This window comes from Salipiger marinus (assembly GCF_035481585.1).
Classification (GTDB): Bacteria; Pseudomonadota; Alphaproteobacteria; order Rhodobacterales; family Rhodobacteraceae; genus Salipiger; species Salipiger marinus.
Window position 1 is genome coordinate 1 of sequence record NZ_JAYKSL010000004.1, and the last position, 55,844, is coordinate 55,844.

General features: G+C 67.1%; 56 protein-coding genes (1 of these 56 running past the window's edge). 22 read left to right on the forward strand and 34 right to left on the reverse strand.

What is annotated here, in order from left to right:
* Positions 1–257 precede the first annotated feature (257 nt).
* On the reverse strand, positions 258–1,601 hold the full coding sequence (gene proS / locus VK682_RS06450) for a proline--tRNA ligase (protein WP_230795290.1): 1,344 nt from the start codon (positions 1,599–1,601) through the stop codon (positions 258–260).
* 130 nt (positions 1,602–1,731) lie between these two features.
* Between proS and VK682_RS06455 the strand changes: the two genes are divergently transcribed.
* From VK682_RS06455 to VK682_RS06475, 5 genes are all read left to right on the forward strand, one after another.
* Positions 1,732–2,802, forward strand: a complete 1,071-nt coding sequence (locus VK682_RS06455; protein WP_089850021.1) for an AI-2E family transporter — start codon at positions 1,732–1,734, stop codon at positions 2,800–2,802.
* Positions 2,799–3,485 (forward strand): DnaA/Hda family protein, encoded by a 687-nt coding sequence (locus tag VK682_RS06460; protein WP_230795291.1) that lies wholly within the window; start codon positions 2,799–2,801, stop codon positions 3,483–3,485. The genes VK682_RS06455 and VK682_RS06460 overlap by 4 nt, the downstream gene beginning before the upstream one ends.
* A gap of 78 nt (positions 3,486–3,563) precedes the next feature.
* On the forward strand, positions 3,564–5,735 hold the full coding sequence (locus VK682_RS06465) for an RNA degradosome polyphosphate kinase (protein WP_089850193.1): 2,172 nt from the start codon (positions 3,564–3,566) through the stop codon (positions 5,733–5,735).
* 222 nt (positions 5,736–5,957) lie between these two features.
* The gene (locus VK682_RS06470; RefSeq protein ID WP_230795292.1) at positions 5,958–7,256 is read left to right on the forward strand and encodes a flagellin N-terminal helical domain-containing protein; all 1,299 of its coding nucleotides are present in this window, start codon (positions 5,958–5,960) and stop codon (positions 7,254–7,256) included.
* Positions 7,257–7,370: 114 nt separating this feature from the next.
* Positions 7,371–8,921 (forward strand): Ppx/GppA family phosphatase, encoded by a 1,551-nt coding sequence (locus VK682_RS06475; protein ID WP_230795293.1) that lies wholly within the window; start codon positions 7,371–7,373, stop codon positions 8,919–8,921.
* Between the two features lie 3 nt (positions 8,922–8,924).
* On the opposite strand, the gene VK682_RS06480 is transcribed toward VK682_RS06475, so the two are convergent.
* The 5 genes from VK682_RS06480 to VK682_RS06500 are packed head-to-tail and all read right to left on the reverse strand — an operon-like array spanning position 8,925 to position 12,190.
* The gene (locus VK682_RS06480) at positions 8,925–9,311 is read right to left on the reverse strand and encodes a hypothetical protein (protein ID WP_324781587.1); all 387 of its coding nucleotides are present in this window, start codon (positions 9,309–9,311) and stop codon (positions 8,925–8,927) included.
* 50 nt (positions 9,312–9,361) lie between these two features.
* Positions 9,362–10,360, reverse strand: coding sequence for an endonuclease/exonuclease/phosphatase family protein (locus VK682_RS06485; protein ID WP_089850030.1), 999 nt, complete (start codon positions 10,358–10,360; stop codon positions 9,362–9,364).
* Positions 10,361–10,364: 4 nt separating this feature from the next.
* Positions 10,365–11,048: a molecular chaperone DjiA gene (locus VK682_RS06490; RefSeq protein ID WP_089850032.1), complete on the reverse strand. Its 684-nt coding sequence runs from the start codon at positions 11,046–11,048 to the stop codon at positions 10,365–10,367.
* 51 nt (positions 11,049–11,099) lie between these two features.
* Entirely contained in the window at positions 11,100–11,579 is a 480-nt protein-coding gene (locus VK682_RS06495) for a GNAT family N-acetyltransferase (protein WP_230795296.1), read from the reverse strand.
* Positions 11,576–12,190 (reverse strand): VOC family protein, encoded by a 615-nt coding sequence (locus VK682_RS06500; protein WP_089850036.1) that lies wholly within the window; start codon positions 12,188–12,190, stop codon positions 11,576–11,578. The genes VK682_RS06495 and VK682_RS06500 overlap by 4 nt, the downstream gene beginning before the upstream one ends.
* A 161-nt stretch (positions 12,191–12,351) precedes the next feature.
* Here VK682_RS06500 and nhaA point away from each other — a divergent pair, with 161 nt between their 5' ends.
* Positions 12,352–13,542: a Na+/H+ antiporter NhaA gene (gene nhaA, locus VK682_RS06505; protein ID WP_230795297.1), complete on the forward strand. Its 1,191-nt coding sequence runs from the start codon at positions 12,352–12,354 to the stop codon at positions 13,540–13,542.
* 86 nt (positions 13,543–13,628) lie between these two features.
* Here the strand turns inward: nhaA and scpA are convergent, their stop codons facing one another.
* A complete protein-coding gene (gene scpA, locus VK682_RS06510) occupies positions 13,629–15,767 on the reverse strand; it encodes a methylmalonyl-CoA mutase (protein ID WP_230795298.1) in 2,139 nt (712 codons plus the stop codon).
* A 171-nt stretch (positions 15,768–15,938) separates the two neighbouring features.
* Here scpA and VK682_RS06515 point away from each other — a divergent pair, with 171 nt between their 5' ends.
* On the forward strand, positions 15,939–16,397 hold the full coding sequence (locus VK682_RS06515; RefSeq protein WP_269061933.1) for a DUF4174 domain-containing protein: 459 nt from the start codon (positions 15,939–15,941) through the stop codon (positions 16,395–16,397).
* A 73-nt stretch (positions 16,398–16,470) separates the two neighbouring features.
* On the opposite strand, the gene VK682_RS06520 is transcribed toward VK682_RS06515, so the two are convergent.
* The 8 genes from VK682_RS06520 to VK682_RS06555 all read right to left on the reverse strand — a co-directional run bounded on the left by VK682_RS06520 (position 16,471) and on the right by VK682_RS06555 (position 23,109).
* Positions 16,471–17,274 carry a hypothetical protein gene (locus VK682_RS06520; RefSeq protein WP_230795301.1) on the reverse strand — a complete coding sequence of 268 codons (804 nt, stop codon included), beginning with the start codon at positions 17,272–17,274 and terminating at the stop codon, positions 16,471–16,473.
* 4 nt (positions 17,275–17,278) lie between these two features.
* Positions 17,279–19,279, reverse strand: coding sequence for an acetyl-CoA carboxylase biotin carboxylase subunit (locus tag VK682_RS06525; protein ID WP_324781588.1), 2,001 nt, complete (start codon positions 19,277–19,279; stop codon positions 17,279–17,281).
* 164 nt (positions 19,280–19,443) lie between these two features.
* Positions 19,444–19,647 (reverse strand): hypothetical protein, encoded by a 204-nt coding sequence (locus VK682_RS06530; protein WP_089850048.1) that lies wholly within the window; start codon positions 19,645–19,647, stop codon positions 19,444–19,446.
* Between the two features lie 361 nt (positions 19,648–20,008).
* Positions 20,009–20,371 (reverse strand): hypothetical protein, encoded by a 363-nt coding sequence (locus VK682_RS06535; RefSeq protein ID WP_230795303.1) that lies wholly within the window; start codon positions 20,369–20,371, stop codon positions 20,009–20,011.
* A gap of 78 nt (positions 20,372–20,449) precedes the next feature.
* Complete coding sequence (locus VK682_RS06540; protein WP_165616882.1) at positions 20,450–20,593, reverse strand: hypothetical protein; 144 nt, start codon at positions 20,591–20,593, stop codon at positions 20,450–20,452.
* A gap of 205 nt (positions 20,594–20,798) precedes the next feature.
* Positions 20,799–21,221: a DUF6497 family protein gene (locus VK682_RS06545; protein ID WP_230795304.1), complete on the reverse strand. Its 423-nt coding sequence runs from the start codon at positions 21,219–21,221 to the stop codon at positions 20,799–20,801.
* Positions 21,218–21,571: a hypothetical protein gene (locus VK682_RS06550; RefSeq protein WP_324781639.1), complete on the reverse strand. Its 354-nt coding sequence runs from the start codon at positions 21,569–21,571 to the stop codon at positions 21,218–21,220. Before VK682_RS06550 ends, VK682_RS06545 begins: the two co-directional genes overlap by 4 nt.
* 5 nt (positions 21,572–21,576) lie before the next feature.
* Entirely contained in the window at positions 21,577–23,109 is a 1,533-nt protein-coding gene (locus VK682_RS06555; RefSeq protein ID WP_089850054.1) for an acyl-CoA carboxylase subunit beta, read from the reverse strand.
* Between the two features lie 174 nt (positions 23,110–23,283).
* Between VK682_RS06555 and VK682_RS06560 the strand changes: the two genes are divergently transcribed.
* Together VK682_RS06560 and VK682_RS06565 are read left to right on the forward strand one after the other, a co-directional pair.
* Positions 23,284–24,513 (forward strand): multidrug effflux MFS transporter, encoded by a 1,230-nt coding sequence (locus VK682_RS06560; RefSeq protein ID WP_089850056.1) that lies wholly within the window; start codon positions 23,284–23,286, stop codon positions 24,511–24,513.
* A 64-nt stretch (positions 24,514–24,577) separates the two neighbouring features.
* On the forward strand, positions 24,578–25,981 hold the full coding sequence (locus VK682_RS06565) for a helix-turn-helix domain-containing protein (protein WP_230795305.1): 1,404 nt from the start codon (positions 24,578–24,580) through the stop codon (positions 25,979–25,981).
* A gap of 3 nt (positions 25,982–25,984) precedes the next feature.
* On the opposite strand, the gene VK682_RS06570 is transcribed toward VK682_RS06565, so the two are convergent.
* Positions 25,985–26,560, reverse strand: a complete 576-nt coding sequence (locus tag VK682_RS06570; protein WP_230795307.1) for a hypothetical protein — start codon at positions 26,558–26,560, stop codon at positions 25,985–25,987.
* Positions 26,561–26,842: 282 nt separating this feature from the next.
* Between VK682_RS06570 and gatC the strand changes: the two genes are divergently transcribed.
* The 7 genes from gatC to VK682_RS06605 all read left to right on the forward strand — a co-directional run bounded on the left by gatC (position 26,843) and on the right by VK682_RS06605 (position 33,291).
* Positions 26,843–27,130 (forward strand): Asp-tRNA(Asn)/Glu-tRNA(Gln) amidotransferase subunit GatC, encoded by a 288-nt coding sequence (gatC, locus tag VK682_RS06575; RefSeq protein WP_230795308.1) that lies wholly within the window; start codon positions 26,843–26,845, stop codon positions 27,128–27,130.
* Positions 27,127–28,614, forward strand: coding sequence for an Asp-tRNA(Asn)/Glu-tRNA(Gln) amidotransferase subunit GatA (gatA, locus tag VK682_RS06580; protein WP_230795309.1), 1,488 nt, complete (start codon positions 27,127–27,129; stop codon positions 28,612–28,614). Before gatC ends, gatA begins: the two co-directional genes overlap by 4 nt.
* Before the next feature lie 35 nt (positions 28,615–28,649).
* Positions 28,650–29,360, forward strand: a complete 711-nt coding sequence (locus VK682_RS06585; RefSeq protein ID WP_230795310.1) for a hypothetical protein — start codon at positions 28,650–28,652, stop codon at positions 29,358–29,360.
* Positions 29,321–30,016, forward strand: a complete 696-nt coding sequence (locus VK682_RS06590; RefSeq protein ID WP_230795426.1) for an N-acetylmuramoyl-L-alanine amidase — start codon at positions 29,321–29,323, stop codon at positions 30,014–30,016. Before VK682_RS06585 ends, VK682_RS06590 begins: the two co-directional genes overlap by 40 nt.
* A 144-nt stretch (positions 30,017–30,160) precedes the next feature.
* Positions 30,161–30,853: a metal-dependent hydrolase gene (locus VK682_RS06595; RefSeq protein ID WP_230795311.1), complete on the forward strand. Its 693-nt coding sequence runs from the start codon at positions 30,161–30,163 to the stop codon at positions 30,851–30,853.
* Between the two features lie 74 nt (positions 30,854–30,927).
* Positions 30,928–31,926, forward strand: coding sequence for a GT-B fold glycosyltransferase domain-containing protein (locus tag VK682_RS06600; RefSeq protein WP_324781589.1), 999 nt, complete (start codon positions 30,928–30,930; stop codon positions 31,924–31,926).
* A gap of 84 nt (positions 31,927–32,010) precedes the next feature.
* Positions 32,011–33,291: an O-acetylhomoserine aminocarboxypropyltransferase/cysteine synthase family protein gene (locus tag VK682_RS06605; RefSeq protein WP_230795314.1), complete on the forward strand. Its 1,281-nt coding sequence runs from the start codon at positions 32,011–32,013 to the stop codon at positions 33,289–33,291.
* A gap of 124 nt (positions 33,292–33,415) precedes the next feature.
* Here VK682_RS06605 and VK682_RS06610 read toward each other — a convergent pair whose 3' ends face one another.
* The gene (locus VK682_RS06610) at positions 33,416–34,129 is read right to left on the reverse strand and encodes an SIMPL domain-containing protein (protein WP_165616883.1); all 714 of its coding nucleotides are present in this window, start codon (positions 34,127–34,129) and stop codon (positions 33,416–33,418) included.
* A 166-nt stretch (positions 34,130–34,295) separates the two neighbouring features.
* Here VK682_RS06610 and VK682_RS06615 point away from each other — a divergent pair, with 166 nt between their 5' ends.
* Positions 34,296–37,088, forward strand: a complete 2,793-nt coding sequence (locus VK682_RS06615) for a hypothetical protein (RefSeq protein WP_324781590.1) — start codon at positions 34,296–34,298, stop codon at positions 37,086–37,088.
* A 9-nt stretch (positions 37,089–37,097) separates the two neighbouring features.
* Here the strand turns inward: VK682_RS06615 and VK682_RS06620 are convergent, their stop codons facing one another.
* From VK682_RS06620 to dapA, 6 genes are all read right to left on the reverse strand, one after another.
* Positions 37,098–38,564 carry a class I adenylate-forming enzyme family protein gene (locus VK682_RS06620; RefSeq protein ID WP_230795316.1) on the reverse strand — a complete coding sequence of 489 codons (1,467 nt, stop codon included), beginning with the start codon at positions 38,562–38,564 and terminating at the stop codon, positions 37,098–37,100.
* Between the two features lie 6 nt (positions 38,565–38,570).
* Positions 38,571–38,981, reverse strand: a complete 411-nt coding sequence (locus VK682_RS06625) for a DUF3830 family protein (RefSeq protein WP_230795317.1) — start codon at positions 38,979–38,981, stop codon at positions 38,571–38,573.
* Positions 38,982–38,998: 17 nt separating this feature from the next.
* A complete protein-coding gene (locus tag VK682_RS06630) occupies positions 38,999–40,285 on the reverse strand; it encodes a TRAP transporter large permease (RefSeq protein WP_230795318.1) in 1,287 nt (428 codons plus the stop codon).
* Positions 40,285–40,800, reverse strand: a complete 516-nt coding sequence (locus VK682_RS06635; protein WP_324781592.1) for a TRAP transporter small permease — start codon at positions 40,798–40,800, stop codon at positions 40,285–40,287. The genes VK682_RS06630 and VK682_RS06635 overlap by 1 nt, the downstream gene beginning before the upstream one ends.
* Positions 40,801–40,873: 73 nt before the next feature.
* Entirely contained in the window at positions 40,874–41,848 is a 975-nt protein-coding gene (locus tag VK682_RS06640; RefSeq protein WP_089850087.1) for a TRAP transporter substrate-binding protein, read from the reverse strand.
* 62 nt (positions 41,849–41,910) lie between these two features.
* Positions 41,911–42,789: a 4-hydroxy-tetrahydrodipicolinate synthase gene (dapA, locus tag VK682_RS06645; protein ID WP_324781593.1), complete on the reverse strand. Its 879-nt coding sequence runs from the start codon at positions 42,787–42,789 to the stop codon at positions 41,911–41,913.
* A gap of 132 nt (positions 42,790–42,921) precedes the next feature.
* Here dapA and VK682_RS06650 point away from each other — a divergent pair, with 132 nt between their 5' ends.
* The 4 genes from VK682_RS06650 to VK682_RS06665 all read left to right on the forward strand — a co-directional run bounded on the left by VK682_RS06650 (position 42,922) and on the right by VK682_RS06665 (position 45,614).
* A complete protein-coding gene (locus VK682_RS06650; RefSeq protein ID WP_089850091.1) occupies positions 42,922–43,287 on the forward strand; it encodes a tautomerase family protein in 366 nt (121 codons plus the stop codon).
* A gap of 66 nt (positions 43,288–43,353) precedes the next feature.
* Complete coding sequence (locus VK682_RS06655) at positions 43,354–44,496, forward strand: acyl-CoA dehydrogenase family protein (RefSeq protein ID WP_324781594.1); 1,143 nt, start codon at positions 43,354–43,356, stop codon at positions 44,494–44,496.
* Positions 44,493–44,936: a MaoC family dehydratase gene (locus VK682_RS06660; RefSeq protein WP_324781595.1), complete on the forward strand. Its 444-nt coding sequence runs from the start codon at positions 44,493–44,495 to the stop codon at positions 44,934–44,936. The genes VK682_RS06655 and VK682_RS06660 overlap by 4 nt, the downstream gene beginning before the upstream one ends.
* Before the next feature lie 3 nt (positions 44,937–44,939).
* Positions 44,940–45,614, forward strand: coding sequence for a GntR family transcriptional regulator (locus VK682_RS06665; protein ID WP_230795326.1), 675 nt, complete (start codon positions 44,940–44,942; stop codon positions 45,612–45,614).
* Between the two features lie 149 nt (positions 45,615–45,763).
* Here VK682_RS06665 and hydA read toward each other — a convergent pair whose 3' ends face one another.
* From hydA to VK682_RS06685, 4 genes are all read right to left on the reverse strand, one after another.
* The gene (gene hydA / locus VK682_RS06670; protein WP_230795327.1) at positions 45,764–47,176 is read right to left on the reverse strand and encodes a dihydropyrimidinase; all 1,413 of its coding nucleotides are present in this window, start codon (positions 47,174–47,176) and stop codon (positions 45,764–45,766) included.
* Positions 47,177–47,252: 76 nt separating this feature from the next.
* Positions 47,253–48,218, reverse strand: a complete 966-nt coding sequence (locus VK682_RS06675; RefSeq protein ID WP_324781596.1) for a TRAP transporter substrate-binding protein — start codon at positions 48,216–48,218, stop codon at positions 47,253–47,255.
* Between the two features lie 26 nt (positions 48,219–48,244).
* Complete coding sequence (locus VK682_RS06680) at positions 48,245–49,522, reverse strand: TRAP transporter large permease (protein WP_324781597.1); 1,278 nt, start codon at positions 49,520–49,522, stop codon at positions 48,245–48,247.
* The gene (locus VK682_RS06685; protein ID WP_230795330.1) at positions 49,519–50,031 is read right to left on the reverse strand and encodes a TRAP transporter small permease; all 513 of its coding nucleotides are present in this window, start codon (positions 50,029–50,031) and stop codon (positions 49,519–49,521) included. Before VK682_RS06685 ends, VK682_RS06680 begins: the two co-directional genes overlap by 4 nt.
* Positions 50,032–50,318: 287 nt before the next feature.
* On the opposite strand from VK682_RS06685, the gene VK682_RS06690 reads away from it, so the two are divergent.
* A complete protein-coding gene (locus VK682_RS06690) occupies positions 50,319–51,122 on the forward strand; it encodes an HpcH/HpaI aldolase family protein (RefSeq protein WP_324781598.1) in 804 nt (267 codons plus the stop codon).
* On the opposite strand, the gene VK682_RS06695 is transcribed toward VK682_RS06690, so the two are convergent.
* The 7 genes from VK682_RS06695 to VK682_RS06725 form a co-directional block, all read right to left on the reverse strand.
* A complete protein-coding gene (locus VK682_RS06695) occupies positions 51,091–52,017 on the reverse strand; it encodes a LysR family transcriptional regulator (RefSeq protein WP_230795332.1) in 927 nt (308 codons plus the stop codon). The two genes, VK682_RS06690 and VK682_RS06695, sit on opposite strands and share 32 nt — an antisense overlap.
* Positions 52,018–52,052: 35 nt before the next feature.
* The gene (locus tag VK682_RS06700) at positions 52,053–52,331 is read right to left on the reverse strand and encodes an EthD domain-containing protein (RefSeq protein ID WP_089850108.1); all 279 of its coding nucleotides are present in this window, start codon (positions 52,329–52,331) and stop codon (positions 52,053–52,055) included.
* 5 nt (positions 52,332–52,336) lie between these two features.
* Positions 52,337–53,257 (reverse strand): dihydrodipicolinate synthase family protein, encoded by a 921-nt coding sequence (locus VK682_RS06705; RefSeq protein ID WP_230795334.1) that lies wholly within the window; start codon positions 53,255–53,257, stop codon positions 52,337–52,339.
* Positions 53,257–54,186, reverse strand: coding sequence for a dihydrodipicolinate synthase family protein (locus tag VK682_RS06710; RefSeq protein ID WP_230795335.1), 930 nt, complete (start codon positions 54,184–54,186; stop codon positions 53,257–53,259). The genes VK682_RS06705 and VK682_RS06710 overlap by 1 nt, the downstream gene beginning before the upstream one ends.
* Positions 54,183–54,617 carry a MaoC family dehydratase gene (locus VK682_RS06715; protein WP_230795336.1) on the reverse strand — a complete coding sequence of 145 codons (435 nt, stop codon included), beginning with the start codon at positions 54,615–54,617 and terminating at the stop codon, positions 54,183–54,185. The genes VK682_RS06710 and VK682_RS06715 overlap by 4 nt, the downstream gene beginning before the upstream one ends.
* Positions 54,610–55,011, reverse strand: coding sequence for a hotdog family protein (locus VK682_RS06720; protein WP_230795338.1), 402 nt, complete (start codon positions 55,009–55,011; stop codon positions 54,610–54,612). Before VK682_RS06720 ends, VK682_RS06715 begins: the two co-directional genes overlap by 8 nt.
* A gap of 80 nt (positions 55,012–55,091) precedes the next feature.
* A protein-coding gene (locus VK682_RS06725) for an acyl-CoA dehydrogenase family protein (protein WP_230795339.1) crosses the window boundary here: on the reverse strand, positions 55,092–55,844 show its 3' portion. 408 nt of this gene lie beyond the right edge of the window; only the last 753 of its 1,161 coding nucleotides appear in the window; the start codon falls outside the window, past its right edge — the gene reads right to left on this strand; its stop codon occupies positions 55,092–55,094.

The following is a 55,844-nucleotide window of genomic DNA, read 5'->3' on the forward strand; positions in this document are numbered from 1 at the left end:
TCCGGGTCATGGCCGAATGCGAGGACGAAGCCCTGCTTGCCCGTCTCGTCGACGGCATCGTGGCCGAAGTCGAGGCCGCCGCCTGACAAGGGCCCGCCCCTGCCCGGCCCCGCGCCTGTGGGGCGGGCACGGCCTGCCTCCGGCGGGGATATTTAGAGCCGCTGGAAGCCGGGTTTCGCGCCCGGGATTCCAGCGGCCAGAAATATCCCGGGGGGAGAGGCCGCAGGCCGAGGGGGGCAGAGCCCCCCTTGCCCCGCTCAGGCGGTGGCGCGCCCGTAGATCTGCGCAATGCGTTCCACGGCGGCTTCGGGGGGCAGTTCCTCGCTCTCGCCGCTGCGGCGTGAGGTCAGTTCCACCACGCCGTTCTTCAGCCCGCGCGGGCCCACGGTGATCCGCCACGGCAGGCCGATCAGATCCATCGTGGCGAATTTGCCGCCGGCGCGCTCGTCCCGGTCGTCATAGAGCGGCTCCAGCCCCAGCGCGTCCAGCGCGGCATAAAGCGCCTCGCAGGCGGCATCCGCCTCGGCATCGCCCTGCTTGAGGTTGACGATCCCGCAATGGAAGGGCGTCACGCCTTCGGGCCAGATGATGCCGCGCTCGTCATGGCTGGCCTCGATGATCGCGCCCAGCAGGCGGCTGACGCCGATGCCGTGGCTGCCCATATGCACGGGCACCCGCGCGCCCGACTGGTCCACCACCGTGGCGCCCATCGCGTCGGAATATTTGGTGCCGAAATAGAAGATCTGGCCGACCTCGATGCCACGCGCGACGCGGCGGCGGTCTTCGGGGACCTGCTCGAAGAGGGCGGCGTCATGGGTCTCGTCGGTGCGGGCATAGCGCGAGGTGAATTCCTCCAGCACGGCCTGACACTGCTCCACCGAATCGTAATCGATGGCGCGCTCGCCGAAGCGCAGGTCGGTGATCTCGCTGTCGTAGAACACCTCGGATTCGCCGGTCTCCGCCAGCACGAGGAATTCATGGGTGTAATCGCCGCCGATCGGGCCGCCATCGGCGCGCATCGGGATCGCCTGCAGCCCCATGCGTTCATAGCTGCGCAGGTAGCTGACAAGGTGGCGGTTATAGGCGTGCAGCGCGTCTTCCTTGGTCAGGTCGAAATTGTAGCCGTCCTTCATCAGGAATTCCCGGCCCCGCATCACGCCGAAGCGCGGGCGGATCTCGTCGCGGAATTTCCACTGGATGTGATAGAGCGTCAGCGGCAGATCCTTGTAGCTCGACACATGCGAGCGGAAGATGTCGGTGATCAGCTCCTCGTTGGTCGGACCATAAAGCATGTCGCGCCCGTGCCGGTCGGTGATGCGCAGCATCTCCTGCCCGTAATCGTCATAGCGCCCCGACTCGCGCCACAGATCCGCCGATTGCAGGGTCGGCATCAGCATCGGGATATGGCCCGCGCGCTGCTGTTCCTCGTGCACGATCGCCTCGATCCGCTTCAGCACCTTGAAGCCCAGCGGCAGCCAAGAATAGATCCCGGCGGCGGCCTGCTTGATCATGCCCGCCCGCAGCATGTAGCGGTGCGACACGATCTGCGCCTCTGAGGGCGTTTCTTTCAGGACGGGCAGGAAATAACGGCTCATACGCATGGCGGGCCTCCGCAAAAGTTGTCCCGACCGGGTTAGGCGAAGGCTGCGGCAAGGGCAAGAGCCCTGCACCCGCCCTTGATTCAGCCCCGCCAAGACGCAATGTAGGGACAAGCAAGCGAAAGGGACCGCCATGGCACTGCCTGCGCAGACGCAGCTGAGATACTGGGGAATCGCTGCGGTGGTGCTCTCCGTGGTGCTGTGGTTTCTCGGCGACGTGCTGCTGCCCTTCATTCTGGGCGGGGCCATTGCCTATTTCCTTGATCCGGTGGCGGACCGGCTGGAACGCGCGGGCCTGTCCCGCGCCATGGCCACGGCGGTGATCACCGTGCTGGCGGCGCTGCTGTTCGTGGTGGTGGCGCTGGCGGTGGTGCCCGCGCTGGTGCGCCAGACCATCCAGCTGATCGAGACGGCGCCGCAGCTCTTCCGTGACCTGCAGGAGTTCCTGACCACGCGCTTTCCCGATCTCATCACCGAAGGCAGCCCGGTCCGCGAAACGCTGGCCTCGCTTGGCGAGACGGTGAAGGAACGCGGCGGCGAGCTGGCCAATACGGCGCTGAGCTCGGCCATGTCCTTCATCAACATCCTGCTGCTCTTCGTGATCGTGCCGGTGGTGGCGGTCTATCTGCTGCTCGACTGGGACAACATGGTGGCGCGGGTCGACGAGCTGCTGCCGCGCGAACATGCGCCCACCATCCGGGCGCTGGCGCGCGATGTCGATGCCACGCTGGCGGGGTTCATCCGCGGCATGGGTTCGGTCTGTCTGATCCTTGGCACCTATTACGCCGTGGGGCTGTGGCTGGTCGGGCTGAATTTCGGGCTGGTGGTGGGCGTGATCGCGGGGCTGCTGACCTTCATCCCCTATGTCGGGGCCATTGTCGGCGGCGGGCTCGCCATCGGGCTGGCGCTGTTCCAGTTCTGGGGCGACTGGATCTGGATCGCGGCGGTGGCGGGCATCTTCCTGCTGGGCCAGTTCATCGAGGGCAATTTCCTGACGCCGAAACTGGTGGGCAATTCCGTGGGGCTGCACCCGGTCTGGCTGATCCTTGCGCTGTCGGTCTTCGGCTCGCTCTTCGGCTTCGTCGGCATGCTGGTGGCCGTGCCTGTGGCCGCCGCCATCGGGGTGCTGACGCGGTTCATCGTCGGCCGCTACAAGGACAGCAAGCTCTATCGCGGGCTGGACCAAGACCAGTCGCGCGGATGACCCCGCCCGAACAGCTTCCCCTGCCTCTGCCGCGCCGTGCCGCGCTGGGGCGGGAGGATTATTTTGTCAGCACCTCCAACGCGCTGGCGCTGGCGCTGCTGGATGGCTGGCGCGACTGGCCCTCGGGCAAGCTGATCCTTGTGGGGCCGCGCGGCGCGGGCAAGACGCATCTGGCCCATGTCTGGGCGGCCGACTCCGGCGCGCATATCCTGCCCGCCGACGTGCTGCCCGATCTGGCCATTCCCGATCTGGTCCGGGCGCCGCTCTGCATCGAGGATGTCCCCGCCATCGCGGGCAACCGCGTCGCGGAGGAGGCGCTGTTCCACCTGCACAACCTGTCGCAGGCCGAACGCCAGCCGCTGCTGCTGACCGCCAGCGCACCGCCCCGGCACTGGCCGCTGGTGCTGGCCGATCTGCAGAGCCGGATGGAGGCCACCCAGACCGCCACGCTGCCGCAGCCCGATGACGTGCTGCTGGCGGCGGTGCTGGCCAAGCTGCTGGATGACCGGCTCTGCATCCCCGCCCCAGAGGTGATCCCCTATCTGGTCCGTCACATGCCGCGCAGCTTTGCCATGGCGCAGCGCATGGCGGCAGAGCTTGACGCGCGCGCATTGGGACGGCCAAAAGGGATCACGCGCACGCTGGCCCGCGATGTGCTGCAGGCGCTGGTGCCCGGGTCATGATCCGCAGGCCGCAGCCCTGTTTGTCCGGCAAGATGAGTCTTCACGAAGATGTCGCAATTTATGGCGCATAAGCCCACCATGACCCTCGCAGATTTTCTCAAAGCCCCGATTCCGCCTGCCCAGGACCTGCCCGATGTCGATCTGACGGGGCCGGGGCGTTTCTTCAACCGCGAGCTCAGCTGGCTCGGTTTCAACTGGCGCGTGCTGGAAGAGGCGGAAAATCCGCGGGTGCCCCTGCTGGAGCGGCTGCGCTTCCTGTCGATTTCGGCCAACAATCTGGACGAATTCTACACGGTGCGCGTGGCGGGGCTGCGCGAGCTGGCCCATGCGGGCAACACCACGCCCGCCGCTGACGGCCTGTCGCCCGCCGAACAGCTGGTGATGATCGACGAAGACGCGCGCAACCTGATGAGCCGCCAGCAGAAGGTGCTGCAGAGCCTGCAGGACGATCTGGCAGCACAGGGCATTTCCATCGTGCCGCGCGACCGGCTTGACGACGGCGACCTGACCTTCCTGTCGGAAGCCTTCCTGACGCAGATCTTCCCGGTGCTGTCGCCGCTGGCGATCGATCCCGCGCATCCCTTCCCGTTCATCGCCAACATGGGCTACTGCCTTGCGCTGGAACTGGAACGCAAGCGCGACCGCCGGGTGCGGCAGGCGCTGCTGCCGATCCCGCATCAGATCGACCGCTTCATCGCGCTGCCCGCGCCCGACGGGCAGCAGCGGTTCATCTTCCTTGAAGACGTGCTGCTGCTGCATATCGACAGCCTGTTCCCCGGCTACCGGGTCAAGGATCATTTCGGCTTCCGCGTGCTGCGCGACAGCGATCTGGAAGTCGAGGAAGAGGCCGAGGATCTGGTCCGCGAATTCGAGGTCGCGCTGAAGCGCCGCCGCCGCGGTGAAGTGGTGCGCCTGACCATCACCCGTGGCGCGGGCCGCAGCCTGCGCGAGATCGTCATGCGCGAACTGCATGTGCAGGAAAACGAGGTCATCGAGCTGGATGGCATGATCGGCATGGCCGATCTCAAGGAACTGGTGCTGGACAGCCGCCCCGACCTGCTCTGGCCGGTGTTCACCCCCCGCGTGCCCGAACGGGTGCAGGATCACGAAGGCAGCATGTTCCGCGCCATCGCGCAGAAGGACATGCTGCTGCATCACCCCTATGAAACCTTCGACATGGTGGTGCGCTTCCTGCAGCAGGCCGCTGCCGATCCGAACGTGGTGGCGATCAAGCAGACGCTCTACCGCACCTCGCGCAATTCCCCGATCGTCGAGGCGCTGTGCGAAGCCGCCGAGGAAGGCAAGTCCGTCACCGCGCTGGTGGAACTGAAGGCACGCTTCGACGAGGCCGCCAACATCCGCCAGTCGCGCCGTCTGGAACGGGCGGGCGCGCATGTGACCTATGGCTTTGTCGACTGGAAGACCCATGCCAAGATCTCGACCGTGGTGCGCCGCGAGGGGTCGAAGCTGGTGACCTACACCCATTGGGGCACCGGCAATTACCACCCGATCACCGCCAAGATCTACACCGACCTGTCGTTCTTCACCTGCGACGCGGAACTGGGGCGCGATGCGTCGAAGATCTTCAACTACCTGTCGGGCTATGCCCTGCCCGAGGGGCTGGAAAATCTGGTGATCTCGCCGCTGACGCTGAAGCCGCGGATGCTGGAACTGATCGCCGCCGAGGCCGAACATGCCCGCAACGGCAAGCCCGCGCGCATCTGGCTGAAGATGAACTCGCTGATCGAGCCCGACATGATCGACGCGCTTTATGCCGCAAGTCAGGCAGGCGTGCAGATCGACTGCGTGATCCGGGGCATCTGTGGCCTGCGTCCGGGCATCCGGGGGCTGTCGGACAATATCCGGGTGAAATCCATCGTGGGCCGCTTCCTTGAACATTCGCGGATCGCCTGTTTCGGCAATGGCCATGGCCTGCCGCACAGCAAGGCGCGGGTGGTCATCTCTTCGGCGGACTGGATGGGGCGCAACCTGAACCGGCGGGTCGAAACCGGGGTGGAAATCCACAACCCCACGGTGAAGGCGCAGATCGTCAGCCAGATCATGGCCGCGAACCTTGCCGACACGGCGCAAAGCTGGGTGATGGAACCGTCGGGCAAGTTCACCCGCCACGCGGTGCCCGAGGGCGAGTTTGCCTTCTCCTGCCACCGCTTCTTTATGGAAAACCCGTCGCTGTCGGGCCGTGGCTCGGCAGGGGCCAAGGACGTGCCGCAGCTGACCCACGGCGACTGACACCACCCTTTGGGGCATTTCGCGGCGCTGCCACAGAAATGCCCCAAAACCACCCTCTCTGCGCCACGATTGATTAAGTCACGGTAAATCCGGCCCCGGTTAGGTTTTGTCAGCAAACCCGTGGGCCCCACCATCGGCCCGCCCTGCCCAAGCGGGCGGCAGAAGCCGCGCCCGGTCAGGTCAGCGCAAAGCGCCCCCTCCCCCGGCACAAGGCGCAGCTTCATGTCCAGCATCCTGACCAACACCTCCGCGACCACCGCGCTCCGCACCCTGCAGGCGATCAACGCCAATATCGTCAGCACCCAGCTGGAGCTTGCCACCGGGCGGCGCGTCGCCTCGTCCGAAGACAGCAGCGCCATCTGGTCGATCTCCAAGGCGATGCAGACCGATGTGGCCGGGTTCGACCGGCTGTCGAACAACATCGCGCTGGGGCAGTCGACGATTTCCGTGGCGCGGCAGGCGGCGGAAACCGTGACCACGCTGCTGTCAGAGATGAAGGTGCAGGTGGTCACCGCCCAGCAGGACAGCGTCGACCGTGCCAAGATCCAGAGCGAGGTGTCCAACCTGCGCGACCAGATCGAGGCGGTGGTGGCCATGGCGCAGTTCAACGGGCTGAACCTGCTCAACAATACCGACAGCACCGCCGGAACCGGCACGGTGTCGGTGCTGTCCTCGCTGGACCGGTCCGGCGCCACGGTCACCGCCCGCGACATCGACGTGCGCAAGCGCGATCTGGGCACCCGCGCGGGCAGCATCGCGGCAACCGGCGGCACCTTCACCGCCAGCGCGGCCAGTGTCACGCTCAACGCCACGCAGACCGCGACGCTGGATGCCTCGGCGCTGGCGGTGGCGGCGGGCACCGGCTTTGCCCTGTCGGTCTTCGGCACGGATGCCGATGGCTCCGCCTTTGCGCAGGCCAGCTACCGCACCACCACAGGCGCCACGCCGACACAGGCAGAGGTGGCGGCAGCCTCGCTGTCCTATGTCGCCCGCGACGGCGACACGATGGGCGACGTGGTCACCGCCATCGGGCGCAAATGGACCGCCTTCGCGCAGCAGAACGATCTTGATCCGGACGTGCTGACGCTGGGCTTTGCCAGTGGCCGGATCACCGCCACCTCTGGCGTCACCGATGGCACCGACCAGATCGCGCTAACCTTCAGCCGGGTGGGCGCCGATGCGGGCAACACCATCGGCGGCGGGCTCGACATGCTGTCAGGGCTTGACGTGTCCACCAAGGCGGGGGCCGTCTCGGCGCTGGCACGGATGGACGGGCTGATCGCCACCGCCATCGGATCCGCCGCCGCCTTCGGGTCGGACCAGACCCGGCTGGAAATTCAGGGCCGCTTCGTCAAGACGCTCGCCGACACCATGCGCAGCGGCATCGGCACCATGGTGGATGCCGATCTGGAAGAGGCCTCGGCCCGGCTGCAGGCGCTGCAGGTGCAGCAGCAGCTTGCGGTTCAGGCCATGTCCATCGCCAACAACTCGCCGCGCGTGCTGCTGGGTCTTTTCCGCTGACGCGGCTTCCGCTGCGGCACCGGCCCGCCCCACGCGGATTATTTAGGCGGAATCGCTTTTGCCTTCTGCCGCATGCGTGTTAGAGGAAGGGCGCATCAAAGGCCGGGAAAGCACATGGACGGAAACACCGACTCCGCCCAGAGCGATTGGGGCCCGTTCGGGCGTCCGCTCTTTGACGATCCGCAGGCGCGACGGCTGTCGCGGGTGGGCGTCGTGGATATCGGGTCGAATTCGGTTCGGCTCGTCGTGTTTGACGGCGCGGCGCGCAGCCCCGCCTATTTCTACAATGAAAAGATCATGTGCGGCCTTGGCGCCGGCATGCCGGAAACCGGGCGTCTGAACCCCGAGGGCAAGGCGCGGGCGCTGTCCGCCCTGCTGCGGTTCCAGACGCTGGCGCGCGGCATGAACCTGCCGCCGCTGACCGCCGTGGCCACCGCCGCGATGCGCGATGCCGAAGACGGCCCCGCCTTCCGCGCCGAGATCGAGAATGCCACCGGGCTCAAGATCTGGGTGATCGACGGCGAGGAAGAGGCGCGGCTGTCCGCACAGGGCGTGCTGCTGGGATGGCCGGGCGCCGATGGCGTGGTCTGCGACATTGGCGGATCGTCGATGGAACTGGCCGAAGTGACCGGCGGTCAGGTCGGCAAACGCATGTCCTCTCAGCTTGGGCCGCTGCGGTTCAAGGATCTGGAAGGCGGCAAGAAAGCCCGCGAAAAGCACCTGCGCCGCATCATCGGCGGGCTGGCGGAGCATATCAGCGGCACCGGCAAGCGGTTCTTTCTGGTGGGCGGATCGTGGCGGGCCATTGCGCGGGTCGATATGGAACGCCGCGGCTATCCGCTGCATGTGCTGCACGAATACCGCATGGATCTGGCCGCCACGCGCGACACGCTGGCCTTTCTGGAAACCGCCGATCTGGAGGCGCTGCGTAGCGCCTGCGGCATTTCCAGCGCCCGGATGAGCCTTGTGCCCTATGCCGCCGAAGTGCTCGCCGAACTGCTCGACACCTTCGAGCCCAGCGAAATCGCCATCTCTTCCTACGGCATCCGCGAGGGGCTGCTTTATGAACAGATGCCGCAGGGCCTGCGCGACCGCGATCCGCTGATCGAGGCCTGCCGCTTTGCCGAGGCCAAGGATGCCCGCCTGCCCGGCTTTGGCAAGAAGCTCTACCGTTTTGTGCTGCCGCTCTTCCCCGGTGCCAGCGACGCGCGGCTGCGCATCGTGCGCGCCGCCTGCCTGCTGCATGACGTCAGCTGGCGCGCGCATCCCGATTACCGGGCCGAAACCTGTTTCGACAATGCCACCCGCGCCAATCTGGGCGGGCTCGACCATGGCGAACGCATCTATCTGGGGCTGGCGCTGCTGCACCGCTACCGCAACAAGCGCGAAGGCACCCGGTTCGAGGATTTCCTTGACCTGCTGCCGCTTGAGGACCAGCAGGAAGCCGAAATGCTGGGCAAGGCGATGCGGTTCGGTTCCATGCTGTGGATGTCGGACGCCGCGAGCGAAGGCGCGACGCTGGACTGGGATCCGGAGGCGGGGCTGCTGCGCCTGCACCTGACCGCAGAGGCAGCACCGCTTTACGGCGAGGTGGCGGAGGCGCGGTTCAACGCGCTGGCCCGCGCCATCGGGGCCGACAAGACCGAGGTCGAGACCGAGGACTAGGCGTCAGATCTCGATCTCTTCGCCGGGTTCGGGGGAGCGCATCGGATCGTTGGGCGCGTCCTCCGGGTCCAGCGGTTCCGCATCGGGCTTGCGCCGGATCAGGATGTCGCCATTGGGCAGCATCACCGGCGGCTCGTAGCGCGACCAGTCCTCCACCTCGTCCAGAATGCCGCTCAGGGCGGGGCCCATCTGCTGCAGGAAGCCCTGCAGCGCCGGACCCATTTCGGTGGCCAGATCCTGCAAGCCGCGCAGGGCAGGATCCATCTCGTCGCGCAGGCCGCGCAGGAACAGGTCGGCGCCGCGTTCCATGAGGCTGCGCCCGTCCTCTGGCTCCGCCTCCTGCGCCAGCGCAGGGGGAACCATCAGGCAGGCCACAAGGGCAAGAGGCAATATCCGGGTCATACCCTGACTATAGCGCAGAGGGCGCCTCCGGCCAGAGGTCAGATGTCCAGATCCACCGTCACCGGGAAATGATCCGACGCCGCCAGCAGGGCTGCGCGCAGGTCGGGGCTGTCCCAGCAGTCCGGGTCGTCGAACGGATGCCAGATGCGCCACGCCTTTGCCTGCGGGCGCAGATCCTGCGACACCATGATGTAATCCAGCATGGCCTGCAGATAGCGCCGCTCTGGCCCGATATAGAAGCGCGCCGAGGTCGGCTGCGGCGCAAGCCCGCCCTTCAGCGCCTCCAGCGCGTGCGGATCATAAAGCGGCGCCGCCTCCCCCAACAGGATTTCCACCGAACTGCGCCCGAACAGATGTTCGTATTCGTCCAGCCCCGGCCCGTCATTCAGATCGCCCAGCAGGATGACGCTGTCCCCCGCCGCCAGCGCCGCGTCGATGCGGCGCCGGATCCAGATCGCCTGCGCCAGCTGCTTGCGGCGGTTGGCGATGGACAGGCGCATGATCCGGTCCGCCCCCACCGCGCCATGCGGCGCCTTGGATTTGAGATGCGCACCGATCAGCCGCAGCACCCGCCCGCCGGGTGTGACCGCCTCCACCTCCAGCGGCGGCTTGGAGAAGGTCACCCTGTCCTCGGTGGCGTCGATGTCCAGATCGATGCGGAACACCCCGTCAAAGCGCGGCGCGTCGGGGCCCGCCTGTGGATCATGGCGCACATTCAGCACGGCGGGGTCGTAAAGCAGCGCAAGTTCCTGCTGCGTGTCATTGGCAAAGCCGGTCAGCACGGCACGGCAGCGCAGGTCGAAGGCGGTGGCGAAATGGGTCAGCGCACGGGTGGTGTCGCGCCGCGCATTGGTGTCGGGCGCCTCCACCACCAGCACGGCATCGGCATCAAGCTCGGCAAAGACCCGCCCCAGCGCCCGGGCCTGCTCTGCCCGGCTGACCCCGTGCCGGGCCGAGGGTTCCGCGTCCATGTAAAGCCGCCCCTGATCGTCGAACAGCGCATCGAACCATTCGACATTGTAGGTGGCCAACCGCACCCGGTCAGACCTGCTCGCGCGCCGAGATCTCTTCCCATGCGCGGTTGATGTCGATCAGCCGCTTTTCCGACATGCGGATTGCCTCTTCGGGCAGGCCGCGCGCCTGCATCACGTCGGGATGGGTATTGCGCACAAGCTGGCGCCAGTGGCGGCGGATCTCGGGAAGGGGCGTATCCGGGCTGACCCCCAGCACGCTGAACGGATCGGGCGCGCAGTCGGGCACGAACCGCGCCCGCAGCGCGCGGAACTCGGAATCGGAAATGCCAAAGATCTCGGCCACCCGCTCCAGAAACGCGTCCTCGTCGGGGTGGTAGTCATTGTCGGCCACCGCCATGTGAAACAGCCCCTCCATCAGATCGCAGAGCGGCGTGGCGGTGCCGTCGAACATGCGGCGGATGCGGGCGGCGTATTCCTCGAACCCGGCCACGTCCTGCCGGGCAAGGTTGAAGACGCGGGCGGCGGCGGGCTCGTCCTCGGGGGCGATGGTGAAGACCTCGCGAAAGGCCGCCACCTCGTTGCGGGTCACGCGCCCGTCGGCCTTGGCCATCTTGGCCGAGAGCGCGATGACGGCAATGGTGAAGGCCACGCTGCGTTCCGGCGGCTGGCGCAGCCGGTCGAACACGGCGGAAAGGCCTTCGCCATTGGCGAGGGCCGACAGGGCGTCAGCAATGCGGGTCCAGATCGACATGGCCGCAGCATACGATGCGGCGCGGGGACTGTCAGTGCGACAAAGCGCAGATCACAGAAATTTCTGCATCAGCACAAGATCCATCCAGCGCCCGAACTTGAACCCCACCTCGGGCAGCCGCGCCACCTCGCGGAAACCGCAGGCGGCGTGAAAGGCGAGGCCCGCCGGGTTTTCCCCCGACACCCCCGCCATCATGGAATGGGCGCCCTGTGCCCGCGCCTCGGCGCAGAGCGCCGTCATCAGCGCGCGGCCCACACCCCGGCCCTGCGCCTCTGGCGCCAGCAGGATCGTGTGCTCCAGCGTGCGGGCATAGCCCGGGCCGCTGCGAAAGGCGAAGAAGGTGGCAAAACCAAGGAGGCGGCCCTCCTCCTCGGCCAGAAGAAAGGCGGGGCCGCGCGCGGCAAAATCCGCCGCCAGCCCTTCGGGGGTCTTGCGGGTGGTGGTGAAGGTCACGGCAGTGCCGTCGATGACCGGATTCCACAGCGCCGCCACCGCTTCGGCATCCCCGGCCTGCGCGGGACGCAGGATCACTGCAGCACCCGGATGCCGCGCGGCGTGGTGAAGCTGCCGCGCAGCGCGGGCACGGCTTCGGTCACAAATTCCACCACCGGCGCGGTCAGATGCGGCACCAGCAGCGCCGCTAGCGCCTCCGCCTCGGGATGGGCGACGCTGAGCCGGTCCAGCCGCGCGCCCGATGCGGGCAGCGCCAGCCCCGGCGGCACCGGGCTTTGCCATTCGATCAGCGCAGGAAACATGCCCGCAAAGGGCAGGATGCCGTCGCGCGGCACCGCCATGCGCCAGCGCAGCGATCCCCGGCTGAGCGACACCGCCTCCCCGGCCATGGGCAGCAGGGCCAGCGCGCGGTCCAGATCGGGGACGCGGCAGACCCATTTGTCGAGCCGGGGCGGCCCGGAAAACTGGTCCAGCCCGAACCAGCGCGCCCGCCCGGGCGTGGCCGCCGCCGGGTCCACCGCGATGGCTTCGAGATAAAGGCCGTCATCCAGGCCAAGAAGCTGATTATGCGTGCCAAAATCGGGATGTTCGCCGCCGGGCAGCAGCGGCGCACCCAGCGTCGCCTCTGTATGGGACACCGCCTCCGCAAGGGTTTCGCCCAGCACGGCGATGTGATCGAGCTCCAGCATCGGGTCTCCTGACCTTTGTTGCACCGGTGCCACGATATCGCCATGGTGCGGGCAGGCAATCCTGAAATGCTCGCGCGCGCGCATTGATTTTTGTAGGCGTAAGAGCCATTTCAAGCCCTCGTAACCAAAAGTTGAAAAATTCGCTTCCACGGGAGACTTCCATGCTGCTGCGCGCCCTCGACAAGTTTTTCAAGCACGAAGCATCGGGGGGCATATTGCTCATGCTGGCGGCGGTGGGTGCCATGCTCGTCGCCAACTCCTCGCTGTCCGAGGGCTACCATGGCATGCTCAACACCTATTTCGCCGTCACCTATGGCGGCGAGGGCCTGCAGAAGCCGCTGATCCTGTGGATCAATGACGGGCTGATGGCGGTCTTCTTCTTCCTGATCGGCATGGAACTGAAGCGCGAGCTTCTGGAGGGCAAGCTCAAGAACCCCTCCGACGTGATCCTGCCCGGCATGGCCGCCGTGGGCGGCATGATCGTGCCCGCGCTGATCTATTCCAGCATCAACTGGGGCAATGCCGAAACCATCCGGGGCTGGGCCATTCCCGCCGCCACCGACATCGCCTTCGCGCTTGGCGTGCTGGCGCTGGTGGGCACGCGCGCGCCCTCCTCGCTCAAGGTGTTCCTGCTGACGCTGGCCATCCTTGACGACATGGGCGCCATCATCATCATCGCGCTGTTCTATACCGCCGATCTGAAGCTGGATTACCTGTTCCTTGCGCTGGTCCCGATGGCGGTCATGGCATGGCTGAACTACCGCCGGATCCACCGCGTGGCGCCGCTGCTGATTCTGGGCGCGATCATGTGGTTCTTCGTGCTGAAATCCGGCGTACATGCCACGCTGGCGGGCGTCGTCACCGCCTTCTTCATCCCGATGAAGGACAAATGGGGCAAGTCGCCGCTGCATTCGGTGGAACACGCGCTGTCGCCCTATGTGCTTTACGTGATCGTGCCGATCTTCGCCTTCGCCAATGCGGGCGTGGTGCTGTCCGGTCTGGGGCCGGACCAGCTGCTGGCCCCGGTGCCGATCGGCGTGGCGCTGGGTCTGGTGCTGGGCAAGCAGGTGGGCGTGTTCGGCGTGACATGGATCATGGTCAAGACCAAGCTCGCGCGGATGCCCTCTGGCGCGACCTGGCTGCAGGTCTATGGCATCGCCTGTCTGGCGGGCATCGGTTTCACCATGTCGCTGTTCATCGGCGGGCTGAGCTTTGGCGAAAGCATGCTGATGAACGAGGTGCGGCTTGGCGTTCTGGCAGGCTCCATCATCTCGGGGATCCTCGGCTATACCGCGCTGATGGTGGCCTCGTCCAAGGCCGCCGCAACCAAGACGGCAGCACCGATCCGCTAAGCCGGCCTGCGGCACAAAAAGAAACCCTCCCCCGCTTGGGGGAGGGTTTTTTGCTGCCCTGTGCTGCCCTGCGCTGAGGACGGGTGTCACAGCGCCTCTGGCCGGGCCTCGCGGATCAGGCGCAGGATGTCGCGCGCGGCATCGGGGATGTTGGTGCCCGGACCAAAGATCGCCTTCACCCCGGCATCATACAGAAACTGGTAATCCTGATGCGGGATCACCCCGCCGCAGATCACCAGAATCTCGCCCGCGCCCTGATCCTTCAGCGCCTGCACCAGCTGCGGCGCCAGCGTCTTGTGCCCGGCGGCCTGACTGGAAATGCCCACCACATGCACGTCATTGTCGATGGCATCCTGTGCGGCCTCGTCCGGCGTCTGGAACAGCGGGCCCACATCCACGTCGAAGCCGATATCGGCAAAGGCGGTGGCGATGACCTTGGCGCCACGGTCATGGCCATCCTGCCCCATCTTCACCACCAGCATGCGCGGGCGGCGGCCCTCTTCCTCGGCAAAGGCTTCCACATCCTTCTGGATCGCGGCAAAGCCTTCGTCGCCTTCATAAGCCGCGCCATAGACCCCGGCGAGCGTCTTGACCTCGGCGCGATGCCGCCCGAACACCTTTTCCATGGCCATGCTGATCTCTCCGACGCTGGCACGGGCGCGGGCGGCCACCACCGCCGCCTCCAGCAGGTTGCCGCCTTCGGTGGCGCGGCGGGTCACTTCGGCCAGCGCCGCATCGCAGGCGGTCTGGTCGCGGCTGGCGCGGATGCGCTCCAGCGCGGCGATCTGGCTGTCGCGGACCCGGGCATTGTCGATGTCCAGAATGTCGATGGGATCCTGCTGGGCCAGCCGGTATTTGTTGACCCCCACGATCACATCCTCGCCCCGGTCGATCTGGGCCTGACGGCGGGCGGCGCTTTCCTCGATCCGCAGCTTCGGCATGCCGGAGGCCACGGCCTTGGTCATGCCGCCCATCTCCTCCACCTCCTGCATCAGCGCCCATGCCTTGTCGATCAGATCGGCGGTCAGCGCCTCGACGTAATAGGATCCGGCCAGCGGGTCGACCACCTTGGTCACCCCGGTTTCCTCCTGCAGGATCAGCTGGGTGTTGCGGGCGATGCGGGCAGAGAACTCGGTGGGCAGGGCAATCGCCTCGTCCAGCGCGTTGGTGTGCAGGCTCTGCGTGCCGCCCAGCACCGCCGACAGTGCCTCATAGGCGGTGCGCACCACGTTGTTATAGGGATCCTGTTCCTGCAGGGACACGCCCGAGGTCTGGCAATGGGTGCGCAGCATCTTCGACCGTTCGGATTTGGCGCCGAATTCGGTCATCACCCGATGCCAGAGCGTGCGCGCGGCGCGCAGCTTGGCCGCCTCCATGAAGAAGTTCATGCCGATGGCAAAGAAGAACGACAGGCGGCCCGCGAACTTGTCCACGTCCATCCCGGCATGGATGGCGGCGCGCACATATTCGCGCCCGTCCGCCAGCGTATAGGCCAGCTCCTGCACGAGGTTCGCCCCCGCCTCCTGCATGTGATAGCCGGAGATCGAGATGGAGTTGAATTTCGGCATCTCGTTCGAGGTGTATTCGATGATGTCCGAAATGATCCGCATCGACGGTTCGGGCGGGTAGATATAGGTGTTGCGGACCATGAACTCCTTGAGGATGTCGTTCTGGATGGTCCCGGACAGCGCCGCGCGGGAATGGCCCTGCTCTTCGCCGGTGACGATGAAACTGGCGAGGATCGGAATGACCGCGCCGTTCATGGTCATGGAGACAGAGACCTGATCCAGCGGGATGCCGTCAAAGAGGATCTTCATGTCCTCGACGCTGTCGATGGCCACCCCCGCCTTGCCCACATCGCCCACCACGCGCGGATGGTCGCTGTCATAACCGCGATGGGTGGCCAGATCGAAGGCCACCGACACGCCCTGCTGCCCCGCCGCCAGCGCCTTGCGGTAAAAGGCGTTCGATTCCTCGGCGGTGGAAAAGCCCGCATATTGCCTGATCGTCCAGGGGCGGCCCGCATACATCGTGGCCTTCACGCCCCGGGTGAAGGGGGCAAAGCCGGGCATGGATCCCAGATGCGGCAGCCCCTCCACATCCTCGGCGGTGTAGAGCGGCTGCACGTCGATGCCTTCCAGCGTCTGCCAGCGCAGATCCTCCGCCGTCCTGCCGCGCAGTTCTGCCTCGGCAAGCTTGCGCCAGTCGTCCTTTGTGGCTGTCATGATCTGCTCCTCTCTCTCCTGAAGCCGGGGCCAGCCGTGGCCGGGTCTGTCCCGCTTCGCATCCTTGCTGTGTGGGGGCCGCGCGGGAACGGGGGGCGTGTGCCAACATTTTCGGCATCGCACCGTGTCTGACCCTGTGCAGGGGCCCGGTGGCTGCCTATATCTGCAGACATGAAGCGCCTGCTCCCACTTGTTTCGTTTGTGTATTTCACGCTTGTCGCGGGCTTTGGCCTCGCGCAGGAGGCAGAGCCCCCGCTGGACAATGCAATCCGTCCCGCCGCAGACGCGCGGCTTTCGGACTTTCTCTGGGTGTCGCGGCCCATCGTGGTCTTCGCCGACTCGCCCGAGGATCCGCAGTACATCCAGCAGATGGAGCTGATTTCCGAACGGCTCGGTGCGCTGGTGGACCGGGATGTGGTGGTGCTGACCGATACCGACCCCGCCGCGCGCAACCCGATCCGGCAGGATCTGCGCGCGCGCGGCTTCATGCTGGTGGTGATCGCCAAGGACGGGGCGATCCTGCAGCGCAAGCCCGCGCCATGGGACGTGCGCGAGATCACACGGTCCATCGACAAGCAGCCGCTGCGCCAGCGGGAAATGCGCGACTCGCGCCAAGGCTTGCAGCCCTGACCCGCCTTGCCTATATTTGAGACACGGCAGACCGACACAGACACTGGCAAGGAGAGCATCATGGAAAAGCCCATCATCCCGCTGACTCCGATCCCGGTGACCGGGCGTTCCGGCCCGCGTCCGGGCTACTGAACCGCCGCGTCACCGCTTCCGCGCCGGGGGCCCCGCCCTTGGCATAGCCATCAATCAGCGCCAGCGCGTAGCTGCCCAGCTGATAGGCCCTCTGCCGCATCTGCACATAATCCTGATAGATCAGGATCCGCCGCCCCTGCGGCAGCTGCGCGAAGCGGTCCGACCGCATGTCCTCGGCCAGCGCCCGGATCGACGCGATCAGGCTGTAATAGGCCACCACCGCGTCGATGGTCTGGCGCGGCAGCACCTCGATTTCATCCAGCAGCGCGGCATAGACCCGGTCATGCACCTCGTTGGGGATGAAGGGCACAAAGCTTTCATCCGCCTCCATCCGGGCCACAAGCTGCGCCGCCTGCGCGTCGCCCTGCCCTTCGGAATAGAACGCGGCAAGCGTGTCGCGGATTTCGGCAAAAAGCGCCTTGTGGTAATCGCGCAGCTTTTCGGCCTTGTCGCGCGCCCGCCCGGTTTCGGCGAACATCGTCGTGGTCAGCCATCCCAGCGCGATGACCAGCCCCGCGATCAGCGCCTGCCACAGCCGGTCCTCCAGATCGGCAAGTCGCGACAGCACCAGCAGCGGCAGGCCCAGCAGCAGCGCCACGGGCAGCGCGATGCGGGCAAAGCGCAGAAGGATGCTGCGCGAGATCGCCGCCCCCTCGCCCAGAAGCAGCAGCAGCGCAGCCCCAAGCCCCAGCAGCGCAAGCACGCCCGCGCCGATCCAGACATCAAGGGGCTGCGCCGGGGTCATGGGATCACTCGAACTCCATGATGACATCATCCACGGCCAGACTGTCGCCCGCGCCCGCGTTGATCTTCTTCACCACGCCGCGCCGTTCCGCGCGCAGGATGTTTTCCATCTTCATCGCCTCGACGGTGCAGAGCGCCTGACCGTCCTGCACCTCGTCGCCTTCGGAGACGTTGATCTTCACCACAAGCCCGGGCATCGGGCACAGCAGCAGCTTCGACGTGTCGGGCGGCAGCTTTTCCGGCATCAGCCGCGCCAGTTCCGCCTGCCGCGGCGTGCGCACGATGACCTTCAGATCGGCGCCGCGGCTGCGGATGTGGAACCCCGCCGACACCTTGCCGACCTTCAGCACCAGCGGACGGCCATTCACCTCCATCCGGGCCAGCGTCATGCCGGGGGTCCAGCTGCCGGTCACGCGAATCTCGGCGCCATCGGCAAAGCGCACAGTGGATCCCTGCCGGTCTGCGGCGATGGTCACCTCATGGTCCACGCCCTGCAGCGACACGGTCCAGTCGCTGCCCACCTTGCGTTCGTGATTGTCGAGCGTGCCGGAAATGCGGCTGCGCCGGATCTCGGCCACGCGGTTCATCGCGGCGCAGGCGGCGGCGATGTCGCGCAGCGCGGGTTCTGGCAGCGTCACGCCCACAAAGCCCTCGGGATATTCCTCGGCGATGAAGGCGGTGGTGATGTTGCCGGAGACAAAGCGCGGATGGTCCATCACGGCGGCAAGGAACGGCAGGTTGTGGCCGATTCCCTCCACCTCGAAACTGTCCAGCGCGTTGCGCATCACCTCGATGGCCTGCTCGCGCGTGGGCGCCCATGTGCAGAGCTTGGCGATCATCGGGTCGTAATACATGCTGATCTCGCCGCCCTCATAGACGCCGGTATCATTGCGCACCACGCCGCCCAGCATCTCGCCCTCGGCGGGCGGACGGTAGCGGGTCAGCCGCCCGATGGAGGGCAGGAAGCCGCGATAGGGATCCTCGGCGTAAAGCCGGTTCTCGATGGCCCAGCCGTCGATCTTGACGTCGTCCTGCGTGATCGTCAGCGGTTCGCCATGGGCGATGCGGATCATCTGCTCCACAAGGTCGATGCCGGTGATCAGTTCGGTCACCGGGTGTTCGACCTGCAGCCGGGTGTTCATTTCAAGGAAATAGAAGTTCTTGGCGCCGTCGACGATGAATTCCACCGTGCCCGCAGAGGTGTATCCCACCGCCTTGGCAAGCGCGACCGCCTGCTCGCCCATGGCGCGGCGGGTCTCGGGATCCAGAAACGGGCTCGGCGCCTCCTCGACGACCTTCTGGTTGCGGCGCTGGATCGAACATTCGCGTTCGTTCAGATAGAGGCCGTTGCCATGGGCGTCGCACAGCACCTGAATCTCGATATGGCGGGGCTGGGTCACAAACTTTTCGATGAAGATGCGGTCATCGCCAAAGCTGCTGGCCGCCTCGTTCTTCGACGACTGGAAGCCCTCGCGCGCCTCCTCGTCCGTCCATGCGATGCGCATGCCCTTGCCGCCGCCCCCGGCGCTGGCCTTGATCATCACCGGATAGCCGATCTGGTTGGAGATGGTCACCGCCTCTTCGGCATCGGCGATCAGCCCCATATAGCCCGGCACGGTGTTCACCCCGGCTTCGGCGGCGATCTTCTTGGAGGTGATCTTGTCCCCCATCGCCTCGATCGCCTTCACCGGCGGGCCGACAAAGGCCACGCCCTCGGCGTCCAGCGCCTGCGCGAATTTGGGATTCTCGGACAGAAAGCCATAGCCCGGATGCACCGCCTGCGCGCCGGACTGGCGGATGGCCCCCATGATCCTATCGATCACGATATAGGACTGGCTCGCCGGGGCCGCGCCGATATGCACGGCCTCGTCGGCCATCTCCACATGCAGCGCGTTCCTGTCCGCGTCCGAATAGACCGCCACCGTCTTGATGCCCATGCGCCGGGCCGTCTTGATGACGCGGCAGGCAATCTCCCCCCGGTTGGCGATCAGGATCTTCTCGAACATCTCCGTCCCTTTCCTAGATGGTCGCGGCCCGCAGGCGCCGGTCCGGCGCTGGCCCAAACACGAAAAAGGCCACCGGAGCCGGATGCTCCGATGGCCAGAAACTCTGACTGTCACAGAGCAGACGCGGGCTGGTCAGCGCCGCGTCGCCCTTGGTGAGCCGGGGCTCAGCAGCGCGAGGGGTAGCGGTTGCAATACGCGACGTTGCCGGCTGCGCCGACCAGCGCCCCCGTGGCGAGGTCGCCGTCAACTGCCGCTGCCGTGGCCGCGCCCGCGCCGGCACCGATGATGCCCCGCTCGCCAACCGTGTCGCCACAGGCCGCAAGACCCAGAAGTGCCGCGCCGAGGGTGAGTGCTTTGATCGTCTGCATGGGAAACTGTCCTTCGTGTTCGTCTCTGCCGATGCCGAACTAACCCATGATACCGGGGTCAGGTTCCACCCAAATGCGCACGCTGTCGTGAACCCGGCGAAGGATGGCCGATCCTGCAGTCTGGCAGGCACCTTTGCGCCGACCCCGACCGGACTGCAGGGGAAAGAGACGGGCGACGGGCAAGGGGATATGCCACGCCGCCCGCAAGGGGAAGGGTTACGGCAGATGCGGCGGACGGAGTCCCGTTCCCCCGCGCCTGCACCCATAACGCTGCCCGAGCGGCCCCCCCGCGCAAAGCGGAGCGTGCCGCACCGGGTCCGGTCGGCCTCTTTCCGCTCAAATCGGCGAGGGAGCGGCAAGCTCACGCCCATTCCTCCGGTGAGTCGAAGGCTTCGGGGAAGGACAGCCGCGCCGCCTTCTCGTCGATGATCAGCAGCGATTCATAGCTGACCGGATCGAAGGGCGAGTCGTAGGGCAGCACTTCGCGGCCAAAGAGCCATGACAGCCGTCCGGCATCCAGATTGCCCCGTTCAAAGGGCTCGGTGCCAAAATGCGCCCAGAGCGAGGCCATGAAGGCCAGATCGGCGCGTTTGTCGGGGGGTCTGCGGTCACGATACCGTTCGCGCTTGATCAGCGGCGTGGCGCCATCGGGATTGGCGCGGCGGATGGTGAACTGGAAGTCGGTGCCGGGCAGACGGCCGGGGAATCCGCGATGCTTCAGCATGTGCAGCCCTCCACACCGGAGACCTGCAGGCGCTGCAGAAGCGGGACGGACCCTTGCGGGGCCCGTCCCGAAGGCAAATTACTTGTACTTGCCGGTGTAGACGGGTTCAGTGGTGATCGGCTCGGGGTCGACCACAACGAACTCTTCTTCCTGCTGGCCGCCGCATGCCGAAAGCGTGGCAACGAAACCAAGCATGGCAAGAAGCTGGATGCTCTTGGACATCTTATTCTCCTGTCAGATTCGACGGAACCGGCAGATTTCACCGGCCCTCGTCCAGAGGTAACGATTGCTTGGGTGCAATCGTGATCGACCATATCCGAATCGAAAACCGAAAGATATGCGGCCCGAACTGCGGCGCCGAGTTGTGGCAGCAAAGCCTCATGTGTCCTGCGACATGAGGTTTCCGCCCCAAGATATTGTGTAAGCATTAGAATGCCTCCCAGATACAGGTGTCGTCGCGCAACGAGAATGCCTCGAAGATCTGACGTACATCCGGCCTCGGTTGCCCGAATTCAACGGGAGCTTCCATCAGGGAAATGACGATCTGTGCCGGGGGCGCGGCATCGCTGCCCAGATGCGACATTGCGTAGTCTTGACACAGGAACTGCATGTCCGTCACCAGCGCGTCGGGATCATGCGCCATGGTGCTGCCGATCATGGGTGCCAGAAAGCGGAATCGCAGGATCGGGCCCCCGCCAAAATCATCGGTCAGCGTCTCGTAAAGCCGCACCTCCATGCCGGAGGGCACTGCCACGGCGCTCTCCTCAGGCGCCGTGGTCTGGCCCGACGCGGCGGAACCCGCCAGCGCCAGAATCGCTGCTCCCATTTGCTGCAAGCGGCGGGTCGTCATGCGGCCCACCGCAGCCAGCGCGCCCGGCGGGCGCCATCCTCCAGCACCGCGGCGATGCGCGCCTCGGCCTGTGCGCGGGGCACCGCCCCCGCCACCTCTCCGCCCGCCAGCAGATGCAACTGGCCGTCCTGCGGCGTGATCCGCACGCAGGGGGCAAAGCCGCGCAGGTCGCGCAGCGCCCGCCACAGATCCTGCCGCACCTGATGTGCCAGCCGTTCGGGCCGCGCCACCTGAGGCAGCAGCGTGCCCACGCCCAGATCGAAGCGCGCGGGCAGACGGCGCGACAGCGTCAGCGCGCCCTCGGCGCGGGTGATGTGCCAGCCACGGCTGGTGCCCTTGCGGTCTCCCATCCCGGTCACAGCGGAATGTTGTCGTGTTTCTTCCACGGATTGCTGAGCGACTTGTTGCGCAGCATGGCAAAGGCGCGCGCCACCCGGCGGCGGGTCGACCGTGGCTGGATCACCTCGTCGATGAAGCCGCGTTCAGCGGCGACAAAGGGATTGGCGAAGCGGTCCTCGTAATCGGCGGTGTGGCGCGCGATCTTCTCCGCATCGCCCAGATCGGCGCGATGGATGATCTCTGTCGCGCCCTTGGCGCCCATCACCGCGATTTCCGCCGTGGGCCATGCATAGTTCACGTCGCCGCGCAGATGTTTGGAGGCCATCACGTCATAGGCCCCGCCATAGGCCTTGCGGGTGATGACCGTGACCTTGGGCACCGTCGCCTCGCCATAGGCGAAGAGCAGCTTGGCGCCATGCTTGATGACCCCGCCAAATTCCTGCCCCGTCCCCGGCAGGAAGCCCGGCACGTCGACAAAAGTCAGGATCGGGATTTCGAAACAGTCGCAGAACCGGACAAATCGCGCGGCCTTGCGGCTGGAATCGATGTCCAGACAGCCCGCCAGCACCATGGGCTGGTTGGCGACCACACCCACCGTCTGCCCCTCCAGCCGGATGAAGCCGGTGATGATGTTGCGGGCAAAATCTTCCTGAATCTCGTAAAAATCCGCCTCGTCCGCGACCTTCAGGATCAGTTCCTTCATGTCATAGGGCTGGTTGGCGTTTTCGGGGATGATCGTGTCGAGCGAGGTTTCCACCCGGTCCACATTGTCGAAGAACGGGCGCACGGGCGGCTTTTCGCGGTTGTTGAGCGGCAGGAAATCCACCAGCCGTCGCACCTCGGCCAGCGCCACCACGTCATTTTCAAACGCGCCATCCGCGACGGAGGATTTTTTGGTATGGGTGGCAGCCCCGCCAAGCTCCTCGGCGGTGACGATCTCGTTGGTCACGGTCTTGACCACGTCGGGACCGGTCACGAACATGTAGGAGGTGTCCTTCACCATGAAGATGAAGTCGGTCATGGCAGGCGAATAGACCGCCCCGCCCGCGCAGGGCCCCATGATGACCGAAATCTGCGGCACCACGCCCGAGGCCAGCACGTTGCGCTGGAAAATCTCGGCATAGCCCGCAAGACTGTCGACGCCTTCCTGAATCCGCGCGCCACCGGAATCGTTGAGCCCGATCACCGGCGCGCCGTTCTGCACCGCCATATCCATGATCTTGCAGATCTTCTGCGCATGGGTGGCCGACACCGACCCGCCCAGCACGGTAAAATCCTGGCTGAAGACATAGACCATGCGCCCGTTGATGGTGCCCCAGCCGGTGACCACGCCATCGCCATAGGGCCGGTTCTGTTCCATGCCGAAATCGGTGCAGCGATGGGCGACGAACATGTCGTATTCCTCGAAACTGCCCTCGTCGAGCAGCAGTTCGATACGTTCGCGCGCGGTCAGCTTGCCCTTGGCATGCTGCGCGTCGATGCGGGCCTGACCGCCGCCGATCCGGGCACCGGCGCGGCGGCCCTCCAACTCCTGCAGAATGTCTTTCATGGCCGTCCCTCTCGTTTGGCCAGACCATACAGAGGCGCCTTTACCGCTCAAGTCAAATTCGGCAAATTTGCAAAGTCTGAAAAGTCGAAGGATTGCAAATAGCAAAGCCGCAAATGCTCCGCTCCCCCTGCGTCCTATATGGACTTTCAGAGACTCCCGTCATACGGGAACTGCATGCAGAGTCAGCCCGCCGTCCGTTTTCTGGACAACACCACGCCACCGCATCTTGTCACACTTGTCCTGCTTGCGGGACTGTCTGCGCTGGCCATGAACGTCTTTCTGCCGTCCCTGCCGCAGATGACGGCATATTTTCAGACCGAACACACGCTGATGCAGCTTTCGGTGGCGATCTACCTCTGGGTGAACGCCGCGCTGCAGGTGGTGATCGGGCCGGTGTCCGACAAGTTCGGGCGGCGCCCGGTGATTCTGTGGGGGCTGGCGCTGTTCCTGCTGGCCACGCTGGGCTGCGTTCTGGCCACCGACGTGACCGTGTTCCTGATCTTCCGCATGTGTCAGGCGGTGATCGTCAGCGCCATGGTGCTGAGCCGCGCCGTGGTGCGCGACATGGTGGCCGAGGATCAGGCCGCCTCGCGCATCGCCTATGTCACCATGGGCGTGGCGGTGGTGCCGATGATCGGGCCGATGATCGGCGGCGTGCTGGGCGAGCTGATGGGCTGGCAGGCGGTGTTCTGGATGCTGCTGCTGCTGGGGGTCGCGATGATGTGGCTGGCATGGCGCGATCTGGGGGAAACCTCGCGCAGCCGGGGCCTGACGCTGGGCCAGCAGTTCCGCGAATATCCCGAACTGCTGACCAGCCCGCGATTCTGGGGCTATGCGCTGGCCTGCGCCACCGCGTCGGGGTCGTTCTTTGCCTATCTCGGCGGCGCGCCCTTTGTGGGGTCGGTGCTGTTCGGCCTGTCAGAGGCGGAGGTGGGGCTTTATTTCGCCATCCCCGCCGTGGGCTATTTCCTTGGCAACTTCTTCTCTGGCCGGTTTTCCGCGCGTTACGGCATCAACCGGATGATCCTCTGGGGCTCCATCGTGCTGGCGGGCGGCATGGCGGGCGCGCTGGTGGTCTTTGCCATGGGGATGGGATCGGCGCTGAGCTTTTTCGGCTTCATGTGGTTCATGGGCTTCGGCAATGGCATGGTGGTGCCCAATGCCACGGCGGGCACGCTGACGGTGCGCCCGCATCTGGCGGGCACGGCCTCCGGTCTGGGCGGCGCAATCATGCTGGGCGGGGGCGGCGCGCTGTCGGCGCTGGCGGGCGGGCTGCTGAGCGTGCAGTCCGGCGCATGGCCGCTCTTGTGGCTGATGCTGGCCACCTCGGTCGCCAGCCTGATCTGCATCCTGCTGGTGATCCGGCGCGACCGGCGGCTGGCGGGGCTGGACCTCGCGCGCTGAGTTTGCATAGTGACCCTGAAGCCGTGGCAAAGGTGCAAAGCCCTGCCCGGACCGGAGGGGCATCATGGCGACACGCAAACTTTATGCCGGGGCAAAGCTGCGCGACCTGCGCGGGCGGCTGGGGCTGACGCAGAAGGATTTCGCCGCCAAGCTGGGCGTGTCCCTGCCCTATCTCAACCAGATGGAAAACAACAACCGCCCCGTCTCCACCACGGTGGTGCTGGCGCTGGCGCAGGAATTCGGCTTTGACGTCACCGAACTGGGTCAGGGCGATGCCGAACGGCTGGTTTCCGACATGCGCGAGGCGCTGGCCGATCCGGTTTTTGGCGAACATGCCCCGCCGCTGGCCGATCTGCGCCTGACCGCCTCCAACGCCCCGGCGCTGGCGCGGGCCTTTCTGGATCTGCACCGGTCTTACCGGCAGACCCATGAACGGCTGGCGAGCCTTGACGAGGCGCTGGGGCGCGAGGGCGCGCAACTGCAGCCCTCCCCTTGGGAAGAGGTGCGGGATTTCTTCCATTACTGCGACAATTACATCGACGCGGTGGACCGCGCGGCAGAGCATTTTGCCCAGATGCTGGGCGGCGGTGGCCCCGATCTGCGCGCCGCCGTGATTGCCCGGCTGCGCGGGCGCGGCATCGCGGTGGAGATGGCGCAGACCCCGGCGCTGCGCAGCTTTGATGCGGCGCGGCAGGTGCTGACGCTGTCCTCGCTCGCGCCTTACGAGACGCAGACCTTTCAGCTGCTGGTGCAGGTGGCGCTGCTGCGGCAGGATCCGCTGCTGGAGGCGACGCTGGATCTGGCGCGCTTCCAGTCCGACACCGCCCGCGCCATCGCCAAGCTGGGGCTTGCCAACTATTTCGCGGGCGCCGCGATGATGCCCTATGGCGCGGTGCTGGCGGCGGCGCAGGAGACGCGGCACGATCTCGATCTGGTGGCCGCGCGCTTTGGTGCCTCGATCGAGCAGGTGGCGCACCGGCTTTCGACGCTGCAGCGGCCCGGCGCCAAGGGCATCCCGTTCTTTTTCGCCCGCGTCGATCAGGCCGGAACCATCACCAAGCGCCATTCCGCGACGCGGCTGCAATTCGCCCGTTTTGGCGGGGCCTGCCCGCTCTGGAACGTGCACCGCGCGTTCGAGACCCCGAACACCTTTCTGCGGCAGCTGGCAGAGACCCCGGACGGCGTGCGCTACGTGCTGCTGGCGCGCGACGTGACCAAGCCCGCTGGGCGGTTCGGCGCGCCGGTGCGCCGTTTTGCGATGGCACTGGGATGCGAGCTGCGCCACGCGGGCGCGCTGGTCTATGCCGACGGGATGGATCTGACCCGCGACCGGGCGTTCGAGCCCATCGGCATTTCCTGCCGCATCTGCGAACGCACCGACTGCCACCAGCGGTCGGTGCCGCCGCTGGAGCGGCGCCTGACCATCCGGCCAGACCGCCGCGACATCCTGCCCTATGCGCTGGACTGAGCCCTAGCGCCCCTCGGCCAGCGCACGTTTGGCGGCAAAGACCTTTTCGCGTTCGACCCACGGGTAACGCGTGTCTTCCAGCACCGGCCCCCAGTAAAGATCGCCGCCATTGCGCCACGGATCCAGCACGATGCCCTGATCCATCCGCGCGCCGGACGCGCTGGCGATGACGGTGCTGTGTTCGATGCGCAAGGGGGTCATGGCATTGGCAATGGCGCGGTGCAGGTCGATGGTGCGGAAATCCTCCTGCAGCAGCCGCGCCTCCAGATCATCGGCCCACTGGTAGCACAGCCCGCGCGGGCGGGTGCCGTTGTTGACCTTGACGTTATGGATATAGGCGCTGTCGGTCACGTTCCACGCCACCGCCAGTTCGCGCGGATAGTCATAGGAAATGCGGGCCATGCGCGCCGCCTCTTCGGGATCGACATCGGGGCCAAGGCCGCGCAGGGCGGCGGCCAGTTCCATCACCTCGGCGGCGGAGGGCGGCGGCACATGCGGCGAGCGGGTGGCACAGGCAGAGAGCAGGAAGGCGGCCAGCAGAAGCGGCAGCAGGCAGAACCGGGAAAGAAGGCGTGGCACGGCAGGTCCGGACATTGAGGATGTTTCCCCGCGCCTAGCGCGCGCGCGCGACGTTGTCGAGCCGGGCACCGGTGCAGGCCCGCCCTTGCGGATCACGAAACGGTGGGGTCGCGGGCAGGCAGGGGGCTCTGCCCCCACCCGCGCTGCCGCGCGGGCTCCCCCGGGATATTTGGGCCAAGAAGAAGCGCGGATCGCAAAAGCGTGGGGGCGGCTTGCGAGGCAGGGCCGGGCGGAGTAAAGGCGTTCCGACTGCGACGGACACAGACTGACCGGGGGGATCCCATGTCGATCGACACCAAGACCGCCGCGCGGGTCGCCAAACTGGCGCGCATCCGTGTGGAAGACGAGGCGCTGCCGGCGCTGGCCCATGAATTCAGCGCCATTCTCGAGTTCATCGAGCAGCTGAACGAAGTGGATGTGGACGGCGTGGAGCCCATGGTCTCGGTCACGCCGATGCAGCTGAAGCGGCGCGCGGATGTGGTGACGGATGGCAACATCCAGACACAGGTCCTGTCGAACGCGCCCGATGCGCGCGAAGGGTTCTTTGCCGTGCCGAAGGTGATGGAATGAGCGAGCTTGCCAAACTGACCGTGGCCGCGGCGCGCGATGCGCTGCGCGCGGGAGATGTGACATCGGTAGACCTGACCGAGGCCTGCCTTGGCGCCATCGAGACGGCAGGGGCGCTCAACGCCTTTGTCCACAAGACCCCCGAGATCGCGCTGGAGCAGGCGCGCGCGGCGGATGCCCGGATTGCGGCGGGCGACGCGCCCGCGCTCTGCGGCATTCCCATGGGGATCAAGGATCTGTTCTGCACCAAGGGCGTGCCCAGTCAGGCTGCCTCGCGCATTCTGGAAGGTTTCACGCCGGAATACGAATCGACCGTCACCAGCCAGCTCTTCGAAGCGGGCGCCGTGATGCTGGGCAAGCTCAACATGGACGAGTTTGCCATGGGTTCCAGCAACGAGACCTCCTGTTACGGCAATGCCGTCAACCCGTGGCGGCGCGGCAATGACACGGCGGCGCTGACCCCCGGCGGCTCTTCCGGCGGGTCTGCCGCCGCGGTGGCCGCCGATCTGTGCCTTGCCGCCACCGGCACCGATACCGGCGGCTCGATCCGCCAGCCCGCCGCCTTTGCCGGCATCACCGGCATCAAGCCCACCTATGGCCGCTGCTCGCGCTGGGGCATCGTCGCCTTCGCCTCGAGCCTCGATCAGGCGGGCCCGATGACCAAGGACGTGCGCGATGCGGCCATCGTGCTGCAGGCGATGTGCGGCCATGATCCGAAGGACAGCACCTCCGCCGATCTGCCCGTGCCCGATTTCGAGGCGCTGCTGACCGGCGACATCCGGGGCAAGGTCATCGGCATTCCGCGCGAATACCGCATGGACGGCATGAATGACGAGATCGCGGCGCTCTGGGACACTGGCGCGCGCATGCTGGCCGAGGCCGGGGCCAGGATCACCGACATCTCACTGCCGCATACCAAATACGCCCTGCCCGCCTATTACGTCATCGCCCCCGCCGAGGCCTCTTCGAACCTCGCGCGGTATGACGGGGTGCGCTATGGCCATCGCGCCGCGCTGAGCCGGGGCGAGGGCATCAACGACATGTATGAAAAGACCCGCGCCGAAGGCTTTGGCGCAGAGGTGCAGCGCCGGGTCATGGTGGGCACCTATGTGCTGTCCGCCGGGTTCTACGACGCCTATTACAACCGCGCCCGCAAGGTCCGCACCCTGATCAAGCGCGACTTCGAAGAAGCCTTCGCCGCCGGGGTCGATGCGATCCTGACGCCTGCCACGCCCTCGGCCGCTTTTGGTCTGGGCGAGATGCAGGAGGCCGATCCGGTGCAGATGTATCTCAATGATGTGTTCACCGTGACGGTGAACCTTGCCGGCCTTCCGGGCGTTTCCGTTCCGGCGGGTCTGGACAGGCAGGGGCTGCCGCTGGGTCTGCAGCTGATCGGCAGACCGTGGGAAGAGGGCGACCTGCTCAACACGGCCTATGCGCTGGAACGCGCGGCGGGCTTCGCGCAGAAGCCTGCGCAATGGTGGTAATCACTCGGGAGAGTTCTGGGGTGCAACGCAAGATCATGACACGGACCTTCCTCTGCGGCGCGGCGCTCTGCGCGCTGGCCGCCTGCACGACCCCCATTCCGGACAGCGGCACCGGCGTGGGCTTCGACGATTATGCCAGCTACGAGGCGCGGCAGTCCCGCGACGCGGCGCTGGCAGGCGGCGGCGCTGCCACGCCCGTGACGACCACGCCCGAGCCGGGCCCCTCCACCCCCGGCATGATCGGCAACGCGCAGGAAGACGCCGCGATCCGCGCCGCGCTGGACGGCAATTCCGGCGTGGCGCCGGTGAATGCCTCGCCCTCCAACGCCGCCCCCGACGTGGCGGGCAACGGCTCCGGCATCTCGGCGGAGAACGATTTCTCCGCCGTGTCGGCGGAACGCAGCATTCAGGACGACGCCGCGATGATCGCGCAGAACCGCGCGCAGTATCAGATCATCCGCCCGACCGACCTGCCGCCGCGCCCCGATTCCTCGGCGCCGAACATCGTGGAATACGCCCTGCGCACCACCAATCCGGTGGGCACGGCGCTTTACCGCCGCGGGCCCTTCGCCAGCGCCGAAAAGGCCATCCGCGCCTGCGCCGCCTACAGCTCGCCGGACCGCGCGCAGGAGGATTTCCTTGCCAGCGGCGGGCCGGAGCGCGACCGCAAGTCGCTTGATCCCGATGGCGACGGCTTTGCCTGCGCCTGGGATCCGGCCCCCTTCCGCGCGGTGCGGGGCAGCTGACCCCGCTCTGGTGCCCATCGGACAATTTCGGGCCGCGCCGGTCTGGCGCGCGGCCCGATCTGGTGGTGCTGCATTACACCGTCATCCCCACGGCGCGCGCCACGCTTGACCATCTGCGCCACCCCGGATCCGGCGTCTCCGCCCATTACGTGCTCGACCGCGACGGCACCTGCTGGCAGCTCGTCACCGAAGAAATGCGCGCATGGCATGCGGGGCTTGGCGCATGGGGCACGGTGACCGAGGTCAATTCCCGCGCCATCGGCATCGAGCTGGTCAATACCGGCGCCGAGCCCTTCCCCGAACCGCAGATCTCGGCGCTGGAGACGCTGCTGGCGGGGATCCTGCGGCGCTGGTCCATCCCCCCCGCCCGGGTCATCGGCCATTCCGACATGGCCCCGACCCGCAAGCAGGATCCCGGCCCCCGGTTCGACTGGGCGCGGCTGGTGCGCCGCGGGCTTGCGGTCGCGGCCGCGCCCGCCGCCCCCGGGGATTTCCTCGGCGCCGCCGCGCGGTTCGGCTACCGCGTAGCCCCCGGCGAGGAACAGGCGCTGCTTGCGGCCTTCCGCGCCCGCTTCCGCCCCGGCGCCCGCGGCCCGCTTGACGATCACGACCGGGCCCTGATGGCCGGGCTCGCCGCCGCCTATCCCGCCGGCTGACGCTTCATCTTGCCCCTAAACTCCGGGGGTGAATTGGCGCTACGCGCCAAGAGGGGGCAGAGCCCCCTCCTGCCCTCCCCCCGCGCTTTACCTGCCACGAGGCCGTGCTACCCTCCGGCCCGAACCACATCAGGAGACTGCCTCATGAACATCCTCTGGCTTGGCCACGGATCCTTCCGCATCGACATCGAAGATCAGGTGCTGCTCATCGACCCTTGGGTGCATGGCAATCCGATGATGCCCGAAGACCGCATCGAGGAGGCGCTGCAGGGCGCCACGCAGATCCTCGTCACCCATGGCCATTCCGACCACACCGCCGATCTGGTGACGGTCTCGCAGAAAACCGGCGCGCCGGTCTCCGGCATGGTGGAACTGGCCGGGATGCTGCATGGTCAGGGCGCGGTCGAGGGCCATGCCTTCAACAAGGGCGGCACCGTCAGCTTCGGCAACGTCCGCGTCACCATGGTGCCCGCCTCGCATTCCTCCTCGCTGACCGTCGACGGCAAGCCGCATTATGCCGGGATGGAAACCGGCTTCATGATCGCGGGCGAGGGCCATGTGATCTATTTCTCTGGCGACACCACGCTGATGGCCGACATGGGCTGGATGGGCGCCTATCACAAGCCCGACATCGGCATCCTGTCCTGTGGCGGCTATTACACCATGGACATGGCCGCCGCAGCCTATGCCGCCAAGACATGGTTCGACTTCAAGACCGTGATCCCCGGCCATTACCGCACCTTCCCGGCGCTGGAACAGTCGGCGGCGGCGCTGGCCGAGGCGCTGCCCGGCGTGCGGGTGGTGGAGCCGCAGGTGCTGGACCCGATCACGATCTAGGCCAAAACGCCGCCTCCCCGGCTTGCCCGGGGGTGCGGCACTCCATGGGGGCAGGACAGGGACAGCGGGCGGGCATGACGGCAGGCAGCGGCGGACCGCTCAACATCCTCATCGTCGGACAGCGCGGGCGGCTGGCCTATGAGGCCGTGCTCTTTGCGCTGTCGCTGGCCGCCCGCACCCCGCGCGACGCGGTGCGGCTTTTTGTGGCCGAACCGCAGCCCGGCCCGCTCTGGTCGCAGGATCCGCGCATCGGCGATCCGGCCCTGCTCGACCTGCTGCAGGACTGCGGCGCGACCCTGCTGCCCTTCGCCTCCGCCCATTTTGGCGAGACCTATCCCTATGGCAACAAGATCGAGGCGCTGCTGGCCCTGCCCGAAGGCCAGCCCTTCGTGTTCTTCGACACCGACACGCTGATCACCGGCGATCTGACCACGGTGCCCTTCGATTTTGCCCGCCCCACCGCCTCGCTGCGCCGCGAAGGCACATGGCCCCGGATCGAGCTTTACGGTCCCGGCTATACGCAGATCTGGCGCGCGCTCTATGACCGGTTCGGGCTGGATTTTGCCGCCTCGCTGGATCTGGGCCAGCCCGACGAGCACTGGCGGCGCTATCTCTACTTCAACGCGGGCTTCTACTTTTACGACTGTCCAAGGGTGTTTGGCACCCGGTTTCTGCAATATGCCTTGTCCATTCGCGATGATCCCCCGCCAGAGCTGGTCTGCCAGAGCCTTGATCCGTGGCTCGATCAGGTGGCGCTGCCGCTGGTGATCCACAGCTTTGGCGGCGGGCGCGACACCCTGCCCGACGGGCTGCTGGACGGGCGGATCAGCTGCCATTACCGCACCCTGCCGCTGCTTTATGCCCGGGAAAGCGCGGCGGTGGTCGACCTGCTGGAAGAGATCACCGCCCCCAACCGCGTCAAGAAGGTGCTGAAGGGCTACGAGCCGCTGCGGCGCATGGTCTATCAGGGGCTCGGGCAGCGCGCCCGCGCGCTCTTTGACCGCAGCGACATGCCCCGGCGCGAACAGGCGATCCGCAACCGGCTGAAACGCGAAGGCCTCTGGCTGCGCTAGGGCGCGGGCGCGGACAGCGGGACGTTGCGGGCCGCGCGGGGATGGCTTACCGCTGGGTCATCTGATCGCGGGAGGAGGCCCAAGATGACCCAGAACCACGGATTCGACACGCTGCAGATCCATGCCGGTGCCCGGCCCGATCCGGCCACCGGCGCCCGGCAGGTGCCGATCTACCAGACCACCGCCTATGTGTTCCGCGACGCGGACCATGCGGCGGCGCTGTTCAACCTGCAGGAGGTCGGCTATATCTATTCGCGCCTGACCAACCCCACCGTGGCCGCGCTGCAGGAGCGGGTCGCGGCGCTGGAGGGCGGCGCGGGCGCGGTCTGCTGCTCTTCGGGGCATGCGGCGCAGATCATGGCGCTGTTCCCGCTGATGGGGCCGGGGCGCAACATCGTCGCCTCGACCCGGGCCTATGGCGGCACCATCACCCAGTTCAGCCAGACCATCCGCCGCTTCGGCTGGTCCTGCAGCTTTGTCGATTTTGACGATCTCGACGCGGTCGAGGCCGCGATCGACGAGAACACCCGCGCCATCTTCTGCGAAAGCATCGCCAATCCCGGCGGCTACATCACCGATCTGGATGCCATCGCCGCGATCGCGCAGCGCGCGGGCCTGCCGCTGATCGTCGACAACACCTCGGCGACGCCCTATCTCTGCCGCCCCATCGAGCATGGCGCGACGCTGGTGGTGCATTCGCTGACCAAATACATGACCGGCAACGGCACGGTGACCGGCGGCTGCGTGGTGGATTCGGGCAGCTTCGACTGGTCGGCGTCGGACAAGTTCCCGTCGCTTTCGGCGCCGGAACCCGCCTATCACGGGCTGAAATTCCACGAGACCTTTGGTGCGCTCGCCTTCACCTTCCATTCCATCGCGGTGGGGCTGCGTGATCTGGGCATGACCATGAACCCGCAGGGCGCGCATTACACGCTGATGGGGATCGAGACCCTGTCACTGCGGATGCGGCAGCATGTGGCCAATGCCAAGCGCGTGGCGGGCTGGCTGGAAACCCATCCGGCGGTGGCGAAGGTCACCTATGCCGGGCTGCCGTCGTCGCCCTATGCCGACCGGGTGGCGCGGATCTGCCCCAAGGGGGCGGGCGCGCTCTTCACCGTTACGCTGAAGGGCGGCTATGACGCCTGTCTGCGGTTTGTGGACGGGCTGAAAATCTTCAGCCATGTCGCCAATCTGGGCGATACGCGCAGTCTGGTGATCCATTCCGCCTCCACCACCCACCGGCAGCTGTCGGAGGCGCAGCAGATCGCGGCGGGCGCCGCCCCGGATGTGGTGCGCATCTCCATCGGGATCGAGGATGCCGAGGATCTGATCGCCGATCTGGATCAGGCGCTGAACCGGGCCTGAGCCCGGCGGTGGGGTGGCGGGGGCTCTGCCCCCGTCCGCTGACGCGGACTCCCCCGGGATATTTGGGGCCGCTGGAAACGCAGGACGCGGCGCCGGGGATCCGGCGCCGCGCTTTTTCGGGGGCTCACTCGCCCAGAGCAAATTCCATGGTGACGCTGCTCGACAGTTCCGCCTCGCCTGCGGCCACGGGCACGGAGGCCGCGCGCATTTCCATCATCGGCGCGGGCGGGGCGTAGCCGCCGCCGCCTTCGCTGATCGACAGCACCCGGCCCAGCGACACGCCTGCCGCCTCGGCCAGCACCTGCGCGCGGGCCATGGCATCGGCCACGGCGTCGCGGCGCGCCGCCTCGAGCACCGGATCGGGGTTCTGCAGCCCGAAGCTGAGGCCGGAAAGCTGGTTCGCGCCATCCTCCAGCACCGCCTGCAGCACGTCACCCAGTTTTTCCAGATCGCGCACGCGCACGGTCAGCGTGTTGCGCGCCTCGTAGCCGGTGATGCGGCGGTCTTCGGCGCTGTCATAGCCGCCCGCCCAGAGCGGCTGCAGGCTCAGATCCGAGGTCTGCCGGTCGCGCGGCTCGATCCCCAGCGTGTCGAGCCGGGCAAGGATGGCCTCCGCCGCCTGCGAGGCAGTGTCCATCGCCACCCCGGCCTCGGGGTTTTCGGCGGTGATGCCCAGCGAGATCGTGGCCATGTCGGGGGTGGCGGTGGCGCTGCCATCGCCGGTCACCGTCAGCCGGGGTGCGTCTGGCGGCGTCGGCTGCGCGGTGGCGGCGAGCGGCGCCAGCCCCACGAGACAGGCCGCGGTCAGAAGGGCGGCGGGACGCGGGATCATACGCATGGGGGAACCTCCGTCTTGCGTGTTCGGCGGGCACTGTCCCGCGATCCCGCCGCCGCCGCAAGGCCCCGCCGGGGCTTGATTCCTGCCCTCAGCGGAGAGTTGCTGCCCGCCCCCGACGCCCCTGTTGGGACTCCCATCGCGACGGGAGCAATGGTAGAACGGGCGCATGGGACCCGGTTTCGCGCTTTTCCTTTCCTTTGAGGGCATCACCCTGCTTCGCCGTCTTGGCGAAGGCTGGGTGCCACTGGCCGAACGGCCCTTTGATCCCGACCATCTGGATCAGGCGCTGGCAGAGCTGCGCGACGAGGCGCTGGCGCGGTCTTCCGAAGGCACCACGGTGGCGGTGTTCCTGCCCAACGAGCAGGTGCGCTACCTGTCGCTGGCCGATCCCGGGGGCGGCGTTGCCGAACGCGCCCGCGCGGTGCGCGCCGCCTATGACGGGGTCACGCCCTATGCGGTGCCGGATCTGGTGATCGACTGGGTGCCCGCCGAGGGGCGGCTGAAGGCGGCGGCGGTGGCCCGCGAGACGCTGGAAGAGGCCGAGACCTTTCTGACCGCCTGCGGATTCGTGCCGCAGGTGTTCCATGCCGTGGCCGCGGCGCAGGATTTTGTCGGCACGGTGCATTTTGGCGCGGCCCCCGGCTGGTCCGGGCCGGTGCCGCCGCGTCCGGGGCCGTTCCGCCTGCTGGACGAGGCGCCGCCCGCGCCGGAGGCGCCGCCCGCGCCGGTGGAGATCGCGGCGGAAAAGCCCAAGGTTGCGGAGGGGCTGCCGGTGACCGCGCCTGTGGCTGCATCCGTGCCCAAAAAGGGCGCGGATCCGGAGCCGGTGATTACTGAACTCAAACCCGTGGCCGACCCTGTCGCCGTGCCGGAGCCTGCGCCTGTTGTGCCGCCGCCTGCCAAGCCCGAGGGCGAAGCGCCGCCGTGGGAGCGCGACGTGCCGCCGCCTGCCGCCGCGCCCGCGTCCGACGCTCAGGTCCGGTTTTCCAGCATCCGGGCGGCGCGCGACGCCCCACCGCCGCCGCTGACCGCGCCCCGGCTGCCCTCGGGGCCGCCCCGGTTCACCCCGGCGGTTCCCGCCTCTGCTGCGCGCCCTGCCGCCGCAACGGGCAAGGCCGTGCCGGTCAATGCCCCGTCGGTGGCCGCCGGAAGCAAGCCCGTGGACAGGCCCGCCGCCCCGAAGGCGACCGTTCCCGCGCCCTCGGTTGCGCCCGCATCCCAGAAAGGCGCCACGACAGCCCCTGCCGTTGCCCCGGCGTCCAAGGCGGCAGCCCCGGCCCCGAAGGCGCCCGCGCCCAAGGCAGCACCTGCCCCCGCTGCGGGCACGAGCGGCAAGGCGCGCCCTGCCGCGGGACCGAAACCCGCCCCGGACCGGGCGACGCCGACGCCGGACAAGGTTCCGGCCAAGCCTGCCAAGGCGCCTGCGCCTGCCCCCGCCTCCGCCGCTCCGGCGCGGGTGCCGCCGGCGCTGTCGATGCGCCCCACCCCGCCCGCGCAGCGCCGCGATGCGCCCATTGCCGCCCGGCTTGCCGCGATGCGCCGCGAAGAGCCGGACACGCCCGCCCCCGCCACGCCGCCCGCCGCGCTGGATCCGGAGGAGGAGCGGCGGCGGATGACCGTCTTTGGCGCCCGGCGCGAGGAAACGGTCGGCGGCAAGCCCCGGCATCTGGGGCTGATGCTGACCGTGGTGCTGCTGGTGTTTCTGGCCGGGATGGCGGCATGGGCCTCCATCCGCTTCGACACCGGCCTCACGCAGCTGTTTGCACCCGGTCCCGACACCGTGGCGGAACCGGTGGTGGCGGCCCTGCCGGAGCCTGAGCCCGAGCCGGAGCCCGCCCAGCCGGTCGCGCCCCCCGAACCCGCAGAGGCCGAGCAGGCCGCACCCGCCGAGGTGCCTGCCCCGCCTGCCCCGCCCGCCACACCTTCGACCAGCCCCGAAGAGGCCGCAGCCACCTATGCCGCCACCGGCGTCTGGCAGCGTGCGCCCGACTCGCCGCTGGAGCCGCCGCAATCCACCACCGACGACATTCACTGGGCCTCGGTCGATCCGAAGGTGCAGCCCTTTGACAGCGTGGCCCTGCCCGATCTTGATGCCACGCAGGAGCGCGATCTGACCCTGCCCGCCGTGGCGCTGCCGCCCGGTCCGGGGGTGCGCTTCGATCTGGACGGGCGCGGGCTGGTGCGTGCCACGCCCGAGGGCGCGCTGTCCCCGGACGGCATCCTGATCTATCGCGGCCAGCCGCCGCAGCTGCCGCCGCTGCGCAGCCCCGCCGCCACGCCGGAGACGCCGCCCGAAGCGGCAGGCGATCCCGCCTCCGAGGCGGCGGCCCTGCCCGCCCTGCGCCCGGCGCTGCGTCCCGAGGATCTGGTGGCCCTGCCGCCGGAGGAGCAGGCCGCCCCCGATGCCCCCCCTGCCACCGACGCCTCGCTGGCTGCTCTGGGCGAAATCCGACCCGCCCTGCGCCCGCTGCCCCCGCCCGAGGAGACAGCCGCAGACACCGCGCCCGAGCTGCCCGCCGAAGATGCGGTGGCAGACCTCGAGGCGGTGACGCCGGACATCTCTGCCAGCGATCAGGCGGTGCAGCGCTCGCTGGCGCCGCTGCTGCGGCCCCGCACGCTGGAGGTGGCCCCGCCGCCGCAGCCGGAACCGGAACGGCGCGTGCAGACCGCCTCTGCCGCCAGCGTGCGGGCGGCACCCATGCCCAACATTCCGCAGAACACCAGCGTGGCGCAGCAGGCCACGATGCGCGGCCAGATCAACCTGCGGCAGCTGAACCTGATCGGCGTCTATGGCAAGCCGTCCAGCCGCAGCGCGCTGATCCGGCTGCCCTCGGGGCGCTACCAGAAGGTGCAGGTCGGGGATCAGGTGGATGGCGGGCGCGTCTCGGCGATTGGCGAGGACGAGCTGCGCTATGTCAAAGGCGGGCGCAACATCGTCCTGTCGATGCCGCAGGGCTGACCCACCCGCCTAGCCGAAGCTGGCGCGCAGGGCCTTGCGGCGGATCTTGCCAAAGCCGTCGCGGGGCAGCGCCTCACAGAGATGCAGGCGCTTGGGCTGTTCCGCCGGGGCAAGGCTGCGCGCGCAGAAGGCCAGCAGATCGGCCTCGTCCAGCGGTCGCCCGGCCTTGGGCACCAGACAGGCCACCACCATCTGCCCCCAGTCGCGGTGATCCACGCCGAAGGCCACGGCATCCGCCACGCCGGGATGGCGCAGCAGCGCCGCCTCGATGGTTTCGGGATGGACCTTGACGCCGCCGGTGTTGATCACGTCATCGCGCCGCCCGCCCAGATAGAGATAGCCCTCGTCATCCAGCCAGCCGACATCGCCGATGCTCTGGAAGCCGTCCGCATCCCGCTCTGGCTGCGGCGCGTCGGGGCCGATATAGGCGCTGCGCCCGTCCAGATCGGCGGGCCGCATGAAGATCTCGCCCAATTCGCCCGAGGGCAGCCGCGCGCCGTCGGGGTCGTAGATGCGGATTTCGGTCTCGAACCCCTGCCCCACCGATCCGGGATGATCCAGCCATTCGCGCCCGGTGATCGTGGTCTGGCCGGTGTTTTCGCCAGAGCCATACATCTCTGTCACCCGGTCGGGGCCCAGCACGTCGATCCATGCCTGTTTCAGCCAGCCCGCGCAGGGCGCGCCGGTGTGGTAAAGCGCATGCAGGCTGTCCAGCCGCGCGCCGCTGCCGGGCAGCGCGTCGATCATGCGCACCATCATCGTGGGCACCAGCATCACAAAGCCCACGCCATGGCTGTCGATGGCCTGCAGCGCGCGGGCCGCATCGAAGCGTTCCATCAGCACCAGCGTGTTGCCCTCGAAGAGCCCGTTCTGCGCCCATGTGAACGGCGCGTTATGCGACATGGCCCCGCAGACCAGCTGCACCTGATCGGCGCGGAAGCCCAGCCGGGGCGCCACCCGCCCCCAGCTGGCGCCGGGGATGCGGGTGAAGGGCCGCGCGTCGCACATCATCTTGGGCAGCCCGGTGGAGCCGCCCGACAGCACGATCTTGCCCGGGACCGAGACATGGTCAGGCAGCGGCGCGCGGGGCGGCAGCGCTTCGGCCTCGAAGCGGTCCAGCGGCAGGTCGGGGGCGCCCACCACCAGCCGCGCGCCGCTGCGCGCCCGCATCGCGGCCAGCGTGTCGGGCGGCATGGCCGGATCCAGCACCAGCGTTGTCGCCCCCAGCCGCCAGATGGCCAGCGCCAGCGCCAGATGCTGGGGGATGTTGCGCAGGGCCATGCCCACCACATCGCCCTGCCCCACGCCGCGCGCCTGCAACCCGTGCGCGAAGCGGTCCACCAGCGCATCCAGCGCGGCCCAGCTGAGCCGCTGCTCCGGCCCCGAGCCGGGCAGGAAGATCACCGCAGGCGCATCGCCACGGAGCGCGGCAAGCTGGCGCAGCCGCGCGCCAAAGCTGAGGGGGGCGGGTGTCATGCGGGATCAGACCTCTTCGAACCGGATGTCCTGCGCGCCGTCCCACAGCACCTTGGGCCCAAGCTCGGCCAGCTTGTCGAGGTTGGAGGTCAGCGTGATGAAATGATTGCCCGCAAGCTGCCCCATCTTGGAGGCGAAATGCACGCCGCCATAGGCCAGCAGGATCTCGGTTTCCGAAATGCCGCCCGGATAAAGGATGAACTGCCCCGGCGCGGGATAGCTGGTGTGGTTTTCGTAGCTCACGCCAAAATCGGTCTCGCCCAGCGGGATCCAGACGCCTTCGCCGCTCCAGCGGACATGCACGACCTTGCTGACATAGGGCAGTTGCGCGCGGAAGGCGGCGACGGTCTTGGGGGCGGCGGCCTCGAACCGGGCGTCAAATTCGATGCCGGCGATGGTGACTTTGAGTTTGGTCATGGGATGGTCCTTTGAGATCAGTCGATAAGGCCGAACAGCCGTGGCAGGAACAGCGACAGGCCGGGGATGAAGGTGACGGCGGCCAGCACGGAAAACAGCCCCGCCAGCGGCCAGCCCAGACGGCGCGCCACCTGCAGCACGGGTCGTCCCGCCACGCTGGAGGCGACGAACAGCGACACGCCATAGGGCGGCGTGACCGTGCCGATGGCGCAGTTGAGGATGACCAGCAGCGAGAAATGGATGGGATCCACCCCCATCTGCGCGGCGATCGGCGCCAGAACCGGCACGATGATCAGGATGGCCGCGATGGTTTCCAGAAACATGCCGACAAACAGGAACAGCAGGTTGGCGATCAGCAGAAAGATCAGAGTGCTGGTCGACACGCCCGCGATCCAGTCGCCGAGGATCCGCGGCACATCGGCATTGGCGATCAGCCACGAAAACACCGCCGCCGTGCCGATGATCAGCATGACCGCCGCCGACAGCGAGGCGGTGCGCAGGATCAGCCCCGGCAGCGTCGCCAGTTTCAGGTCGCGATAGACGAAGGCGCCGACCAGCAGCCCGTAAAAGCCCGACACCGCCGCCGCCTCGGTGGGGGTGAAGACGCCGCCAAGGATGCCGCCAAGGATCAGCACCGGCATGCCTGCGGCGGGCAGCGCCGCCCAGCCGGTGCGGCGCAGGCGGGCAAGGGTGAAGGGTTCGGTCTCGCGGTAGGCGGGGCCGCCCTTGCGGGCCTGAAAATAGGCGATGACCATCAGCATGGCGATGCAGAGCAGCCCCGGCACGATGCCCGACACGAACAGCGCCCCGATGGACACGTTGGACACCACGGCAAGGATCACCATGGTCAGGCTGGGCGGGATCACCTGCGCGATGGATCCGGCGCAGGCGATCAGGGCGGCGCCAAAATCCACGTCATAGCCGCGGCGGCGGAACTGCGGCTGCATGATCGCGGAAATCGCCGCCGTGTCGGCGGAGCCAGAGCCGGAGATGGCCGCCAGCCCCGCCGCCGCCACGCAGGCCACCTGATAGAGGCTGCCCACCACCCAGCCGATCAGCGCCGAGGCGAAATCGACGATCCGCCGCGAAATCCCGCCCGCATCCATGATGACGCCCGCAAAGACAAAAAACGGGATCGCCATCAGCGTAAAGGAGTTGAGCCCGGCAAAGACGCGCTGGCTGACGATGGCCACGGGCACATCGGTGGTGGTAACCAGCGCCAGCACCGCCGAGGCGCCCAGCACGAACACCACCGGCACCCCCAGCAGCAGCAGAAACACGAAGGCAAACGCGAGAAACAGCATCAGACCGCCTCCTCGGCATCATCGACCTGCGGCGGCGGAAAGGGATCGTCCCAGCGCTGCAGCACCGACAGCAGCAGTTCCAGCGCCATATAGGCGGCCCCCATCGGCAGGCAGAGGTAAATCCATTTCATCGGGATGCGCAGCGCGGGCGAGGTCTGGAATTCACCCATGCGAAGCAGCGGCTGGCTGCCCCATGCCAGCACCGCCAGAAAGGCGACGGTGACCAGCGCGATGGCCACCAGCGCCACGCGGGCCATGGGCAGCGGCAGCCTGGCGGGCAGCATGTCGATGGCCACATGCTGGCCCCGCGCCACCGCCACCCCCGCCCCCAGAAGCACCAGCCAGATCTGGCTGAAGGTGGCGATCTCTGCCGCCTGCGCGATGGAATAGTTGAAGACATAGCGCCCGGCCACCTGCACCAGAACGGCGGTCATCATGACCGAGAACAGCAGGATGACCACGCCCGAGACGACGCGGCGCAGGGCAAGACACAGGCGTTCCAGCAGGACAATCATGCGCGGCAGGCTTTCGTGAAGGGAAAGGGTCCGGCCACGACAGGCGTGGCCGGACAGTCGGGTCGAACGGGGATCACTCGACCGATTTCAGCATCCCGAAGATCTTCTTCTGCGTGTCGGTGATGACATACTGGTCATAGATGGGGGCCGCTGCGGCGCGGAACGGCGCGTCATCGGGGCGGGTGATGGTCACGCCCACGGCTTCCAGATCGGCAAAGCGCGCATTGTCGCTGTCCAGATAGGTCTTGCGCTGGAACTTGCCCGCGTCCATGCCCGCCTCGTCCAGCGCGGTCTTCACGTCCTCGGGCAGCGCGTCATAGGCCGCCTTGCCCATGATGACCGGCGCCACCAGTTCCAGCCAGCCGATCACCGCCCATTCCGGGGCCACCTCATAGAATTTCTGCGCGTAGAAGTTGGTGTTGGCAGCCTCTGCCCCGTCCACAACGCCGGTTTCCAGCGCGCCGTAAAGCTCGGTATAGGCCAGCGGCGTGGGGTTGGCGCCAAAGGCCTTGAACGTGTCCACATGCGCGGGGTTCTGCATGGTGCGGATTTTCAGCCCCGAGATGTCCTCGATGCTGGCGATGGGCTTTTTGGTCATGATGTGGCGGGTGCCTGCGGAAAACACCGCCAGCAGGTGAAAGCCCTGCGCCTCCAGCGCGGTCTGCATCTCGTCCAGCACCGCCGCATCGCTCAGCGCGCGGTCCATCTGTTCGGCATCCTTGAACAGGAAGGGCAGCGAAAACACCGTGAGGTCGGGCACGAAGTTGGCCAGTGTCTCGTTCGCGGTCACGGCGATGTCCACCGTGCCCATCTGGGTGCCCTGAATGCTTTCCATCTCGTCGCCCAGCTGGGCGTTGTCGAAGACAGAGATTGTGGCCTTGCCGCCGGATTTCTCTTCCAGCACCTCGGCCATGTGCCGCAGGCCCACGCCATAGGGTTCGTCGGCATTGGCGTTATGGCTGGCCTTCAGCGTCACCTCCTGCGCGAAAGCGGGGGTGACAAGCGCGGTTCCCATGGCAAGGCACAGGGCGAGATTGGTCAGTTTCATCGTTTCTTTTCCTTTATGGCTCTCTGTTGGGGCGGTGTGTTCGGCCCGGCGCGGGGCCGGGATCAGGCTTCCGCCAGCAGCCCGAGATCGGTGAGAATGGCGTGCAGTTCGGCGCGCTTTGCCGCTGGCAGCGGCAGGCGCGGCGGGCGCGGATCGCCCATCGGTTGGCCGACCATGCCCATGGCTGCCTTGGTGGCCGACACATACAGATCCCCCGCCAGCGCGTTGATCAGCGGCAGGCAGCGCAGATAGATCGCGCGGCCCTCGCCCGATCCGTCCACGGTGCGGGTGAACATGTCAGCCGACAGGCGCGGCGCGATGTTCGACATGACAGAGCTGTAGCCCTCGGCCCCGGCCAGATAGCTTTCCCACGGATAATAGCCCGCAAAGACCGTCATCCGGCCCTGACAGGCCTCCAGCAGTTCGGTGACCCGGTGGACGTTTTTCGAAGTGTCCTTGATGTAGGAAATGTTGTCGACCTGCGACAGCCGCCCGACCAGTGCCGCGCTCAGATCCACATTGGCGGTGAAGGGGTTGTTGTAAAGCATCACCGGAATCGACAGCGCCTCGGCCACCTTGGTGAAATGCGCGACCAGCTCCGCCTCGGTCGGGGAGGAGTAATAGGGCGGCACCAGCATCACGCCATCGGCGCCAAGGCTCTCCGCCTCGCGGCTGAGCGCCACCGCCTCGTCGGTCCATTCGGCGGCGGTGCCGATCAGCACCGGCACCCGCCCCGCCGTCTGGGTGATGACCGTCTCCGCCACGGCGGCGCGTTCGTCACGGGTCAGCGACAGGAATTCGCCGGTGCTGCCCAAGGGGATCAGCCCGTGCACGCCCTCGGCGATCTGCCAGTCCACATAGCGGCGCAGGCTGTCCAGATCGACGCGGCCTTCCGCATCAAAGGGGGTGACGCAGACGGTATAGCTGCCCCTGAAGCTCATATGCGGTCCTTTCCGGCCAAGATCATGTGCGATCCAAATTTCTTGCATTCAGCCAATATCTGATCGGATACTGAGTCAACTGGCAGGCCAACCCGCCCGCCCGACATCCCCCCGTGACCCAAGGAGAGCCCCATGCCCTTCATCGAAGTGATCGACCGCGACGCAGCCAAGGAAATACGGGAGGTTGCGACCCGCGACATGACCGATGGTCTCTGTCAGGCCTTCGGAATCAAGCCGGAAATCGTGACCTGCTATTATTTTTCGGCGCCGCACTATTCCTACGGACATGCCGGAAAATATGGCGAATGCGCTGAAAACTTCCGCATCTTCATAAAGGTCCATGCCTTCCCCCGCCCGCCCGAAGCCAAGGCAGAAGCGGCCCGCGCGCTGACCGATGCCGCAGTGGCCGCCTATGGCACCGATCCGAAGCAGGTGATCGTCTATTTCTTCGACCGTGACCCGGCGGATGCCTTCCATGGTGGCATGGCCTCGGGTTGACCCGCCTGCCGCTCCCGGCATAGCTGAAGATCAGATACGATCACGAACAACCGAACGGAGATCACATTGGATCAGTTCTACAGTGACGAGCAGCGCATGGTCCGCGAGACGGCCCGCAAGCTTAGCGACGCGGTGGTGGCCCCCGCCGCCGCCGCCATCGACCGTGACGACGTGTTCCCGCGCGCCGTCTATGACGCATTGGCGGAACAGGGGCTTTTTGGCGTGGCCCTGCCCGAGGCGGCAGGCGGTGTCGGGCTTGACGCCATGGCCGCCTGCATCGTGATGGAAGAGATCGCGCGCGGATCGGGTGCGGTGGGCAATGCCTTTGCCATCCCGGTGGAGGCGGCGCTGTTCCTGCATCACCACGGCTCGGCGGCGCATCACGCGCTGATTCCCGGCATCCTTGAAGGCCGGGTGATTCCCGCCACCGCCGTGACCGAGCCGGATTGCGGATCGGACGTGGCCGCGATGCGCACCACCGCGCGGCGCGACGGCGACGATTACATCCTGACCGGCACCAAGGCATGGGTCACCTTCGGCCAGATCGCGGATGTGATCATGGTTTTTGCCAAGACCGATCCCGAGGCCGGGCATCGCGGCATTTCCTGCATTCTGGTGGAGACCGACCGTGCGGGCGTGGTGCGCGGCAAATCCGAGGATCTGCTGGGGATGCACGGGCTGGCAGAGTGTATGGTCAGCTTCGACGAAGTGCGGGTGCCCGTCACCAACCGCATCGGGCCGGAACATGGCGCCTTCAAGATGGCGATGGAGAATTTCAATTTCTCGCGCCTGATGATGTCGGCCATGGCGCTGGGGATGGCGCAGGCCGCGATGGAGGATGCGCTGGCCTATGCGCAGGACCGCCGCCAGTTCGGCAAGCCGATCTTCGAGCATCAGGCGGTGCAGTTCATGATCGCCGACATGGCCAAGGACATCGCCGCCGCGCGCCTGCTGATCCATCACGCCGCGCGGCTTTACGATGCGGGCCATCCCATCGCGCTGGAGGCGGCGCAGGCCAAGCTCTTCACCACCGACATGGCGCAGATCCATATCTCGAACGCGCTGCAGATCCATGGCGGCAACGGCTATTCGCGGGAATACCGGGTGGAGCGGCTGTTCCGCGACGTGCGGCTGAGCCAGATTTACGAAGGCACCAACCAGATCCAGCGCATGATCATCGCGCGTCAGGTGCAAAGGGCTTACGCATGAGCCTGTATTATGAGGACGTGACGACGGGTTCCCGCCATGTCACGCCGGAACACGAGATCACGGCGGCGGACATCGCCGCCTTCTGCCGCCTGACCCGCGATTTCCATCCGCTGCATACCGATGACGCCTATGCCCGCGCGCAGGGTTTTCCGGGGATCATCGCGCATGGGCTTTACGGGCTGGCCCTGATGGAGGGGCTGAAGACCGAACTGCGGCTTTACGAGGAAAGCTCCATCGCCTCGCTCGGCTGGAACGAGGTGCGGTTTGTCCGGCCCATCCTTGCGGGCGATGTGGTGCGGGTGGAGATGGAGTTCACCGCCAAGCGGCAGAGCGGCTCTCGCCCGGCGGGGATCATCACCGAAGCGGTGCGCCTGCTGCGCGGCGAGGGGGATCTGCTGATCTCGGCCGAGCACATCTCCTTGATCCGGCTGGCGCCCTGACCCATGCTGCGCCCCATGACCGAAGATGCCGATGCCACGCTCAATTCCGTCGATCAGGCCACCCGCCTGATCCGCGAGGATATTCTGTCGGGCCGCATCGGCCCCGGCGCCCGTCTGAAGACCGCTGAACTGGCCAAGCGGCTGGGGTTTTCCACCATGCCCCTGCGCGAGGCGCTGCGGAAGCTGGAGGGCGAAGGGCTGGTGGAGATCGAGCCCAATCGCGGCGCCACCGTGCGGCAGCTGGACCGGGCCTATATTACCGACCTTTTCGAGCTGAACACCGAACTGCGCATCTTCGCGGTGCGGCGCGGCATGAACGCGCTGACGCTGGAGCGGATCCGCGAGCTGGAACGGCTGGCGGCGGAGTATCGCGCCCATCTGGCCGCGGGCGAGGACGAGGCCGCCATCGAGACCAACCGCCGCTTCAACGCCCGGCTGGTGGAGTTTGGCGGCAACCGCGAGGCGCTGCGGGTGTTCCTGCGCGGCTGGGACACCATCTTTGCCTTCCGCCGCAGCTATGGCTACGGCACCGGGCGGCGGCGGGTCATGGCCGAGGAAATGCAGCTGCTGATCGACGCGCTGCGCCGTCAGGACGCCACCGCCGCCGAAGCCATCCTGCGCATGCAGAACGCCGCGATGATGGAAGATCTGGTGGCGCGCATCGTGCCCGAAGGCTGAGCGGCGGGCGGATGGGAGGGAGGGGGCTCTGCCCCCTCCTCCGCAGGTAGAAAGAAGGGGGCTCTGCCCCCTCTTGGCGCTTTGCGCCAATTCACCCCCGGGATATTTGGGCCAAGAAGAAGCCCGGAGCGGAGCGCGCCTGACGGGGATCAGGCCGCCGGGAAGGCCTGGCTGGTGGCGCGGTCAAGGTAGCGGCCCGTGCCGGGGCTGCCGGTGATGGTGCCGTCAAGGCAGATCGTCTGGCCGCGCAGCAGGGTGCGGACAGGCCAGCCCTTCACCGCACGCCCCTCGTAGGGCGTGTAGTCGCAGTCGTGATGCAGGATCTGCTGCGACAGCGTCACCTCGCGCGACGGATCCCAGAGCGTGATGTCGGCATCGGCCCCCACGGCGATGGTGCCCTTGCGCGGATAAAGGCCAAACAGCTTCGCCGGGTTGGTGGCGGTCAGGGCCACGAAGCGTTCAAGGCTGATCCGGCCCTTCGACACGCCTTCGGAGAACAGCAGCGGCAGGCGGGTTTCGATGCCCGGGATGCCGTTCGGCACCCAGCGGAACGAGGTGCGGGCGCCGGGCACGTCCTTGCCCTCCGGGTCGTCGAAGCGGAACGGGCAGTGATCCGAGGAGAAGATGTCGAAGGTGCCGTCGCGCAGCCCCTCCCAGATCGCGCTCTGACTGTCGGTATCGCGCGGCGGCGGCGAGCAGACGTATTTTGCGCCCTCGAAATCCATGTTGAGGCCTTTGAGATCCTCGGCGGTGAGCGCGATGTATTGCGGGCAGGTTTCGGCCCAGACATTCATGCCGCGCCGTTTCGCCCACTGGATCTGTTCCATCGGCTCGCGCCCCGAGACATGCACGATGCAGATCGGCACGTCGGTCAGTTCGGCATGGCTGATGGCGCGGTGGGTCGCTTCGCGTTCGGTGCTCTGCGGGCGGCTGGCGGCGTGGTAATAGGGCGCGGTTTTGCCCGCCTCTTCCAGCCTGCGGGCCATGTAGCGGATGGCGTCGTAGCCTTCGGCATGGACCATGACCAGCGCCTTTTCCCGCCGCGCCACGTCGAAGACATCCAGAAGCTGCGCGTCGTTCAGCACCATGTCGTCATAGGTCATGAAGACCTTGAACGATGTATAGCCCGCCTTGACCAGCGCGGGCAGTTCCTGCCCCAGCACCTGCGGCGTGGGGTCGGTGATGATGAGGTGGAACGAGGTGTCGACATGGCATTTGCCCTCGGCCTCGGCGTGATAGGCGCTGACCGCCTCGCGCAGCGACTGGCCCTTCTGCTGCAGCGCAAAAGGCATGACGGTGGTGGTGCCGCCTGCCGCCGCAGACCGCGTGCCGCTTTCGAACCCGTCCGCCATGACCACGCCGCCGCCCTGATGCTGGGCCAGATGCACATGGGCATCGATGCCGCCGGGCAGCGCGAGGAGGCCGGTGGCGTCGATTTCCTCGCGGGCCGGGCCCACGTCTTCGGCGATGGTCACGATGCGGCCGTCGCGGATGCCGATCTGGGCGCGGATGCGGTCGGCGGCGGTGACGATGTCTGCGTTGCGCAGGGCGGTGTCGAGCATGGGAGAATGTCCTTGGAGCGGAAACGGCAGGACGCGGCGGATCCGGGGATCCGCCGCGGGCCTTGATGGGGTCGGATCAGTTGGCGGTGAGGGCGGTGAACAGCGCCTTCTGGCCATCGGTGGTCAGGGCCTGCTCGTAAAGCGGCTGCGAGGCGGCGATGAAGGGCGCGGTGTCGGGTTCGGTCACCGTCACGCCATGCGCCTTGAAGCTTTCGACCAGCGGCGCCTCCTGATCCACCACATATTGCCGCTGCCATTGCGCGGCCTCGGCGCCCGCCTCCATCAGCGCGGTCCGGATGTCTTCGGGCAGCGCGTCAAAGGCGGCCTTCTGCATCGTGACCGGCGCGGTCATGTTGAGCCAGCCCACCAGCGCGAAGGCGGGGGCCACTTCGTAGAATTTCATGCCGTCATAGCCGGTGGAGGCGCCTTCGGCCCCGTCCACCACGCCCGACTGCAGCGCGCCGTAAAGTTCGGAATAGGACATCGGCGTGGGATTGGCGCCATAGGCGCGGAACGCCTCCACATGCACGGGGTTCTGCATGGTGCGGATCTTCATGCCCGCCAGATCCTCGATGCTGTTGATCGGCTCGGCGGTCATCAGGTGGCGGATCCCCGAGGAGAAGACCGCGACCAGCTGGAAGCCCGCGCCATTGGCCGAAGTTTCCATCATCTGCCAGTTGGCATCGACTTTTTCCCCCAGCGCCGGGATCGACGGGAAGAGGAAGGGCAGATCGAAGACCTTGTAATCCTCGACATAGTTGGACAGCATCGCGTTCGAGGTCATGCCCATGTCGAGCGAGCCCAGCATGACGCTTTCCACCGTCTGCTGTTCGTCGCCCAGCTGGCCGCCCGCATAGATTTCCAGCGTGGCGGCGCCGTCGGTCTTGGCTTCCAGCAGCTCTTTCATCTTCTGCAGGCCCATGTCCTGCACTTCGCCTGCGGCGTTGGTATGGGCCACCTTCAGCGTGACATCGGCGGCAAGCACCGGGCTGGCGGCAAGGGCCGTCAGCGCGGCAAGGGTGGTCAGCACTCTGTTGGACATCAGGTTTCTCTTTCTTCTGGGAGAGGTTACAGCAGCACCGACGGCAGCCAGAGCGACACCGCCGGAATGAAGGTCACCAGCATCAGCGCCCCCAGCATGCACAGCAGCGGCAGCCAGACGCGGCGCGACACCTGTTCGATCCGCCGTCCCGCCACGGTGGAGGCGACGTAAAGGCAGATGCCATAGGGTGGCGTGATCAGCCCGATGGACAGGTTCAGCGCGGTGATGATGCCGAACTGCACCGGGTTGATGCCGAAGGCCTGCGCCATGGGCAGCAGGATCGGCAGCAGGATCAGCACGGCAGAGATGCTTTCCATGAACATACCCACCACCAGCAGCAGCAGGTTCACGATCAGCAGGAACACCACCGGACTGTCGGTGATCCCGGTCAGCCAGTCGCGCAGCAGCGCCGGAAAGCCCTGCGTGGCGATGATCCATGTAAAGACCGAAGCCGTGGCCACGATGATCAGCACCGTCGCCGACAGGCTGATGGCGCGCAGCAGGATGCGCGGCAGATCGCGCGGCTTCAGCTCGCGGTAGATCACCATGGTGACAAAAAGCGTGGTGAAAAGCGCGACACAGGCGGCCTCGGTCGCGGTGAAGACGCCGCCGACGATGCCGCCAAGGATGACGGCGGGCACCAGCAGGCCGGGCAGCGCATCGATGAAGCCGTCGCGCAGCCGCCGCAGGGTGAAGGGATCGCGGTCACGATAGGCCTCGCCGCCGCGCCGGGCATAAAGCCAGCAGCCCAGCATCAGCCCCGCCATGACCAGCAGGCCGGGGATGATGCCGCCCAGAAACATCGCGCCGATGGACTGGTTGGCGGTGATGGCGATGACGATCATCACGATGGAGGGCGGGATGATCGAGGCGAGCGAACCCGAGGCGGCGATCACCGCTGCGGCAAGGTCGATGTCATAGCGGCGCCTGCGCATCTCTGGCGTCATCACCGCGCTGATCGCGGCGGTGTCGGCGGAGCCCGAGCCGGAGATGGCGGCAAGCCCGGTGCCGGTGACGATGGCCACCAGATACAGGCTGCCGGTGATCCAGCCCACCAGCGCGCTGGCCAGATTGACGAACCGCCGCGCGATGCCGCCTGCCTCCATCAGCAGGCCGGAGGCGACGAAGAAGGGAATGGCCATCAGGGTGAAGGAGCTGATGCCGCCATAGACCCGCTGCGCCACGATGGACACGGGCGTGGTGGTGGTCATCTCGATCGCCAGAAGCGCCGCGATGCCAAGCGCCAGCACGATGGGAATGCCCGAGACCAGAAGCAGAAGAAAGCCGCCCGCTGCCCAGATCATGCCACAGCCTCCTCGGCCTGCGGCTGCGGGGCCTCGGGCTGCAGGATGCGCGGCAAGCTGGTCACGGCAAATTCCAGCAGGAAATAGCCAAAGCCCACCGGCAGCGCCATGTAAGGCACGGCCATGGGGATCTGCAGCGCCGGGGATTTGACGATGAAGCCGATTGCCAGCATCGACAGCGATCCCACCACCACAACGCCCAGAAACCAGACGCCCAGCAGGAAGGCCACGGTGTTGCACAGCCGCTGCACCGGCAGCGGGGCCTGCCGGATCAGCAGATCGACCCCGACATGCTGGTTGAGCCGCATGGCGATGCCCGCGCCCAGAAGCGTCAGCCAGACCTGCGCGAAGGTGGCGGTCTCTTCGCTCCATGCGATGGAATAGTTGAAGACATAGCGCCCGATAATCTGCGCCATGATCGCGCAGCCCATATAGGTCAGCAGCAGCAGCGCCACGCCATCCACCAGCCGCCTGACGATCCAGAGCAGCCGTGCCAACGCTCTGATCATGATATGATGTTCCGCGCGCTCTGACCCTGTTACGGCAGAGTCGCTGGACGTCCGGGCCTTCATGGACGCACCTCCTTGTTGTGGGCCGAAGGGTGGGATCAGATCGATCTTTCCCGCAGTCCGGCCTGTTTTGATCAGGTTATCGGCAAAGGCGCATCGCGTAAGGCGAGGGTCTATAAATTTGCGGACGGGAAGTATTTAATGCTCAGGTTTCGCGAATAATCTCGAGATTTCCGCGCTAGGCTGGTCCTGAGCCCGATTTCGGGCGCCCTAAAAACAGGCATATCATGGACGCTAGGTCAACTTCTGATCACTTCACAAACCCTCCGCCGGCGGCCTTCGGGCTGGCGCTGTGCCTGCTGGGCCGGGCCGAGGCGGTTCTGCTGGCGCGCGGCGCCGGATTCGACTTTGTCGTGATCGACATGGAGCATGGCCCGCTCGGGCTTGATGCCTTGGGACAGGCGGCGGCGGTGGGACAGGCCGCCGGTCTGCCGGTCTGGGGGCGCGTCACCGGGCCTGCCTCGCCCGATCTGGCGCGGGTGCTGGACTGCGGCGCCACCGGGGTCATCGTGCCGCATGTCGACAGCGCGTCCGACGCCGCGCGGATCGCGCTGGCCTGCCGGTTTGCGCCCAAGGGCCAGCGCGCCCTGCCCGGCCCGCTGCCCGCGCTCGACTTCCGCGTGGTGCCCGCCGCCGACCTGTGCGCCAGCGCCGAACGCGACGTGCAGGTGATCGCCATGATCGAAAGCGCCGCCGCGCTGGCGGAGGTGGAAGCGATCGCCGCCACGCCGGGCATCGACCTGCTGATGATCGGCAGCAACGATCTGGCCGACGGGCTGGGCCTGCGCGGACAGCTTGACCATCCGCAGGTTCTGGCCGCCTTCACCCGCATCGCGCGGGCGGCGCGGGATCACGGCTGCGGCTTTGGGGTGATGGGCCTGCCCGCCGCGCTGCTGCCCAGCCATGCGCTGGCGCTGGGTGCGCGGGTGGTCGTGGCCACCAATGACACCAATCTGATCGTCGAAGGCGGTGCAGCGCTGCTGGACCGGCTGCGCGCGCTCAGCCCTGCGGACGCTGGCTTGCGGCCCTGACCTCGGCGATGCGGGTCACCACCCTGTCGCGGAAGGCCTTGATGAATCTCTGGGTCTGCCGCGACGGGGTCTTGGTGCGCGGCAGCGCCGCAGACAGGTCGAAGCGCAGATCGGGGCCATAGGGGCGCACCACCAGACCGGGGCGCATGGCGGTAAAGGCCGACAGCTCGTCGACCAGCGCCACGCCCCAGCCCTCGCGCACGATGCGCGCGGCGGCATTCATGAACCGCGTTTCGATGCTGGGGCGGTAATCCAGCCCGTTGGCGCGGAAACTGTCGGCGAACATCAGCCCGATGCGGTTGGCGACCTGCGGCCCGACCATGGGACGTTCGGCCAGATCCTTGGGCGTCACCACTTCCAGCCGCGCCAGCGGATCGGCTTCGTCGCACAGGCAGACGGCGCGCAGATCATGCACCAGTTCGTAATGCAGCGCCTGCCGTTCATAGGCGGCGATGACAAAGGCCACATCCGCCACGCCGTTTTCCACCACCTGCAGCACGCTGTCGAGCGGGCGGGTTTCCAGCGAGATCTGGATGCGCGGATAATCCCGCGCGTAATCGGCGATGACCCGGGGCAGCACCGCCTCCGAGATCTCGGCGGTGGAGGCGACGCGGATCCGCCCGATCCGTCCGGCCCGCAGATCCGCCGCCCGCTGGTTCACCGCGTCGCGCAGCAGGAACAGCGGCTCGGATTCCTCCAGCAGGATCAGCGCCTCTTCGGTGGGGGCCAGCCGGTTGCTGACCCGTTCGAACAGCGGAAAGCCCAAGACCGTTTCGATATGGCGGATGGTGTTGGAGATGGAGGGCTGCGACATGCCCAGCCGTTCCGCAGCCCCCACCGTGGTGCGATACTGCACCACGGCCCGCAGGATCTCGAGCTGCCTCAGGTTCAGCATGTCCGCGATGATCGATGCTCCCATCCGGGCGGATTTCAGCTTTGCGTCAGGCGGATGCGGCGGAAATTGCGCACCTTGTCGCTAAACGGCCCGAACCCTTTGATAGCAGCGAATTCCGGCGTTTCATAGGCTTCGGGCCCGGTGATCGTATAGATCGCCACATGGCGCGGCCCGCCTTCCAGACATTTCTCGCGCCGCGCATCCAGCCAGCCGGGACAGGCCAGAATGTCGGGCAGATGGCGGTTTTCATACCAGTCGTCAAAGGCGGCCTCAAATTCCGGGTCGATGTCGACAAAAACGATATGGGTCTGCATGGCGCTTATCCGATCAGATCCAGACAGGGGCGCAGCGCCGCCATCAGCCCGTCCAGTTCGTCGCTGTGCAGGCGTGGCGTGGGGGCGCGGCAGGCGGGGCTGTCGATGCGGCCAAGCTCGGCCAGACAGGCCTTGAGCCGGGCCGCCGCCAGATGGCCGGGCGCGCCATAGACCACGCGGGCCAGATCAAAAAGGGCGGTATGCACCTCCAGCGCCTCGGGGATGCGGCCCGCCGTCACATGGGCGTCGAGCGCCGAGATCAGCTCGGGCACCAGCGCCGACAGGCTGACCGCCGAGCCGTCGCTGCCGATCAGGAAACAGGGGAACAGATGTTCATCCCCCGAGGCCATGACCGCCACGTCGGGGCGCAGCTCGCGCGCGATGCGGCGGGTGGTCTCGTAGGATTTGACCTCCCAGCTGCCTTCCTTGATGCCCGCGACGCTGTCGATTTCCAGCAGGCGGCGCAGGGTGTCGGGGGCATAGGCGGTGCGCCCCGCCCCCACCGATCCCTGAAACAGGTAGACGGGCGCGCCGGTGCCTTCGGCAATGCCGCGATGATGCGCCAGAATGGCGCGCGGATCGGCCCCCAGCGCCCATGAAAAGGGCGCAAAGACCATGATCGCATCGGCCCCCGCCGCCAGCGCCGCCTGCGCATCCGCCACGGCAAAGGCGGTGTTTTCGGCGCTGACGGCGGCAAGGATGCGGCGCTGGCCCGCGACGCCGCGCGCCACCCGCACCACCTCGGCCTGCTCGGTGCGGCTGAGATGAATGCCCTCGCCGGCATGGCCGTTCAGCAGCAGCCCCGCCTGCCCCGGATCGGCCAGCACCAAGGCCAGATGGCGTTCAAGGCTGGCATGGTCCAGCGCGCCGCTTTCGGTCATCGGGGTGATGGTGGCGGCGTAAAGCCCGCCGCGGTCGGCCCGCATCACAGCACCTCTGCCGCGATCAGCGCGCGGCGCACGCCCTCGCGGATGTCGTCGGACTGCGGCAGCAGCGGCAGGCGCGGGCTTGGGTTGCGGATCACCCCCATCATCTGCAGCCCGTCCTTCATGCGGCTGTGCATGTCGATCACCGGCGCCGGGCCGTAGATGGCGCGCACCACCGGGTAAAGCCGGTCATTGGCGGCGCGCATGGCGGCCAGATCCATCGCCTCGGACGCGCGCCACAGATCGGCCAGCAGCCCCGGCACAAGGCTCGCCAGCCCCGACAGGATACCATCGCCGCCCAGCGCCACCTGCGCAAAGAACCAGTGGAAGTTCGAAGGCAGCATCGCCGTGTCGGGTGACGCCGCCTTGATGGCGCGGCGGTTCTCGTCATAGGCCAGCAGCGTGGCCGAGCCTTCTTTGACCGCGATCACCTCGGGGATCTGGGCGATTTCGGCCAGAACCGGGGTCGACAGGCCAAAGCCGGAGGCGATGGGAAACTGGAAATGCGACAGCGGCATCTGGAGTTCGCGCGCCAGCAGTTCATACATCCGCACGGCGGCGGGGGTGCTGGCATTGCCGCCGCCCAGCGCCTCGGCGGGGAAGATCACCGCGACATCGGCACCTGCCGCGCGCGCGGCTTCGGCCTGACGCAGCGCGTCGGGAATGCCGGTGGGCACCACGCCCGCCAGCAGCGGACGGCCCGCGCCGATCTGGTCGCGGGTGCGGCGGATCACCTCGGCGCGTTCGGCATCGCTGAGCGCCGTCGCCTCGCCGGCATGGCCGTTGACGAAGACGCAGTTCGTGGTTTCGGGGCGGGCGCAATGGTCCAGAACGGCGGCATAGCCATCCCAGTCGATGGCGCCGCTGTCGTCGAAGGGCAGCACGGTGGCCACCGTGATGCCGCGCAGATCCTTGCCGGTCAGGGTCATGATGTGCCTTTCTTTCGGGGGAATTTCAGCGTGGCATCGGCGCGCAGCACCTCGATGCCGTCTTCGTTGCGGGCGGAGGCCTGCCAGTCCACGGTGCGGTTTTCCACATCGCGGGCCGAGATCCAGATGTCGAAGGTGACGGTGTCGCCATAGCGCACGGCGCCGGTGAACCAGAAACTGTCACGGATTGACACGCCAAGCGTGCCCACCAGTTCGGCGGTCAGCACCGAGGTGCAGATGCCCGCCACGAGGATCCCCGGCGCCAGCCTTTCGCCAAAGCGGGTGCCTGCGGCATAGTCCTGATCCACATGCACCGGGCCAAAATCGCCGGTGGCGGCGATATACATGGCGCCATCGGCTTCGGTGATGGTCTTGGCGACCGAGACCCGGTCGCCAACGGAGAGCTCGTCGATCTGGCGGATGTCATACATCGGGGGCCACCGGGACCATGCGCGCCTCGCCCTCGATCACCTGCGCGTCCTGCACATGGCCCGAAAGCTGGAAGGTGAGCGTGCCGTTGGTGGCGCCGACCGTGGCGGTGGCGGCGAGCGTTTCGCCAAGCGTCAGCGCGCGGGCAAAGCGGAAGGAGATCGCGCCAATCCGCCAGTCCGGCCCCGCCAGCCGCGCGAGTGCTGTGGTGAAAAGCGCCCCCGCCACCAGTTCGAACACCGCCATGTCGGGCAGGCCCTGCGCCTGCGCCTGCCTGCGGTCGACGTAAAGCCCGCCAAGATTGCCGGAGATGCCGGTGAAAAACCCCTGCTCGGCTACGCTGAGCGTCTTGCGGAAGGTCAGGGACTGGCCGGGTTCGGGACGGGGCTGGGTCATGTCGCGCTTTCAGCTGGAGGGGCGGCAGCGGGGGCCAGCCCCCGCACCCCCGGAGTTTAGGGGCAAGATGAAGGGCAGGCTCAGAGCGTGAGGCCGCGTTTGATGATCGAGCGGGCGATCAGCATGCGGTGCACTTCGGAGGTGCCGTCATAGATGCGGGTGACACGGGCGTCGCGGTAGATGCGTTCCAGCGGCAGTTCCTTGGTGAAGCCGTAGCCGCCGAAGATCTGGATGCCGCGATCCGCGACCCGGCCCAGCATTTCCGAGGCCTGCACCTTGACCATCGACACCTTGTCGCGCGGGTCGAGCCCCTGATCCACCTCCCATGCGGTGTTGAGCACCATCATGCGGGTCGCAAAGATCTCCATCGCGCTGTCGGCGATCATCTGCTGCACCATCTGGAAGTCACCGATGGGCTGGCCGAACTGCTGGCGCGTGGCGGCATGGTCGCGCATCATGTCGAGCACGCGCGACGCCATGCCCACGGCACGGGCGCCGATATGGCCAAGCCGGATGCCGCCGACATTGGCCATCATCACCCGGAAGCCCTGCCCCACCTCGCCCAGCACCTGCAACTTGGGCACGCGCACCTCGTCGAAGGTCAGTTCGGCATGGCCATAGCCGCGATGGCCCATCATCTTCTGGGTGCGGGTGACGCGGAAGCCGGGCGTGTCGCGGTCCACCAGAAACAGGGTGATGCCGCCCCGGGCGCGTTGTTCGGCATCGGTCACCGCCATGACGATGGTGTAATCCGCGATGTCGCCATCCGAGATGAAATGTTTGGTGCCGTTCAGCACCCAGTGGTCCCCGTCGAGCCGGGCATGGGTCCTGAT

Bases quoted from the DNA above. Each gene is read 5' to 3' on its own strand.
- VK682_RS06665 (WP_230795326.1), top strand. From the start codon at position 44,940: ATGCTGCGCCCCATGACCGAAGATGCCGATGCCACGCTCAATTCCGTC.
- VK682_RS06490 (WP_089850032.1), bottom strand. From the start codon at position 11,048: ATGTCGATCTGGACCCGCATTGCTGACGCCCTGTCGGCCCTCGCCAAT.
- VK682_RS06605 (WP_230795314.1), top strand. From the start codon at position 32,011: ATGACCCAGAACCACGGATTCGACACGCTGCAGATCCATGCCGGTGCC.
- gatA (WP_230795309.1), top strand. From the start codon at position 27,127: ATGAGCGAGCTTGCCAAACTGACCGTGGCCGCGGCGCGCGATGCGCTG.
- VK682_RS06465 (WP_089850193.1), top strand. From the start codon at position 3,564: ATGACCCTCGCAGATTTTCTCAAAGCCCCGATTCCGCCTGCCCAGGAC.
- proS (WP_230795290.1), bottom strand. From the start codon at position 1,601: ATGCGTATGAGCCGTTATTTCCTGCCCGTCCTGAAAGAAACGCCCTCA.
- VK682_RS06595 (WP_230795311.1), top strand. From the start codon at position 30,161: ATGAACATCCTCTGGCTTGGCCACGGATCCTTCCGCATCGACATCGAA.
- VK682_RS06680 (WP_324781597.1), bottom strand. From the start codon at position 49,522: ATGATCTGGGCAGCGGGCGGCTTTCTTCTGCTTCTGGTCTCGGGCATT.
- VK682_RS06690 (WP_324781598.1), top strand. From the start codon at position 50,319: ATGGACGCTAGGTCAACTTCTGATCACTTCACAAACCCTCCGCCGGCG.
- VK682_RS06650 (WP_089850091.1), top strand. From the start codon at position 42,922: ATGCCCTTCATCGAAGTGATCGACCGCGACGCAGCCAAGGAAATACGG.
- VK682_RS06545 (WP_230795304.1), bottom strand. From the start codon at position 21,221: ATGACGACCCGCCGCTTGCAGCAAATGGGAGCAGCGATTCTGGCGCTG.
- dapA (WP_324781593.1), bottom strand. From the start codon at position 42,789: ATGAGCTTCAGGGGCAGCTATACCGTCTGCGTCACCCCCTTTGATGCG.
- VK682_RS06685 (WP_230795330.1), bottom strand. From the start codon at position 50,031: ATGATCAGAGCGTTGGCACGGCTGCTCTGGATCGTCAGGCGGCTGGTG.
- gatC (WP_230795308.1), top strand. From the start codon at position 26,843: ATGTCGATCGACACCAAGACCGCCGCGCGGGTCGCCAAACTGGCGCGC.
- VK682_RS06695 (WP_230795332.1), bottom strand. From the start codon at position 52,017: ATGCTGAACCTGAGGCAGCTCGAGATCCTGCGGGCCGTGGTGCAGTAT.
- VK682_RS06705 (WP_230795334.1), bottom strand. From the start codon at position 53,257: ATGCGGGCCGACCGCGGCGGGCTTTACGCCGCCACCATCACCCCGATG.
- hydA (WP_230795327.1), bottom strand. From the start codon at position 47,176: ATGCTCGACACCGCCCTGCGCAACGCAGACATCGTCACCGCCGCCGAC.
- VK682_RS06715 (WP_230795336.1), bottom strand. From the start codon at position 54,617: ATGTATGACATCCGCCAGATCGACGAGCTCTCCGTTGGCGACCGGGTC.
- VK682_RS06550 (WP_324781639.1), bottom strand. From the start codon at position 21,571: ATGGGAGACCGCAAGGGCACCAGCCGTGGCTGGCACATCACCCGCGCC.
- VK682_RS06555 (WP_089850054.1), bottom strand. From the start codon at position 23,109: ATGAAAGACATTCTGCAGGAGTTGGAGGGCCGCCGCGCCGGTGCCCGG.
- VK682_RS06625 (WP_230795317.1), bottom strand. From the start codon at position 38,981: ATGACCAAACTCAAAGTCACCATCGCCGGCATCGAATTTGACGCCCGG.
- scpA (WP_230795298.1), bottom strand. From the start codon at position 15,767: ATGACAGCCACAAAGGACGACTGGCGCAAGCTTGCCGAGGCAGAACTG.
- VK682_RS06710 (WP_230795335.1), bottom strand. From the start codon at position 54,186: ATGACCCTGACCGGCAAGGATCTGCGCGGCATCACGGTGGCCACCGTG.
- VK682_RS06475 (WP_230795293.1), top strand. From the start codon at position 7,371: ATGGACGGAAACACCGACTCCGCCCAGAGCGATTGGGGCCCGTTCGGG.
- VK682_RS06515 (WP_269061933.1), top strand. From the start codon at position 15,939: ATGAAGCGCCTGCTCCCACTTGTTTCGTTTGTGTATTTCACGCTTGTC.
- VK682_RS06640 (WP_089850087.1), bottom strand. From the start codon at position 41,848: ATGAAACTGACCAATCTCGCCCTGTGCCTTGCCATGGGAACCGCGCTT.
- VK682_RS06470 (WP_230795292.1), top strand. From the start codon at position 5,958: ATGTCCAGCATCCTGACCAACACCTCCGCGACCACCGCGCTCCGCACC.
- VK682_RS06600 (WP_324781589.1), top strand. From the start codon at position 30,928: ATGACGGCAGGCAGCGGCGGACCGCTCAACATCCTCATCGTCGGACAG.
- VK682_RS06635 (WP_324781592.1), bottom strand. From the start codon at position 40,800: ATGATTGTCCTGCTGGAACGCCTGTGTCTTGCCCTGCGCCGCGTCGTC.
- VK682_RS06700 (WP_089850108.1), bottom strand. From the start codon at position 52,331: ATGCAGACCCATATCGTTTTTGTCGACATCGACCCGGAATTTGAGGCC.
- VK682_RS06535 (WP_230795303.1), bottom strand. From the start codon at position 20,371: ATGCTGAAGCATCGCGGATTCCCCGGCCGTCTGCCCGGCACCGACTTC.
- VK682_RS06520 (WP_230795301.1), bottom strand. From the start codon at position 17,274: ATGACCCCGGCGCAGCCCCTTGATGTCTGGATCGGCGCGGGCGTGCTT.
- VK682_RS06675 (WP_324781596.1), bottom strand. From the start codon at position 48,218: ATGTCCAACAGAGTGCTGACCACCCTTGCCGCGCTGACGGCCCTTGCC.
- VK682_RS06720 (WP_230795338.1), bottom strand. From the start codon at position 55,011: ATGACCCAGCCCCGTCCCGAACCCGGCCAGTCCCTGACCTTCCGCAAG.
- VK682_RS06540 (WP_165616882.1), bottom strand. From the start codon at position 20,593: ATGTCCAAGAGCATCCAGCTTCTTGCCATGCTTGGTTTCGTTGCCACG.
- VK682_RS06525 (WP_324781588.1), bottom strand. From the start codon at position 19,279: ATGTTCGAGAAGATCCTGATCGCCAACCGGGGGGAGATTGCCTGCCGC.
- VK682_RS06585 (WP_230795310.1), top strand. From the start codon at position 28,650: ATGACACGGACCTTCCTCTGCGGCGCGGCGCTCTGCGCGCTGGCCGCC.
- VK682_RS06630 (WP_230795318.1), bottom strand. From the start codon at position 40,285: ATGCTGTTTCTCGCGTTTGCCTTCGTGTTTCTGCTGCTGCTGGGGGTG.
- VK682_RS06660 (WP_324781595.1), top strand. From the start codon at position 44,493: ATGAGCCTGTATTATGAGGACGTGACGACGGGTTCCCGCCATGTCACG.
- VK682_RS06530 (WP_089850048.1), bottom strand. From the start codon at position 19,647: ATGCAGACGATCAAAGCACTCACCCTCGGCGCGGCACTTCTGGGTCTT.
- VK682_RS06455 (WP_089850021.1), top strand. From the start codon at position 1,732: ATGGCACTGCCTGCGCAGACGCAGCTGAGATACTGGGGAATCGCTGCG.
- VK682_RS06610 (WP_165616883.1), bottom strand. From the start codon at position 34,129: ATGCGTATGATCCCGCGTCCCGCCGCCCTTCTGACCGCGGCCTGTCTC.
- VK682_RS06500 (WP_089850036.1), bottom strand. From the start codon at position 12,190: ATGCTGGAGCTCGATCACATCGCCGTGCTGGGCGAAACCCTTGCGGAG.
- VK682_RS06560 (WP_089850056.1), top strand. From the start codon at position 23,284: ATGCAGAGTCAGCCCGCCGTCCGTTTTCTGGACAACACCACGCCACCG.
- VK682_RS06460 (WP_230795291.1), top strand. From the start codon at position 2,799: ATGACCCCGCCCGAACAGCTTCCCCTGCCTCTGCCGCGCCGTGCCGCG.
- VK682_RS06615 (WP_324781590.1), top strand. From the start codon at position 34,296: ATGGGACCCGGTTTCGCGCTTTTCCTTTCCTTTGAGGGCATCACCCTG.
- VK682_RS06565 (WP_230795305.1), top strand. From the start codon at position 24,578: ATGGCGACACGCAAACTTTATGCCGGGGCAAAGCTGCGCGACCTGCGC.
- VK682_RS06620 (WP_230795316.1), bottom strand. From the start codon at position 38,564: ATGACACCCGCCCCCCTCAGCTTTGGCGCGCGGCTGCGCCAGCTTGCC.
- nhaA (WP_230795297.1), top strand. From the start codon at position 12,352: ATGCTGCTGCGCGCCCTCGACAAGTTTTTCAAGCACGAAGCATCGGGG.